This is a genomic window from Guptibacillus sedimenti (genome assembly GCF_028610665.1).
In the GTDB taxonomy this organism is placed as follows: domain Bacteria; phylum Bacillota; class Bacilli; order Bacillales; family Guptibacillaceae; genus Guptibacillus; species Guptibacillus sedimenti.
Genome location: NZ_JAQQWV010000003.1, coordinates 313,890 through 371,560, shown reverse-complemented (window position 1 = coordinate 371,560; position 57,671 = coordinate 313,890). Strand labels below are relative to the sequence as shown.

The window sequence follows — 57,671 nt, the reverse complement described above, 5'->3', positions numbered from 1 at the left end:
CTTTCTTTCTGAAGGGGCTAGTTCTCTTCCTTGAGGAATAATGACGCCCACAGTCCTTGTCACGTTTGGCTCTGATAATTCAATTTTTACTGTTTCACCAGGTAACTGTTCTGAAAGTGTTATTTCAGGTAAGAGACTTACACCTAATCCTGCTGCTACAAGCCCCTTAATCGTATCAATGTCTTCCCCTTCAAATGCAATTCGAGGTTTAAAACCAACCTGCTGACATGCTGATGTAACTAGATGATGAAGCGCATATCCTGAACGAAATAGAACAAAGGGTTCATTCTTCAATTGTCCTAGTCTCAACATTGGATAATCTGCTAACTCGTGTGAGATTGGTAAAAGAGCGAGTAGTTTTTCAGTGAAAAAAATGTGGCCTTCAACATCTGTTCGATCTTTTGGTACTGGAGATACGAACGCAATATCGATTTCTCCTTTGCTGACAGCGTCCGTTAGATCTTGCACAGATCCTTGCCTTAATTGAAATCCAACGCTTGGATGCTCTTTACGAAATGCTGATATAACAGTAGGTAGCGTTTTGGCGGCTAAACTGTTCGGAAAGCCGATGCGGATTGTTCCGGTGTCTGGATTTAGAAATTCGTAGACGGCTTGTCTCGCACGTTCAATTTCTGAAATGGCCGTCTCGGCGTGATCCATAAATATTTGTCCAACTTGAGTTAATTTTACGTTTCTCCCTTCCCGAATAAATAATTGTACGCCAAGTTCCGATTCAAGATTGGCAATTTGTCGACTTACAGCTGATTGAGCAACGTGAAGAGAAGTAGCTGCTGCTGTAACATGTTCTCTTTTTGCAACTTCCATAAAATAATATAACTGCCTAAGTTCCATAAAAAAGCAATCTCCCTTTTGATTCATATCAATAATAGATTAATTATATCTAAATTATATATTGGAAGCATTGGTTAAAGCAATGTACAATGAGTGTAGAATATTTAAACAATTTCGACGTTATGGCGTTAAAGCGAGAAACCATAATGAATTGGGATAAGAGCGAGGAGTGGGAATATGGATAGAACAAACTTTCCAGAGAAACAGGGATTATATGATCCAATTCATGAGCATGACGCTTGTGGCATCGGACTGATTGCCAATATAAATAATGTACCAGCGCATGACATTATTGAAAAAGGAGTCTATATGCTACGCCAGCTAGATCATCGCGGAGGGCAGGGAAGCGATCCTGACACGGGTGACGGTGCCGGCATTATGCTACAGATTCCACACGAATTTTTCCAAAAGCACTCTGGGTTTAACCTCCCGAATAAAGGGGAGTACGGTGTCGGAATGATGTTCCTACCCGTTGATAATCAGCTGAGACAGCGCGCAAAACAAATTGTTGAAAAAGCAATCGAGGAAGCAGGCCAAGAGTTTATTGGCTGGAGAACCGTTCCTGTAGATGAAACAACAATTGGAGAAGCTGCATGTATTGCTCAGCCTGTCATTCGACAGGTCTTTATTAAGAAAAGCGATATTTCTGCTGAAGAATTTGAACGTAAATTGTACGTCATTCGTAAAAAAGCAGAGAAGCAAGTATCTCAAGATTCACAGCTATCAAAGACAAAGTATTACGCAGCTAGTTTCTCGAAAGATACGATTGTTTATAAAGGGATGCTTACACCAGAACAGCTTGATCAATTTTATTTGGATTTAAAAGATCCAAGTTTTAAATCTGCTTTTTCAATGGTGCATTCACGTTTCAGTACAAATACTTTTCCAAGTTGGGATCGGGCGCATCCAAACCGTTACCTCATTCATAATGGAGAGATTAATACGCTTCGAGGGAATGTAAACTGGATGAGAGCAAGAGAAGGTGCTATTCAGTCAGATGTCTTTGGAGACGACATGAAAGAAATTGCTCCAATCGTACGACCAAACGGGAGTGATTCTTCATCATTAGATAACTGTCTTGAATTTTTAAATCTTTCAGGTCGTTCGCTACCCCATGCGGCAATGATGATGATACCAGAACCGTGGGATCGTGATGCAACGATGCTTGATCCTAAAAAAGCCTTTTATGAATACCATAGTACATTAATGGAACCATGGGACGGACCGACAGCGATCGCGTTTACGAACGGGCGTCAAATCGGAGCGATGCTTGATCGAAATGGATTGCGACCTGCCCGATACGTGATCACAAACGACGATACGTTTATTCTTTCATCCGAAGTTGGTGTCATTGAAATTGATGAAGAGAAAATAGTGGAAAAAGGCCGCTTAAGCCCTGGCAAAATGCTTCTATTAGATCTTGAAGAAAAACGACTTGTGTATGATGAAGAGATTAAAACACAAATCGCAACAGACAAACCGTACCGTAAATGGTTAGATGAAAATTTAATGAGCTTGTCTCCTGAAGCAAGTAAAACGAGAGAAATTGATCAGAAAGAGCTCATTAAAACGCAAAGAGCCTTCGGTTACACATATGAAGAGTTAACGAAGAATATTGCACCAATGGTAACAGAGAAGAAAGATCCAATTGGATCAATGGGGAACGATGTCCCTCTTGCTGTTCTTTCTGAGCGACCGCAGCTATTGTTTAACTACTTTAAGCAACTGTTTGCTCAAGTTACGAATCCACCGATCGATTCCATTCGTGAAGAATCGGTTACTTCAACAATGACGTTGCTTGGACCAGAGGGCAACTTGCTTGAAACGGATCCAGGAAGTGCTAGAAGAATTCGACTTGAAACACCGATTCTTACCGATAGTCGTTTTGAAGCGATTAAAGCATTGGATGAAGAGGACTTTCATCCAGAAACATTAAGTTTGCTGTTTGATGCAGCTCGTGGTGAAACGGAAATGGAACATGCTTTACTAGCACTGTTCCGAAAAGCTGATCGTGCCATTAAAAACGGTAAAAGCATCCTTGTTCTTTCAGATTTAGGAATTAACCGTGATAAAGCAGCAATTCCATCATTACTTGCTTTAAGTGGTCTTCATCATCACTTAATTAAGAGAGAAACGCGTACGAAAGTTAGTTTAATTGTTGAAACGGGTGAGGCTAGGGATGTTCATCAGTTTGCCATGCTAACTGGATATGGGGCTGACGCTATTTATCCTTATGCCGCTTACGATTCAATTAACCAGATGATTTTGGACGGCACCATTGAAGGATTTACGTTCGATGAGGCGATTGAGAACTACATTGAGGCTGCCACAACTGGTATCGTTAAAGTAATGTCAAAAATGGGTATTTCAACGATCCAAAGCTATCGTGGTGCTCAAATCTTCGAAGCAATCGGTGTAAGCAACGAAGTGATCGATCGTTATTTTGCTGGTACCGCTTCGCAAATTGACGGCATTCCAATCGATATTATTGCGACAGAGACGTTGATGAGACATCATTTTGCTTATCATGATTCTGAATATAGTGATTTAACGCTTGAAACAGGAAGCGAACTTCAGTGGAGGAATGGAGGAGAGCATCACTCTTTCAATCCGAAAACAATTCATACGCTACAACACGCTGCTAGAAGTAATAGTTATGAATTATATAAAAAATTCTCTGGTATGGCGCTTGAAGAGAATTTAACTTATCTTAGACAGGCGATTGATTTTGGATCGAAAGAAGCCATTTCAATTGATGAGGTTGAAAGCGTTGAATCCATTACACGCCGATTTAAGACGGGCGCAATGAGCTACGGCGCTCTAAGTGGTGAGGCTCACGAAGCTCTCGCAATTGCGATGAACCGCATTGGAGGACGAAGCAATAGCGGTGAAGGTGGAGAAGATCCTTCTCGTTTTACGCCAGATGAAAATGGGGATCTTCGTCGAAGTGCGATTAAACAGGTCGCTTCTGGTCGCTTTGGCGTATCAAGCTATTACTTAAGCAATGCAGATGAAATTCAAATTAAAATGGCTCAAGGCGCTAAGCCGGGCGAGGGTGGTCAGTTACCTGGTAAGAAAGTATATCCTTGGATTGCCGAAGTTCGTGGCTCTACGCCAGGAGTCGGATTGATTTCACCACCACCGCACCATGATATTTATTCAATTGAGGATCTTGCCCAACTTATCCATGATTTGAAAAATGCAAATCCATCTGCACGAATCAACGTAAAGCTCGTTTCAAAAGCAGGCGTTGGTACGATTGCTGCAGGAGTTGCGAAAGGGCTGGCAGATGTGATTCTCATTAGCGGATATGAGGGTGGAACAGGAGCATCGCCAAGAACGAGTATTAAACACGCGGGTCTTCCATGGGAACTTGGCTTAGCTGAAACGCATCAAACGCTCGTATTGAATGATCTTCGTGATCGCGTGGTTCTTGAAGCGGATGGAAAAATGATGACCGGTCGTGATGTTGTGATGGCAGCGATTCTTGGTGCTGAAGAATTTGGGTTTTCAACTGCACCGCTTGTTGTTCTTGGATGTATTTTAATGAGAGCTTGTCATTTGGATACATGTCCAGTTGGTGTAGCAACTCAAAATCCTGAACTTCGCAAGAAATTTATGGGTAACCCAGATCATGTGGTTAATTATATGCAGTTTATTGCTCAAGAAGTTCGAGAAATCATGGCTGAACTTGGCTTTAGAACAATTGAAGAAATGATTGGTCGTACCGATGTACTGAAAGTAAGTCGTCGTACAAAAGACCATTGGAAAGCAAGATATCTTGATCTTAAACCGCTTCTTTATCAGCCGCATGTATCCGATGAAGTCGGTAGATTCAACCAGCGGAAGCAGGATCATAAACTAGATGCTGCGCTTGATAATACCTCAATCATACCTGCAGCACTTGGAGCGCTTGAGGAGCAAAAACCTTTTGAAGGCTCTTACGTTATTCGCAATACAAACCGCGTTGCTGGTGCGCTATTAGGACATGAGATTACTAAGCGTTATGGTGCTGATGGACTTCCAGAAGACATGATTCGCCTGCATTTTAAAGGGTCTGCTGGTCAAAGTTTCGGAGCATTCGTACCTAACGGGGTGACAATGCAGTTAGAAGGCGATGCAAACGACTATGTTGGAAAAGGATTATCAGGCGGTAAGCTCATTATTCATCCATCCGCTAAAGCAGGGTTTGCTAGAGACGAAAATACAATCGTTGGAAACGTTGCTTTTTATGGAGCAACTTCAGGTGAAGCATATATCAGTGGGCTTGCAGGAGAACGTTTCTGTGTAAGAAACAGTGGTGCAAAAGCGGTTGTAGAAGGAATTGGCGACAATGGATGTGAATACATGACGGGTGGCCGTGTCGTTGTGCTTGGTGAGACTGGAAAGAACTTTGCAGCCGGTATGTCTGGAGGAATTGCCTATGTTCTATCAGATGATCAAGAAGCATTTAAACGCAATGTTAATGCTGAAATGGTCCATGTTGAAACATTGAGCAACTATGAAGAGATTCTTGAAGTAAAGCATATGATTCAACAGCATGCTTACTTTACTGATAGTCCAAAAGCCATTCGTTTTATTCAAAACTGGAATGAAGTTGTAGGGAAGATCGTGAAGATAATTCCTAAAGAATTTAAGAGAATTACAGAATCATTAGAAGAGCTTAAAGAACAAGGCTATAAAGACGATGACGCAGCATATGAAGTGTTCCAACAGGCAAAGAACGGTGAAGTAAAGCCACGTAAAAGTGATCTGGAGCCGGTATAAGGGGAGGTATTCGATTGGGTAAGCCAACAGGATTTTTAGACTATCCTAGAGAAAAAGCACGTGAAAGAGATCTATCAACACGACTGAAAGATTGGGGAGAATACCAACTCCCTCAATCTGAAGAAAACTTGAAAACGCAGGGGGCACGCTGCATGGATTGCGGCACGCCCTTCTGCCACTCAGGAATAGAATTAAATGGCAGTGCATCAGGTTGTCCGCTCTATAATCTTATTCCAGAATGGAATCATCTTGTTTATCAAGGGAAATGGAAAGACGCGCTAGATCGGCTGCTTAAAACGAATAACTTTCCAGAATTCACTGGTCGAGTATGTCCGGCCCCATGCGAAGGTGCCTGCGTAGCAGCGATTCCTGACGATGCAGTTGCGATTAAAAGCATTGAAAAAGAAATTATTGACCGCGGTTTTGCAGAAGGATGGATGACACCTCAGCCTCCTAAAAATCGTACGGGGAAAAAGATTGCCATCGTAGGATCAGGTCCCGCAGGCTTAGCTGCCGCTGATCAGCTGAATAAAGCAGGACACTCCGTTACAGTATATGAACGTGATGATCGTATTGGCGGTTTATTGATGTACGGCATTCCTAACATGAAGCTAGATAAAGAGTTGGTAGAGCGCCGTGTAAAACTTCTTGCTGATGAAGGCGTAACCTTTGTTACGAATACAGAAATCGGTAAAGATGTGACACAAGCTGAGCTTCGTGATGAACATGACGCGGTGATTCTTTGTACGGGAGCTCAAAAGCACCGTGACCTTCCAATTGAAGGACGTAAGCTTGGAGGAATCCATTATGCAATGGATTACTTAAAGCAAAATACAAAGAGTTTGTTAGATTCTGAGCTTCAAGATAAGAAGTATGTTTCAGCAGAAGGAAAAAATGTTATTGTAATTGGTGGTGGAGATACAGGGGCGGACTGTGTTGCTACAGCACTTCGACACGGATGCAAAAGTGTCCATCAATTTGGTAAACATCCGCAGCTAACAGCTGATCGAATGATCGATAACCCTTGGCCAGAATTCCCGAAAGTTTTTACTCTTGATTATGCTTATGAAGAGGCTCAAGCAGAGTACGGTGAAGACCCTCGTCAATATTCCATCATGACGAAAAAATTCGTTGGTGATGAGAATGGTCAAGTAAAAGAGCTACACACGGTTACGATCGAAAAACATGTTGATAAAAGAGGGAATGTGTTCATGAAAGAACTCCCTGGAACAGAACAAGTTTGGCCAGTTGAACTTGTCTTAATTGCAATTGGCTTCACTGGACCTGAGGAAGGTGTTCTTGAGCATTTTGAAGTCGATCAAGATAACCGTAAACGAGCGAAGGCAGAATTTGAAGATTATCGTACAAATGTAGACGGTGTGTTTGCAGCGGGTGATGTTCGTAGAGGACAGAGCCTTATCGTATGGGCAATCAATGAAGGACGCGGAGTAGCTCGTGAGACGGATCGCTATTTAATGAACAAAACGGTTATGCCTTAATAACAAGAAAAGCACTCCAGCGGAGTGCTTTTCGGTTTGTTACGAAGAACGATCTTTCGTGTGGATGATGGCGAGCACAAGAGCGGAAAAGCTGACCATTAACGATAGGGCCTCAAATACGCTAAGCATCACATCACTCCTTTACAAATAGAATGTCACTTACAGGGGTTGTCCTATACGCAAAAAAGCGAAGTATTTGACAGAATGTCTGGAATCAAATACACTTAAATCAAATATCTCGAATTAAAGGTATTTATCATTTTCAAATTAGATGATTAAGATAATTACAATGCGGGAACCTTCTAAAATGGATGTAACAATGAAAAGGAGACTTATAACTTATGAAGCACACAACAGGAATACACCATATTACAGCAATCGTAGGAAACCCTCAGGAAAATGTCGACTTTTATAGCGGGGTTTTGGGGCTACGCCTCGTTAAAAAAACAGTGAATTTTGATGACCCAGGAACGTATCACCTTTATTTCGGAAACGAAGAAGGAGCACCAGGTACAATTATGACGTTCTTCCCCTGGTCGAACGCTCATGATGGTGAAATTGGTTCTGGCCAAGTAGGCGTAACAAGCTTCGTAGTTCCAACAGGTAGCCTATCATTCTGGAAAAAACGCCTGGACAAGTTAAATGTAGAAAACGGTGAGATGACTCGCTTTGGTGAGAAGGTTCTTGCTTTTGATGATCCTCATGGCTTGCATCTAGAGCTGGTTGAACGAGAAGAAGGTGAACCTAATACTTGGAGTTTTGGCGGTGTTAGTACGAAACATGCAATCAAAGGATTTGCTGGTGCAACGCTATTAACAGGAAAACCAGATTCAACTATGACGGTTCTTGAAGAAGTTCTCGGTTTTATCCGTGTTGCGGAAGAAGAGGATTTCGTTCGGTTCAAATCAAGTGCTTCTATTGGTAATACGATCGATGTTAAGAAAACACCAATGGTTTCTGGAAGAATGGGGTCAGGGACAGTCCACCATATTGCATTCCGTGCAAATGACTTCAATGATCATGAGGAATGGAGAAATTTACTCGATGAAAAAGAGTATGGTCCTACACCAGTCGTTGATCGTCAATATTTTAATGCCATCTACTTTAGAGAAGAAGGCGGAATACTTTTCGAAATTGCAACAGATCCTCCAGGATTTGCAAAAGATGAAGACCCTGATGAAATGGGGAAAAAGCTTCTTCTACCACCATGGCTTGAGGAAAAGCGTCCTGAGATTGAACGTGTTTTAGAGCCTGCAAATGCAAGAGTGCTTGAGGGTGACAAATAGTGAAACACATTTTCAAACAAGGAAAAAAGGATCTTCCCGTATTACTCTTACTTCATGGGACGGGGGGAACAGAAGAAGATTTGGTTCCTCTAGCTGAGCTTATTGCGCCAGAGCACTCGATTCTAAGTGTGAGAGGAAATGTTTCAGAAAATGGGATGCCGCGGTTTTTTAAACGATTAGCAGAGGGCGTTTTTGATGAGGCAGATTTAATTGAGAGAACGCATGAGTTAAATGCTTTCATTGATGAATCCGCAAAAAATTATAACTTCGATCGTAATCATGTTATTGCCATAGGCTATTCAAATGGTGCTAACATAGCCGGAAGTTTGCTTTTCCATGACCGAAACGCACTTAGAGGCGCTATTCTTCATCACCCGATGGTGCCACTGCGAAATCTGAAGCTACCTAATCTTTCTGGAAAGCCTATCTTCATAGGCGCAGGAGAGAATGATGCAATTTGCTCTCCTGAGGAAACGAAAGAACTTTATGAAATGCTCTCTCATGCTGGGGCGGATGTAGAGGTCCATTGGGAAAGTGCTGGACATCAATTAACAAGGTCTGAAGCTGAAACAGCGGCAGATTGGTTTCATAAGCATTTTAAATAGCGGAACGAATGCTTTATCGTATCCTCAATAATAAAAAAGCAAGCATCAAAGTCGCATAACTTTGTTGCTTGCTTTTTTGGTATACCAGTTTAAGTACTTTTCTTTTCATCGCGATCGATTACGGCAGCTCCGATAATGTCTCCTAGTACGTTTGAAGCTGTGCCAGCCATACCGATTAGTACGTCAACACCTGCGATGAGAGCGACGATTTCTAATGGTAAATTAAACATCGTTAAAACAGCTGATAGTGTCACTAAGCCAGCAGCTGGAATGCCCGCTGTTCCTATAGATAAAAGAGTGCCAATCGCAACGATGATCACATAATCCATAATCGAGAAGTTTAACCCTGTTACATTTGCAGCAAATACAATCGAGGCTCCCATTCTTAATGCCCCTCCATCAGAGTTAAACACGGCTCCAATCGGTAAAGAAAAGTTCACAATTCGCTCTGAAATACCAGCTTTTTTTGCAGAGTCAATGGCTATCGGAAGAGAAGCGATACTACTTGATGTGAAAAAGGCTGTAAGATAAGCATCCTTCGTTTGAGAGAAGAAGTGTCGAATACTCAACTTTGAGTATTTTAGAAAAGAAGTATAAATCAGTGCCCACAACAATAGAACACCTAAGTAAAACACCCCTGTAAAAGCGATGAGTGACTGGAAGGTTTGAAAGCCTTGATTACCGAACGATGTTGCGCTGATCGCAAAAATACCAATTGGAGCATAAAGCAAAATTCCCTGTAATAGCAAGAAGAACAAGTCATTTGTAGATGAGAATAGACGATGGAGCCTTTCACCTGATTCCCGCAGATCTTTTTTGTCGGAATAACGCATTTTTCCCATCGTTAATCCGATGATCACAGCGAGAAAGAGAATGCCCATTAGCTGGCCAGAAGAAAAAGTTTCAAAAAGGTTACTAGGCACAATGTTAAGAAGTACATCAGAAAACCCTGGTGTATCTGGCTTTTCTACTTTAGCATCTGGAAGGGTTAAGCCAGAACCGGGGTTAATCCATAAAGCGATTGTGACCCCTATTAATACAGCGGCGGCTGTCGTTAATCCGTAATACACGAGCAGCTTGCCGCCAAGCCTACTAAGGTGTTTCGGATTCATTTGATTAATTGCGAGCACTACTGTTAAGAATATGACTGGAATTGCGACAAGGTTAAGCAAGTTGATCAAAATGGTGCCAAGTGGTTTAATAATTTCAATACTTGATCCAAAAAGAATACCTGTTACTATACCTAATAGAAAGCCAAGGGTCATTTTTAATACAAAAGAAGAATTTTTATACGATTGCCACATTACCTGCATGGTTACACCTCTTATTAAATAGTGTTATTAGTATAACAGCTAGAAAGGAAATTGTTTAGAAGTTATGTTTCCTTTTATAATAAAATATATTTACAAAAGGTTATTTATCATTGCATATTTAGATTGTGCTTGTTTTTTAAATAGCTTTTTAAGACATTTATATATTGTTTTAATAGTTTTTTAGAATAGTATTTTTGAATAGCCTATTCCTCAATTATTTTGCTTTTGAAGGCACATGGTATACTAATTAAGAAGGAATTAGAAGGAGTTTAGAAGAATGATTTTTACAACTGCAGGTAGACCAACTGAAGCGCTAGTGAGAGAAGCGAAAAGACTGAGCCGCTTACACAAAGGCACATACATACCAAGGGAAAAACGATCGATTAGCCAACTTATGAATCTATGTGATGAACCACTTATAGTTGTTGGATTTGATCGCCTTTTTCTATATAAAGATCATGCAGAAAAGCCTGTTTTCTTCCATCCGAATTCAGCCATGTTTCGTACTAAAGCTCTCTTACGTGGACGCAGCGATGCGTTCATTCAGGCGAGCGGACTTAATAAAGGTATGAGTTTGTTAGACTGTACTGCGGGTCTGGGAGCTGACAGCATTGTTGCGAGCCTTGTTGTAGGAGAAGCTGGAAGTGTTCAAGCAATCGAAGGGTCAGACCATGCTCTTATACTTCAAGAGGGACTAAAAAATTGGCAAAGTGGCGAGGCAAAGATCGATAATGCTATGAGGAGAGTAGCCGTGATAGGGAACAGGTATGAAGCGATTTTACCGAATTTACCTGATAATTCAGTAGATGTGGTTTATTTTGACCCAATGTTTGAAGATACCATACTAGAATCTGATGGGGTACTAGAAATGAAAAAGATAGCCCTATACGATGCGCTATCTGAGGAAATGATAAAAGAAGCAAAACGAATTGCTCGTAAAAAAGTTGTTTTAAAAGATTCGTGGAAAAGTTCACAGTTTCAAAAGTTTGGCTTTCAACAGCAAATTCGAAAAACATCCAAATTTCATTACGGAATCCTTGAATGTAAGGAGTGAAGCAATTTGTTACCAGATCACTTAGATTATGATTTAAAAATCCTATTTATCGGTTTCAATCCTGGGCTTCAATCAGAAAAAGTTGGCCATCACTATGCGAATCCTACAAATCGTTTTTTTGCTGTATTAAATGAGGCGGGACTGACTGACCGGAAGCTCTCACCAGAAGAAGATCATAGACTTTTAGAATATGGATATGGATTAACGAATATTGTTGATCGTCCAACAAGAGGAGCGAGTGACTTAACTATTGAAGATTATATCCAAGGAAGAAAACATCTTTTAAAAAAAATCGCAATGTATATGCCATTAGTAAACTGCTATGTCGGGAAAGGAGTATATCAGAAATTATCTGGTATAAAAAAGGTTGATTGGGGATTTCAGCCGATTAATCAAGTGGAGGGTGTTCGCGACTATGTTGCACCATCTACAAGCGGATTAGTTAGGATGTCTCTTAAGGAATTAACTGAAATTTATCGTCAATTAAAAGTGGATAACGTCAATTAGGAGGTAATGGGTATGTCGAATAGAAATAAGAGTACTGAGAGAAAAAACTTGCTACCTGAACATAAGGAAGAATTACTTCGCAAATTAAAAGAGCGCTTTGAAAAACATATGCAGCGTCATACTGATCTTGAATGGGCAGGTGTACGATCAAAACTTGAGGAAAATCCAGATAAACTATGGACTTTAAATGAAATGGAAATGACGCAAGGAGAGCCAGATGTTGTAGGTTATCTTAAAGAAAGTGACGAATACATTTTCTATGATTGTTCGACCGAGAGTCCTAAGGGCCGCAGAAGTGTTTGTTACGATCGAAAAGCTTTAGAGTCCAGAAAAAAATTTAAGCCTGAGAATAACGCTATGGACATGGTAACATCCATGGGTGCTGAGCTATTAACTGAAAAGCAGTATTGCGAATTGCAAACGCTTGGTAATTTCGATGTAAAAACGTCGAGTTGGGTGCAAACTCCCGCTGATGTGAGAGAACTCGGGGGTGCTCTTTTTTGTGATCGTCGCTACGGTCGTGTGTTTGTTTATCACAATGGTGCAGAATCTTATTATGCTGCCAGAGGCTTTCGCTGCTCACTTAAGGTGTAATAATGATTTGGACTTAGTAAACCTCTTCTATCAATTTCAGTTTAAATGTAATGTAAGCGCTATTGTGAGGTTAACTTGAACGGAGGATAAGATGAACCAGGGGACTTTTTTCATACAGGAACGCATGGCAACTCATAACGTAATTGGTATAAGTTTAGCGGTTGTTAACAACTGCAAAATAAGTCGTACCGAATGTTTCGGTTTATTAGAAGCAGATTCAACTAAGAGAGTAGACACTTCTTCTCTTTTTAATGCGTGTTCTGTTAGTAAGTTTCTTACGTCAGTACTTGTAATGACTTTAGTGGAAAAAGGAAATCTTGATTTAGATAGAGATGTAAATGAATTTCTAACTTCCTGGAAGCTTCCAAACAAATTATTTATGAATCACAAGGTGACACTTCGTTACTTACTTAGTCATCAATCAGGAATAATAGACCCTATTGGTAGTTTTGGTCAGCTTGATCAAATTGATACGGATCCTCCATCCATGGTCGAACTTCTTAAAGGAAGAACAGTCTATTGTAAAGAACCTATTCAGGTAAAATACAAACCTGGCAGTGACTTTCAGTATTCTGATGCTGGATTTTGCACCATTGAACAAGTAGTAGAAGATGTGACGGGTATGAATTTTAATGAAGTTATGAACGACTTCATTTTTAAACCATTAAACATGACTCGTAGCACCACAGATTTCACCAGGTTAACAGCCTTTAGTGGAGAAATTGCTTCTGGGCATCATAAAACGGGTGAAATAGTTAAAGAAAACGATACGATTTATCCATATGCAGCTGCATCTGGTCTTTGGACCACCCCCACAGATTTATCTTTAATTATGGTGGATCTCTTGAAGTCTATGAAAAATGAAAGCAGAATAGGACTATCAGCAAGTAGTGCCATGGAGATAATGAGTTCGTATGGTGATAGAGAGTGGACGGGATTAGGTGTATTTCTAGAACGCTCAGGTAGACGTTTCAAAGTTTTTTCTCTTGGATGGGGAGTTGGTTTTCAATGTATGATGGCACTCTACCCAAAATTAGAAAATGGAGTAATTATTATGACAAATACAGATTTAGGTGTACATCAAGATGAAGGCATTATAGGGGACATCATTCGATCACTTACACTCGAATAATAGTTAGGTCAAGGTGTCGACTATTTAGTCATAAGTCTTTAACTGTGAATGAAAAACGGTCCCCATCTTATAGGATAAGATGGGGACCGTTCTCTTATTATACATATCGTAGCAATAACCGCTTTAACAATGGTGTTAAATACGCGGGTATTTCATTTGCGGAAGGAATGACAAGACTTTGTGTCCCGTATATATTTCGCATCGTATTTTTTTCTTTTTCTTGTGGTTCTCCATTTGATAAAAAGACACCGATTACTTCATAGCCTTTTTTTCGTGTCTGAATAACGGCTTCATGTGTATCGATGATGCCATTTTCACTATAATCGTAAGCAGAAGGCTCTCCGTCTGTAAAGACGAGCAAGATTTTATGTTTTTCATTTCGTTCAGCTAATTCTTCAGCAGCTTTTCGAATCGCATAACCATCCCGATTGTCTTCTTCAGGCTCCAATTGCATTATTTTTGCACCTTCATTGGGTTGAGTCGAGCGATTATAGTCGACGATTTTGAAAAGGGTATTTGGCTGTTCCTCGTCATCTGCATCGAAAGCATCTTCATAGAAGCCAGTGATCGAGTGTTTAATGTTGAGTCCTTTTAACGTCTCGTGGAAAAGTGTAATCCCAAGGCGTGTTTCTTCCATTTTATCGTACATTGATGCCGAACAATCGACAAGTAACGAGAAGGTGACATCTAGCTCTTTACTAGGCGCATTCTTTTTATAAAAGAGACGAGGATTTTCGTCTGTTAATAATCTAAGCAGCTTGCGATTCAATCGACCAAAATGAAGATCACTTCTTGGGGCAATTTGTTTTTGCTCGATCGTTTTTTGGATCGCAGAGCGAAGTGACTTTTCAGCATATTGAATTTCAGCTTTCGCAGTTCGATAATTCGATCGCTCTTCAGAAGTAGGTTTGTCAGCTTGACGAATCACTTCCTTCACGTTTCGATTCGCTTCCCCTAGGGGATCCTGCGCTCCTGCGACAGCTTTTGTATCATGGCTTTCAAGAATGGCCTCTTCATCAAATTGACTGCCTTCTGATTGCTTTGAAGCACCTTGCACACTGACAAAGGCTTGATCACCGGATTCTTCTTTTCGTTCTCCTTCACCGATCAGATCGGATTTTGCCCCTTCTTCCAGGTCAAATTGAAGGAAATTGGAGCCTTCTTGTTCCTGTTCTTCATGCCACGTATTCATTTCTTCATCATACGTTTCTTTATCTTCTTTATCCGTCGTTTCCATTGTATCGTCACTTTTCAACTGACGAGCTTCTTCATCCTCTGCTACTACCGAGGGATTTGCAGATGACCCATACATCGTTAAATATTCTGTTGTCATATCGAAATGATCATCATTGAGCTCCTTACAAAAAGCGTTTGCGAGCGTAACGACGTCTTTTGTTGAACTCGCTTTAGAAATCTCCATAATTAAATGGCGCAAATAGGGCTTATATTCTGCCAGGTCATTTCCAAGAGCAACTGGTTTACCGATCGCTTGAAGGTAGATCGCGCAAAACAAAGCATCAAGCAGCTGATGCTGACGATTATGAACGTCAAGACGACCTCGGAAACGCTTTTGAAATAGCGTTCGTCTTGTATCAAAAGCAGCACTCATTCCAGGACGGACATTCATACAAATCTTCTCAAGTCTGACATCTTCTAATAACGCAAACAACTGTTTACGAAAAAGAGGATGTGATTGGTTTTTAAGAATAGAGAGATAACGATCTACTTCATTGAAATTTGTATAATGAACATTACCAAGTGCACGAAGGTAGATATCACTTTTCATGCCATCAAATTGTGTGCCATCAAAAATATCATTCCAATAATGACTGACCGTAATCAAATTTTCAGCTGGTCTGTAATAAGAATGGAAAGCAAACTGAACTTCACTCTCTATGTGACTCAGTGTTTCAGCGAGATCAGATAAACTTAGATGAAGAAAAGGATCAGTCTGATTCTCGGCAAAGTTTAGAAACTTCATTTATGCTTTCTCCTGATAACGTCCAAAAATCGTTTCTGCGATGTTTTCCACTGCCGCTTTTTCACGCTCATCTTCAAGCTTATCTGTAATCGCACGTTTAATCGCACGTCTCGCTTCCATATAGGTTGTTAAGTCACACGCATCTAGGAGTGAACGAGGAGAGGCGGCTTCTTCTGAAATCTGGCCATCTCTTACTTTTGATTGAAGGTCAGCAGATAGTGTCACAAACTGATCAAGCTGATCTGAGTCGTCTAGAAGCGACTGTTCACTTAACATTTCTTTTAAAGCTTCCCCTTGTAAGTAAGGCACTTCTATTACGATAAAGCGATTTTTTAATGCCTCATTTAACGGTGCTGTTCCAATATATCCTTCATTAATCGCAGCAATAACACCAAAGTTCTCTTTTGCACGAACCGTTTCTCCAGTGAAAGGGTTGAGCACCATGCGTCGATAGTCAAGAACACCATTTAGAATAGGAAGTGTTTCTGCTTTCGCTGTATTTATTTCATCAATATAGAGAAGTTCACCGTTTTTCATCGCATTTTCCACTGGCCCAGGAACAAATGTAATATGCGCATTGTTTTGTTCGTCATAACTTAGCGTTTTGTACCCTAGAAGCGCTTCAGCATCTAAATCAACGGAACAGTTAATTGAGTACATAGGTTGGTTAAAGAAATAGCTAATTAATTCGGCTAGTTTTGTTTTACCAGCTCCTGTTGGTCCTTTTAGCAAAACATTCTTCCCTAGAATTAGAGCTGTTACGGCATCTTTTACAATTGACATGTCCGGTGCTGTGTATCCTTTTGAACCAATTAGGTAGTGGTCCGGGTTTGTATTTGCATCGCGTCGGTCTTCAATACGATTCTGTATTTTATCTGGAATATCAAACGTTTCATATAATTGCATCTGTCATACCTCCGAGTTTCAAATTCACATCTATTCAAAAGTTAACTATAACGGAAAAAAACAGTCTCTGTCTAATGAAAGTCGTTCGGATGTCAACGTCAATCATTTTACCGAGCGGAATAGATGAGCTATACTAGTTCTAGCAAGTAGGCCTAAGAAAGAAGGGGGCATAAGAAATGAAGCCTATTCAAATAGAAAAAGTACAAGAAATTCTTGAAACATTTGAAAACAAAGAGCTGTATTTTCACTTAGAAACGACGAGTGGAGCCTATGCTGCTCAAGATAAAGAAAAGCTTGCGGTTGGAGCTTACATAAGAAACGGCTCAATTAAATTCACCAATGTAAAAATGGCTGGTAGCGGTCCATTTCGCGTTGGGTTTAAATTAAATGACGGCTGGATGTATGCGGAAGGCTTAACGGATTATCAGTTGGACGATGGTCGCCTATTAATGGCGGGTCATGATTCGAGCGGCCGTTTAGCTGTAGCCGTACAACTAAGCTATACACCATTCGACTAAGGAGGTAACGATGATGGAGAAACAAGTCCTAGTTGTTTTCCCGCACCCGGATGATGAAGCTTTCGGAACTGCAGGGCTAATAACGAAATTTGTAAATGATGGCGTGCCTGTCACTTATGCATGTGCAACGCTAGGAGAAATGGGACGTAATATGGGAAACCCATTCTTTGCAACAAGAGAAACCCTTCCAGAAGTACGTAAGAAAGAATTGCAGGATGCTTGCAATGCAATGGGGGTAAAGGACCTTCGCATGCTTGGCTTCCGTGATAAAACGCTCGAATTTGAAGATCCTGAACTGCTAGTTTCAACGATAGCGAAGCTCGTTGATGAATTGAAGCCGTCGTTAATCATTACATTTTATCCAGAATACGGTATCCATCCCGATCATGATGCCTGTTCGGCTGCTGTCATAGAGACGTTAAAACGTATGCCGAAAGAAGACCGTCCAACGGTTTATGCATTGCCAATTACTCCGGATCGCGAAGCAGTACTTGGTAAGCCAGATAAAACATTTGATGTAACGGATGTGTTAGAAACGAAGATTAAAACAATTGAAGCTCACCGTTCCCAAACGGAGGCTATGGTGGCGAGACTTGAAGACGGCTCTATGGATCCTAACTCCGAAATGATGTCGTTCATTAAGCAAGAATCCTTCTGGATCTACCCATTTGATGAATAAGTTCTGAAGCGTTCATATCTATTCCGAACAGAACGTGATATAATTTGCACTATAATATGATAGATGGAGGAATACGACCTAAATGATTACAGTTACAGATGTCGGCTTACGATATGGTGATCGTAAGCTTTTTGAAGATGTTAATATTAAATTTACTCCAGGAAACTGTTATGGGCTAATTGGTGCGAATGGCGCAGGTAAGTCAACGTTTCTTAAGATTTTATCAGGTGAAATTGAACCGCAAACAGGCGATGTTCACATGGGACCTGGTGAACGACTAGCGGTCCTAAAGCAGAACCATTTTGAATACGAAGAGTATGAAGTGCTAAACACCGTTATTATGGGTCACGCTCGTCTTCATGAAGTTATGCAGGAAAAGAATGCGATCTACATGAAAGAGGACTTCTCTGATGAAGATGGTATGAAAGCTGCTGAACTTGAAGGTGAATTTGCTGACCTAAACGGGTGGGAAGCTGAGTCTGATGCAGCCGTATTGCTGAAAGGTCTTGGAATTTCAGAAGATCTTCATTACAAGAAGCTCGCAGATCTTACCGGTTCTGAGAAAGTAAAAGTTCTACTTGCACAGGCACTATTTGGTTCCCCAGATATTCTTCTTCTGGATGAGCCTACGAACAACTTGGATCTTTCTGCGATTCAATGGCTAGAAGAGTTTCTTATTAACTTTGAAAACACCGTTATCGTTGTATCCCATGACCGTCACTTCTTAAACAAAGTATGTACGCACATGGCTGACCTTGATTACGGTAAAATTCAAGTGTATGTAGGTAACTACGATTTCTGGTATGAATCAAGCCAGCTTGCTCGTACGATGAAAGAAGATGCGAACAAGAAGAAGGAAGAGAAAGTGAAAGAACTTCAAGCGTTTATTCAGCGTTTTAGCGCGAACGCGTCGAAGTCCAAACAAGCGACATCTCGTAAAAAACTTCTTGATAAGATTACGCTTGATGATATTAAGCCATCGTCAAGAAAGTATCCTTACGTAGCCTTCACACCAAACCGTGACATTGGAAACGATGTTCTTCACGTCGAAGGTTTAACAAAAACGATTGATGGTGTAAAAGTTCTTGATAACGTGAGCTTTATGCTCAATAAAGATGATAAAGTGGCACTTGTAGGTCGTAATGAAATTGCGAATACAGCGCTCATTAAAATCTTGATGGGTGAAATGGAAGCAGATAGCGGTACGTTCAAGTGGGGCGTAACGACTTCTCAAGCTTATTTCCCTAAAGATAACTCGGAATACTTTGAAGGCGTCGATACAAACCTTGTTAACTGGCTTCGTCAATACTCTCCAGAAGATCAGAGTGAAAGCTTCCTTCGCGGTTTCCTAGGAAGAATGCTTTTCTCAGGAGAAGAAGTGTTGAAGAAAGCAAGCGTCCTTTCTGGTGGAGAAAAGGTACGTTGTATGCTTTCGAAAATGATGCTAAGTGGTGCAAACGTTCTTGTACTTGACGATCCAACAAACCACCTGGATCTTGAATCAATTACAGCACTCAACAATGGTCTTATGAACTTCAAAGGGGCAATGATCTTTACATCTCATGACCACCAGTTCATTCAAACGATCGCAAACAGAGTCATTGAAGTGACACCTAAAGGGATCATCGATAAAGAAGCGACGTATGATGAGTACCTTGAAAACACTGAGCTACAAGCAAAAGCACAGGCAATGTATAACTAATAGACTAAAAAGCGGATCCCACTGGGATCCGCTTTTATTCGTAGGCCGTTCTTGTCGATTGTTGCACATATCGTAGTCTCAAAAATAACGTAATGGCTGCAACAAATAGTCCAGTACTAAGGCCGACCCAGTACCCATATGGACCAAACGCTGTATATTTCGCAAGTATAAAACCTGAAGGAAGACCAATCACCCAATAAGAAATTAAGCTCATAACGAGTGTCACATTCACATCCTTATATCCTCGGAGTGCTCCCTGAATTGGAGCAGCAACAGCATCTGAAAGCTGGAAAAAGATTGCGTAGATTAAGAATACTTTAATCAAATCGAATACGTTCTGATTACTCGTATACCAGCTTGCAACAGCATCATTGAAAAGATATAAACAAAGAGCTGAAAACAAAGCCATACCAACTGCAAAAGCTATTCCCATGTAACTGTAGTGCTTCGCATCTTGTAATCTTCTTGCGCCAACTTCAAATCCGATGGCGATCGTTAAAGCCATTGAAATACTAAGTGGAATCATATATAGAAGAGAGGCGAAGTTAATAGCCGCCTGATGAGCAGCAATCGTTTCGGTTGAATACGTGCTCATTAATAGCGTAACGGCGGCGAAAATACTTACTTCAAAAAAGATGGAAAAACCAATAGGGACGCCAATTTTCAACTGTTCTTTCCAAGTTGAAAATGAGACTGGATAAAAACGTTTGAAGACACCGTATGCGCTAAACGGTCTTACTTTTATCACGACCAGTAATGCAATTAGAAGAATAAACCAATAAGTGATCGCTGATGCATAACCAGCACCAACACCACCTAATTTAGGGAATCCCCATTTACCGAAAATGAGAACGTAATTGAAAAACACATTGATTGGAAGTGATGTAAGAGTAACAAGCATCGTTGTCCTTGTCTGTCCAAGTGCATCAAAGAAACTTCTAAGCACGGAGTAAATAAACAGTGGGACAATCCCAAATGAAAGTCCGATTAAATACTCTTTTGCAATTTGAGCTACGTTGTCCTGAAGATCCATCGTATTTAAAATTGGATCCAAAATAAAACTTCCAACTACTAAAATACTAAGTGATAAAGCAATGGAAAGGTAAATGCCCTGCAGGACTGAAAAAGAAACACGATCTTCCTGTTTGGCGCCAATATAATGCGATACGATTGGCGTTATGGCAAGTAAAATACCGCTTAAGCCCGTAAAGACAGGTACCCAAAGACTCGACCCAATCGCAACTCCGGCTAGATCATTCGCCCCAGCTCTTCCGCTCATGAGTGTGTCTACAAAGTTCATTGAATAAAGACCAACTTGCGTAATTAAAATCGGGTACAAAATCACAATTAATAGTTTGATTTTTTCCTTGAGGGAATTAGTTGGATACATGGTGCAACATCCTTGCTATGTAAAATACTGAACAGGGAAATTATAGCACATTCTGCCTCATCAATTAGAAAGTTATGCTACACTTAATATGTGAAATAGTGAACATACAAACGAGGTGTTAATACATGAAAAGTCGAGTAGACGTGGATACAAATATTATACTTTTTGATGGGGTTTGCAATTTATGCAATGGATTAGTGAAGTTTATGTTTAAATACGATAAGAAAGCCGTTTTCTCTTTTGCATCTCTTCAATCAGAATCGGCACAGATTGTTCTTAAGAAAGCTGGTCTAACAGAAGTCCCAGATAGTGTGATTGTTATAAAAGAAGGGAAGGCGCTTGTTAAATCAGAAGCGGCTCTTTCAATCATTCAACAACTTGACGGATGTTTTAAGCTATTGCTAGTATTTCGCTTATTCCCACGTTCAATTAGAGATCGGCTCTATGACGAAATAGCCAAACGTCGTTATAAATGGTTCGGAAAAAAAGAAAGCTGTATGATCCCAACAAAGGAACAAAGAAAGCGATTTTTGTAGAGTGAAAAACGTTGAAATTGCCCATTCTTTAATTTCGTTGTTATATAATGGAAAAGGAATTAGGGAGAAGGCTATCTGTAATCTTCTGCAAGAAAGGCATTAATCACTCATATACCTTACATATCGCAATCATGCATCGCTTGAGAGGGGGATTTCATGGAGCATGTCATTATCGTAGAGGGTGTATCTAAAAAATATGGTTCTGTGTTTGCAGTGAAGAATTTATCTTTCACCGTAAAAAAAGGTGAAATCTTCGGTATTATTGGTCCTAATGGTGCAGGGAAAACAACGACGCTTGAAATGCTTGAAGGAATATTAAAACCTAACAGCGGTACGATTGATGTGTTAGGCTATGTTCCTACGAAACAATTACGCGAATTAAATAAGCGCATTGGTGTACAATTTCAATCTACTTCGATTCAAAAGAAAATGAAAGTAAAGGAAGCGCTTCAGTTGTTTTCATCATTTTATGATAGGCCGAGTCAAAAGGATCATTTGATTGAATTACTCGGATTGCACGAGAAGTTAAACGTACATTTTGAAGATCTTTCCGGAGGTTGGAAGCAACGGGTCACGCTGGCACTGGCTACGCTTCATCAACCTGAAATCTTATTTCTTGATGAGCCAAGTATGGGCCTAGATCCTCATGCACGTAGGGAAATGTGGTCGTTGATTGAACGATTAAGAAAACAAGGCTGTACAATTGTGATTACTACCCATTACATGGAAGAAGCAGAAAAATTATGCGACCGTGTCGCTATGATTTACAATGGGGAATTAAAAGCGCTTGATACGCCACAGCAGCTATTAAGTAGGAGTATTTCAAAAAATATCACTTTCGAAAGTCATCAATTAACACTTGAGGAGATAGAAACAATACCTGGTGTGAAAAGAGCCGAAGAAAGTGAGGGTCTTTTTCACGTGTTTTGTAAAAACCAGCAAGAAACAGCTTATCATATTTTTCGTATCTGTCATGAACGAGAAATTGTGCTTTCGAACTTCTATTTCGAGAAAGGTACTTTGGACGACTTATTTGTACACTATCTCGAAGAGGAGGTCGTTCAATGAACGCTGTCGTACAATTAGCGATTCTAGAAACGAAAATGTTCTTTCGAGATCGTTTAAGTGTATTTTGGACCTTTCTTTTTCCAGTTGTCATGATCTGGCTGTTCGGTTCCATGTTCGTTGGAAATGAAATGAATGGACTTACATTTGCTGAGCAATTTGTTCCTTCTTGGATTGGAGTAAATATTGTAACAACTTCTTTTTTTACTTTAGGTACGGTTCTTGCTGGATACCGTGAAACAGGCGTTTTGCGAAGGTATCAATCAACCCCTCTTCAACCATGGAAAATTCTTGTAGCGCATACTGTACAGGGAACTGTTATTTTCTTTTTTTCTGCCGTGTTACTAATGGTTTTTGGGATGTGGATGTATGGCCTTTCATTACCCGAATACATCGTAAGCACACTATTGGCTTTAGTTATTAGTATTCTAGCTTTCTTTCCATTTGCTCTATTCTTAACCTCACTAGCTAAAAATACCCAGGCAGCTGCAGCTATCAGTTCCCTCTTTTTAAACGTCATGCTTTTTTTATCAGGGGCCACCTTTCCAATTGCATTTATGCCAGAGGCACTTCAGTACGTTGCGAAACTACTTCCGCTTTATTATGTCATTAATTTGCTTCGTGGAACGTGGAACGAAGCTTCCATTTCCTCTTATGGAGTCGAAGTAGGAATTTTGCTAGGCATTTCAGTAGTCTCAATTCTACTAGCATCTCGATTTTTTAGATGGAGCGGAAAGTAGCAATTGGAAGTAAGTATTTAAAGTTGTCCAAGAGTCAAGAAAATAACTAGAATCCAGCCGACTTTTAACCAAAAACAGCTTAAGCAATAAGTGCATGGTAAGGCGCACTTTTCTTAAGCTGTTTTTAATTTTAATCGTTCTAGCTTTCCTACTTGCGACAGTATGCTAGTTTTTTGTGGATTTCATTTTACACTTTGTATAGTGTATCAAAGAAATGAATCTTCTACACTTTTATTAGAAAGAAAATTCAGTTAATTACTCGAATGGGAGGGTATACATATGTCAGATTCAGTAAAAATTGGGTTGATTCAGGCAAAAAATGAGGTTGATGGCAACGAACCGGTTGAATTGCATAAGCAAAAAGCGATTGAAAAACATATTCAGCTTGTAAGAGAAGCAAGTGAAAAGGGGGCTCAAATTGTTTGTTTACAAGAGATTTTCTATGGACCGTATTTTTGTGCAGAGCAGAATACGAAGTGGTACGACGCTGCAGAGGAAATTCCAGAGGGACCGACAACGGTAAGGTTTCAAGCACTTGCTCGTGAACTTGGAATCGTGATCGTATTACCTATATATGAACGTGAAGGTATCTCTACTTATTACAACACAGCAGCTGTCCTTGATGCGGACGGTTCCTATCTTGGAAAATATCGGAAACAACATATTCCTCACGTCGCGGTTGGGGACAACGGACACGGCTTCTGGGAAAAGTATTATTTTAAACCAGGAAACCTCGGATATCCGGTGTTTGATACGGCTTTTGGTAAAATTGGCGTATACATTTGTTATGATCGTCATTTTCCTGAAGGAGCGCGCTTACTTGGGTTAAACGGAGCAGAGATTGTTTTTAACCCTTCAGCTACAGTAGCTGGACTTTCTGAATATTTATGGAAGCTTGAGCAGCCAGCCCATGCGGTTGCGAACGGCTACTATTTAGGAGCGATTAATCGCGTTGGGACTGAAGCGCCATGGAATATGGGGGAATTTTATGGCCAGTCGTATTTGGTAGACCCACGTGGCAACTTTGTTGCGATGGGCTCGCGTGATGAAGATGAAGTTATTATCGGTGAAGTGAATAAAAAGATGATTCGAGAAGTTCGAGATACATGGCAATTTTATCGTGATCGACGCCCAGAAACTTACGGAGAAATGACGTCGTTATTGCCTTAGTGAGCAGGTGTGGCTTGGCCACCTGCTTTTTCAGTTAAAGCTCTTGCAGTACAGAGCTCATTTTGATTATAGGGGGGACCCATATGAGTACTAGCGAATCAATGATGCAAAAGGAGCTTCAGAAACGTTTTAACGAAGTTACACCACCGCTCACGAACCAGGAAGCGTTTCAAGAATCGCAAAGGTGTCTTTATTGTTACGATGCACCGTGCATAAAGGCTTGTCCAACTGGCATTGATATTCCTACTTTTATTAAGAAAATAGCGTCAGGTAATATGAAAGGTTCCGCTAAAACAATTATGACAGCCAATCCAGTAGGAGCAAGTTGTGCCAGAGTTTGTCCAACTGAAGAACTATGTGAAGGTGCTTGCGTACTTAACCATTCGACGAAACCGATTTTAATCGGAAATCTTCAAAGGTACGCCACGGATTGGGCAATAAAAAATGATCAGGTCCTATTTAAAGAAGGTCAACCGAACGGTAAGAGCGTCGCCATTGTGGGTGGAGGGCCAGCGGGATTATCTGCCGCTCGCGAGCTTGCTCTGCTTGGGTATAGTGTGACGGTTTATGAAGCTGAAAAGCAAGCAGGAGGGCTCGATACGTATGGGATCGTCTCATTTCGCTTACCGAAGGCCATATCTTTATGGGAAGTTGAACAAATCGAAAACTTGGGCGTTACGATTAAAACGGGTGTAAAGGTTGGCGTAGATATTCCATTTCATGAGCTTCTTGCAACGAATGATCGCGTGATTTTGGCAATTGGAATGGCAAACGTCCCTGATCTTCAAATTCCAGGTGAGCAAGCGGAAGGCGTCTATGATGCGATTGAACTTGTAAAAATGACAAAAGACGCACCATTTCCAACTCACTTAAAAGATAAGAAAGTGGTTGTGATTGGCGCAGGTAATACTGCAATCGATGGTGCTACTTGCTCTGTTCGGCTTGGAGCAGAAAATGTGAAAATTCTTTATCGTCGATCCGAACAAGAAATGACCGCCTATGATTTTGAATATGAGTTTGCTAAACAAGATGGCGTTGAGTTTCGCTGGTTAACACAGCCGGTCGAAATCGCTACAAATAAATCAGGACAAGTTACTGGGATGAAATGCGTAAAAATGAAGCTTTCAGAAGCGGATGAAGATGGGAGAAGGAGAACAGAACCTATTCCGAACTCTGAATTTATGATTGAATGCGATGCGATCGTAAAGGCGATCGGTCAAAAGCGTCATCTTTCTTTTATTGAAGATCTTGGTATTGCGCACAACGACGGGGTTATCTTAATTAACCCAGATACGATGGAAACTTCCAATCCAAAAATCTATGCTTGTGGCGATGTAATCTTTGGAAAAGGTCAGGGAGAAGCCATGGTTGTTTCCGCGGCCCAACAGGGGAAAACGGCTGCTTATCATATGCATGAAAGTTTAAAAGAAACGTACTCAGCGTAACGGGAGAAAGGGGAATTTTGATGGCAGATCTTAGAACGAATCTTGCGGGGATTACTTCACCGAACCCATTTTGGCTCGCATCTGCACCACCTACCAACTCAGGCTATCAAGTGCAGCGTGCGTTTGAAGCAGGATGGGGAGGAGCTGTTTGGAAAACGTTAGGGGATCCAATTCTAAATGTTTCTTCAAGATACGCAGCCGTTCACTTTAACGGGCAGCGAGTAGCTGGGTTTAATAATATTGAGCTCATCACGGACCGACCGCTGGAAGTGAATTTGAAGGAAATCTATGAAACGAAGAAAAAATTTCCGAATCACGCCGTTGTTGCTTCGTTGATGGTTGAACCTAATCAAGAAGCATGGCATGAGATTGTTAAAAAGACGGAGGCTGCAGGTGTAGATGGTCTTGAACTTAACTTTGGTTGTCCTCATGGAATGGCTGAACGAGGAATGGGTTCTGCGTCTGGGCAAGTGCCTGAACTTGTAGAAAAACAAACGTATTGGGCAAAAGAAGCGGCTGAAACACCAGTTATTGTAAAGTTAACACCTAATATTACGGATATTACCGCTACTGCTGAGGCTGCCGTTAGGGGTGGAGCAGATGCAGTAAGCATGATTAATACGATTAATAGCCTTGCTGGAGTGGATATTGATACGTGGCGACCGATTCCGCATGTTGGAGGAAAAGGAGCCCACGGTGGCTATTGTGGACCTGCCGTGAAGCCGATCGCATTAAACATGGTTAGTGAATGTGCAAGAAATAGTCGTATTAATGTCCCGATATCTGGAATGGGCGGGGTGTCAAACTGGCAGAATGTGATTGAATTTATGTTGATGGGCGCAAGCAATGTCCAGATTTGTACTGCAGCGATGCACCACGGTTTTCGCATTGTCGAAGATCTGATCGACGGTTTGTCTACATATCTTGATGAAAGAGGCATTCTTTCAGTTCAAGATATTATTGGAAAATCTGTTCCTACCTTTTCAGACTGGGGAAACCTCGACCTCAATTACAAAGTTGTCGCGCGGATTAATAATGACGTTTGCATTAATTGCAATAAATGTCACATTGCCTGCGAAGACACTTCTCATCAATGTATTGATATGTTAAAAGATCCAAAAGGACATGCCATTCTTCAAGTAAGAGAAGAAGATTGTGTTGGCTGTAATTTATGTTCAATCGTCTGTCCAGTTGATGGTGCAATTGATATGGTTGAGCTAAAAAGTGACTTGCCACCGATGACCTGGAATGAACGCCAATCGCTCATTACTTCGCTTAAAGATCATAAAGTTACAAAATAAATAGGAGGGTTTTTATGAAAAAAATCATTCGCAATGGAACAATTGTAACGGCAAGTGAAACGTATCAGGCAGATATTCTTATATCAGATGGCGTGATATCTTCTATCGGAAAAAGCATTGAAGTGGAGGGTGCTGAAGTTGTTGATGCTACGGATCGCTATGTTTTTCCAGGCGGTATTGACCCCCATACACATCTTGAAATGCCATTTGGAGGCACAGTAACAAAAGACGATTTTGAGACTGGAACGATAGCGGCAGCGTTTGGTGGAACAACCTCGGTCATTGATTTTTGTCTCACTGAAAAAGGAAAACCACTTTCTCACGCAATTAAAACGTGGCACGACAAATCAAAAGATAAATCGGTTATTGATTATAGCTTTCATTTAATGATTAGTGAAATTAATGATGAGGTATTAGATCAATTACCTGCTGTGATCAATCAAGAAGGAATTACATCTTTTAAAGTATTTATGGCCTATAAAAACGTCTTTCAAGCTGACGATGAAACTCTTTATCGTACGCTATTAGCTGCGAAAGAACATGGAGCGCTAGTTATGGTTCACGCCGAAAATGGAGATGTTATCGAATATTTAACGAAAGAAGCGTTAGCCAAAGGACAGACAGAGCCGATTTATCATGCTCTTACAAGGCCACCGGAAGTTGAAGGAGAGGCCACTGGGCGTGCTGCACAATTAACAGGACTCGCCTCTTCTCAATTATATGTCGTTCACGTAAGTTGTAAGGAAGCGGCGGATAAGATTGCGGAAGCAAGAAAGAAAGGCTATGACATACATGGAGAAACGTGTCCGCAATATCTTGTTTTAGACCAATCGTACTTAGAGAAACCTAACTTCGAAGGCGCAAAATATGTATGGAGTCCACCTCTGAGAGAAAAATGGAATCAGGATGCGCTCTGGAATGCACTTAGAACGGGACAGCTAGAAACAATTGGCTCGGATCAGTGCTCTTTTGACTTTAGTGGTCAAAAAGATTTGGGAAGAGATGATTTTACAAAAATACCGAATGGCGGACCAATGATTGAAGATCGATTTAGCATTCTTTTTTCAGAAGGTGTTCGAAAAGGTAGGATTTCGTTAAACAAATTTGTTGATATTACTTCTACAAAATCAGCTAAGCTATTTGGGCTATTTCCAAAGAAAGGAACCATTTCGATTGGAGCTGATGCCGATTTAGTCATTTTTAATCCAGAAACAAAACGAAAAATTTCTGCCGACACTCACCATATGGCAGTTGACTACAATGCGTTCGAAGGGATGGAAGTGACTGGTGAACCTGAAACAGTACTAGTAAGAGGAGAGTTTGTTATCAAAAACAAACAGTTTGTTGGAACACCGGGTTCAGGACAGTATCTCAAACGAGCAAAGTATGGCAAGACGACAAATATGACAGACAAGCCGATGATGATCCAGTAAGAGACTGAAAAAGGAGATAGCTGAATGAAAAAAGAGGAAAGCTATTTAAAATCACCGGATCTTTTGCCAATTGCTCATAAGGATAAAAAGATCGGAACCGGCGGGTTTGCCATGATGTGGGTTGGGATGGCTGTTGTGCTTGCAGCGTTTGCTATCGGTGGAGCCGGGGTTCAATCCTTATCGCTATCATGGGTAGTCGTGGCAACGATTATCGGAACCATTGGTATTGGATTGTTTATTACCGTAATTGGTGATATTGGCATTGAACATGGGTTATCTTTTCCCGTTTATATGAGAGCGCCTTTTGGAACGATTGGAACCCATATACCCTCAATCGTTAGAGGACTTGCAGCATCATTCTGGTTTGGAATTAACACTTACTTTGGCGCAACCGCGATGAATGCGATTTTAAACGTTCTATTTGGATTTGATAACTGGTTCGTCTGTTTCCTTATATTTGCTACTGTTCAGCTTGTTAATACAGCGCTTGGCATTAAAGCTGTAGAACGATTCGCAGATCTTGCCGCCCCTGTTATTATCATTATTTCGGTTTGGATGTACGCTTCTCTTTCAGAACAAGCCATTTCTCAAGGCAGAGAAGTGTGGGCTTGGATTGAAAGTCCTGTAACAGGTGGGGCTGCAGTAACAGCTTTTCTCGTTGTCATCTTTAGTAATATGGGATTTTGGGCAACGATTTCAGCTGACATTCCATCGATCTCTCGCTTCATAAAAGCCCCTAAATTTGAACGAAGCTGGGTAAAAAGAAATAAAGGAACACTTGTCGGAAGTATGGTTGCGTTACCGATTACCCAGACCTTCATGGTCGTAATCGGTGGTGTGTCTTACATTGCTGTATCAAATTACGATCCAGTAGTTGCGTTACAAGAAGCCGCGACAGGTTTGGTACTAGGTGTCCTTCTATTAATGATTGTACTTGCACAGTGGTCAACAAATGTTTCTGCAAATCTTGTGCCAGCCGCAACGATTTTTTCAAATGTTGGAGGCCCAAGAGTCCCGTTTTGGGCTGGGGTATTCATTGCCGGGATTGTTGGATCGGTTGTTCAGCCTTGGAGTCTATTTAATATACTTATCCCTATTCTATTGATCGTGGGTGGGATCTTATCCGCTATCGTTGGTATTCTTTTTGCGGACTATTATCTTTTACGAAAAAGACGCGTAAATGTGCCAGACTTGTATGAGAAAGATGGCCAGTATCGCTATATGAACGGTGTTAATGCTGCTGGTTTTATCGCCTGGTTCATTGGGGGATTAGCTGCTTATTTTCTTTCTAACTACTCGTTTTTAGTCGGTTTTCTTGTAGGCGCCGGCACTTATTACGTATTAGCAAAGTACTGGTGGTTCAAAAAATACAAACAAGCAGAAATGCTTGATCCAAGTGATGAGAAATATCTCGGCATTACAGTTGGGCGTGATTGGATCATCGGAAGTAGCAGTGAATCCCAAGCTGTGCAAGAAGTCGGTAGTGGACTTGATGAAAGGAGGTAAGGTGATGAAAGAACATCAGCATTACTTAATTGAACGCGAGAAGATCGACTATTTTATTGATCGTGGCTATCGCATTAATGGAATTACGGAAAATTTAAGTGGAGCCTTCATTGAGTTTGTTCTAAAGGACGTAAAGTCAGGTGAAATTTCCAATGAAATTCTTCATATTCAGACAGCAAATGGGAGAAAATATTTCTCAGCTCTTCTATTAAAACAGATTCAATCCGTTACTTAAGGAGGAGGGAAGAGATGGAGTACAACTTGTATTCAAAAGATAGCGCCTATCCATGTGAAGTGACGATCGATGAGGAAAACGGTCGCTATATGATAAGAAAAGCGGATACGAGCGGAGAAATATTTAATTCAGCAGCGGAATTAACTTCATGGATTCGATCCAATTGGAAAGAGACGGACTTTCGAAGTAAAAAACAGTATTATTATCTCATGGAACTATTAGATGAATATGAATGGGAAGTAGAATCCGGGCAATAATTGCCCGGTGTTTTTTTATTTATTATTTAAATTTCATATACCGTACTAATATAAAATAAATAAAATCTGGCAATATGACTAATTATGTCACAATATAGAGAATAAGTAGAAATGATTTTGAGGATATAGTAAAGTTATTCTCACAAGATGTAAGCGCTATCATAAATGATGACTGAAAGATAATCTTCCACAATTCCCCATCATTACAAAACTTCATGGTTAGATTAATCATATAATCTTCAGAAGAGGAAGTGATCGGATGCTGCGAATGACCAGTTTAACAGTCCATGAAGTGTTAGAAAGAGATCATTTTCAACATGCTACTGTCATAGCTGGTAAAGAGGGCTTAACTCGACGGATTAAATGGGTGCACGTGATGGAAGTAACGAGTGTGAAACAGCTTTTACATGGAGAAGAATTAATTCTATCGACTGGCTTTGTATGGAAAGATAATGTGCAGGTTTTTCGTTCGATCGTAAAACAATTGATACAAAGTCATGCTGCAGGTCTTTGTATTGAAATTGGTACATATATGGATCATATCCCCTTAGAAATTATCGAACTTGCTAATCAACACCATTTCCCCATCATTGTATTTACAAAAGAAGTTCGCTTTGTAGATATCACACAAGATCTTCACTCCCTTTTAATTGCCCATCATTATCAAATGATTTCAGATCTCGAACAATTTTCACAAGAACTCAACCGTCTCCTTCTTCTTCCTGGATGTTTAACGAAGATTTTATCGCTATTGTCTTTAAAAACAGGTATGCAGGTCATTTTTAATCCAAAAGAAGCAGCGCCTATTTTTGTGCCAGAAGCGACAGAAGAAAAACGAGAAACTTTCTTGCACTTTCTGAAAATCCAACCTAACGGGAAAGGGCTCGTACTTCAACCCGTTCGTGCAATGGATTATCATTTTGCAAACCTTAGCCTTGTACCAGCACAGCATGCGTCCGTCTCAGATTATGACATGTTACTACTTGATCGGAGCGCAACCGCAATTGCTCAATATCTTCTTAGAGAGCTATATATTGAAGAAAAGAAGCGAGTATTAGAGACAGAGTGGTTATATGACTGGCTTGAAGGCAAGCACACGGAAGAGCGAATTTTGTCCTATCTCGTTGACGTAGACGAAACGCTCATTCCACGTGGACTTCATGTATGTACATGCAAATTTAAAAAGCCACATGATTTATACACATCCTCTCAAATGACGTATTTTATGCTCCTTATGCGTTCAATGTTTGAGCAAGAAGGTTTTTTTATATTATCATTAACAACTCGGAATAAGCTGATCATTATCGTACTAAATCGTCGGACAGAAGAAAATGTGGAAGAACGATTGCGTGAAGCTTTTAAACGTTTTCTAGAAAGTGATATTTTACAGAAAGAAACCGTACCAGAAGTTGAAAAAATCGGGGTTGGGAAACATGTCCGATTATTAAAAGACATGCACAGAAGCTATGATTCGTCGCTTGAAACCATCACGATGAATGACAAGATATCGACAAACTCTTCACTCGTTACCTATTACAACGACTTTCATATCTACCGTATGATCTTCCAACTGGCAAAAGGAAAAGAGCTAAATGAATTTATGTATGATTATTTAGATCCGGTTATTGAATATGATGTAAAGAACAATAGTAATCTTTTAAACACGTTGAAAGTCTATATGTGTTGTAATGGTTCAAAAAAGGAAACTGCTGAACAACTCTATGTAGTGAGACAAACACTCTATCATCGTTTAGAAAAACTAGAGGAATTACTTGGTCCAGATTTCATGTGTTCTCCGAAACGTTTAGCAATCGAATTCGCTATTCATGCATACAGTTATTTAAAACAGCAGGGTTAAATGTGCAACGTGTACAAAACGTAGCATATCCATGTTACGTTTTGTCTAATGAATGAAAGCCATTACATCCCCTACAATGAAAATAGGAAAGATTAAAGGAGGGCATGTAATGACGGTTGTAAAAAAGGGAACGACTTTATTAAAAAACTTTGTTAACGGAGAATGGGTGAGCGCCAAAAGTAAAGATACCCTTGAGGTACCAAATCCTGCAACGGATGAAAACCTAGCATTTGTGCCACTGTCTTCAAAAGAGGACGTGGATCTTGCGGTTAGTGCTGCATCAGCTGCCTTTCAAACATGGAGTAAAGTACCTGTTCCGAAAAGGGCACGCGTCCTTTTCAAGTATCACTCCCTTTTAGTGAAACACCATGATGATCTAGCAGAACTAGTTGTAAAAGAAAATGGTAAAAGCTTTAAAGAAGCTCATGGAGAAGTGCTTCGAGGTATTGAGTGTGTAGAGTTTGCAACAGGTGCCCCTTCTTTAATGATGGGAGACAATCTGTCGACGATTGCAGAAAATATTGATTCAGAAATGTTCCGTTATCCAGTAGGAGTAGTCGGAGGGATTACACCTTTTAACTTCCCAATGATGGTGCCACATTGGATGTTTCCACTTGCGATCGCGTGTGGCAATACGTTTGTCTTAAAGCCTTCTGAACGAACGCCAATTCTAGCTAATCGTATGGCTGAATTATTAACAGAAGCAGGATTACCAAAAGGCGTATTTAATATCGTGCACGGTGCACATGACGTTGTAAATGGCTTATTAGAACATGATGACATAAAAGCAATTTCATTTGTCGGATCCCAACCGGTTGCTAAATATGTCTATGAAGAAGCTGCCTCTCGTGGTAAAAGAGTGCAGGCCCTTTCTGGAGCCAAAAATCATCATATTGTTATGCCAGATGCTGATATTGAGAAAGCTGTACAACAAGTCATAAGCTCAACATTTGGTAGTGCTGGACAGCGGTGTATGGCTTGTAGTGCCGTTGTGATTGTTGGAGACGGTGAGTCATTTATATCTGCACTTAAAGAAAAAGCAGATGATTTAAAAATGGGAAATGGTTTAGATGAAGAAGTTCTACTAACCCCTGTTATCCGAAAATCTCATCGAGAAAAAGTGCTAGGTTATATTGATAAAGGATTAGAAGAAGGGGCAGCGTTAATTCGTGATGGTCGTAGGGAAATGGATGCTCACGAAGAAGGGAACTTTCTTGGACCAACAATATTTGATGAAGTAACGCCTGATATGACGATTGCGAAAGAAGAAATATTCGCACCTGTTCTAAGCTTGCTACATGCAGATTCGATCGATGCCGCTCTCGGCATTCTTAGTAAATCACGATATGGAAATGGTGCGACGATTTATACGAAAGATGCAGGTGTAATTAGGCAATTCCGTGAAGAAGCAGATGCGGGGATGCTTGGTGTTAATGTTGGTGTACCAGCGCCTATGGCTTTTTTCCCTTTTTCAGGATGGAAAGATTCTTTTTATGGGGATCTGCATGCAAATGGAAAAGATGGTGTCAATTTTTATACAAGAAGAAAAATGATTACAACTCGCTTTGACTACTAGAGGGGAGTGAAAAGTATGCAAACTGCTCACGAGAATCTTGCGGGAAAAGACGAGAAATATGTTTGGCATGCGATGCGGCCATATGATCCGAAATCGACAATGGTAATTGAAAAAGCAAAAGGCGCGTGGTTATCTGATTACGATGGGAATCAATTTCTTGATGCTATGGCGGGTCTTTGGTGTGTGAATGTTGGATATGGTCGAGAAGAACTCGCTCAGGCAGCTTTCGATCAGCTTAAAGAACTATCTTATTATCCCTTAACACATACACATGCTCCGGCGATTAAATTAGCGGAAAAGTTAAATGAAATGCTTGGTGGAGGATATGTCATCTTCTTTTCAAACAGTGGTTCTGAAGCAAATGAAACTGCATTTAAGATCGCCAGGCAATATCATGAGCAAAAAGGGGAAGGAAGTAGACATAAAATTGTTTCACGCTATCGAGCATATCACGGAAATACGATGGGGTCATTAGCTGCAACCGGTCAGGCACAGCGGAAGTATAAGTATGAACCGCTTGGCCAGGGCTTTTTACATGTGCAACCACCAGATACGTACCGTGACGTAGAAGACGATCGGGTTCAACTTGCTTCCGTCAAAGCAGTTGACGATCTGATGACCTGGGAACTGAGTCAGACTGTAGCAGCAATGATCATGGAACCCATCATCACTGGTGGAGGAATTCTCATGCCTCAAAAAGATTACATGAAATCCGTAAAAGAAGTGTGCGAAAAGCACGGGGCTCTTTTAATCTGTGATGAAGTGATTTGTGGTTTTGGAAGAACAGGGAAAGCATTTGGTTTTATGAATTACGGTGTTAAACCTGACATTGTAACAATGGCAAAGGGGCTAACGAGTGGGTACCTTCCTTTATCAGCTACAGCGGTGAAAGAAGAAATTTATGACGCATTTAAAGGGAAAGATTCATATGATCACTTTCGTCACATAAATACATTCGGAGGTAATCCTGCATCATGCGCACTTGCTCTAAAAAATCTAGAAATAATGGAACGGGAAAAGCTTTTCGACCGGTCGCAAGAATTAGGAGAAAAGCTGAAGCGTCAATTAATAGAGCAGTTATCTTCTCATTCCAATGTCGGGGATATCCGCGGGAAAGGGTTGTTGATTGGAATTGAGCTTGTTGAAGACAAAAGGACAAAAAAACCGCTTGCCGTGGGGGAACTAAATAAAGTGATCGGTTATTGCAAATCGAAGGGAGTAATCATTGGGAAAAATGGTGACACCGTAGCAGGTTATAATAATGTGCTTACGATGGCCCCTCCATTAATGATCGAAGAAAAAGACATCGATTTACTTGTTGATACCATTGTAGAAGGAATATCCGATTTATAAAGGTGCGCTTCAAGCGCACTTTTTCCTATGGACTCGTTATAAAAAGATTGAATAATTAAAATAATTGGTTTATAGTAAAGGTGCTACATACCGACTGGTTAGTTTATAAAGGGGGATAAAAATGAAAGCGATTCAATTAACAGAGTTTGGTGGTCCGGAAGTGTTAAAACTAATCGACTTGGATGTACCTGAGCCAAAAGGACACGAAGTACTTATTGAGATTCAGGCAATCGGGGTTAATTACGCAGATACCGCAAGAAGAGAAGGCCAATATGTTGTGGAAACACCTCTACCGTATGTGCCAGGTTCTGAAGTGGCTGGTGTTGTAAAAGCAGTTGGAGAAAAAGTGACTTCAGTAAAACCAGGTTCTTCGGTGGTCACATTATTAGGTACAAAAAATGCAACAGGTTATGCAGAATATACGTTAGCTGATGAAAGAGGACTCATTGCGATTCCAGATGGCGTTGATCCTCAGTATGCAGTAGCTCTACCTCTACAGGGATTAAGTGCTTATCACACACTTAAGACAATGGGACGTTTTGAAAATGGAGAAACGGTTTTGATTCATGCTGCAGCAGGCGGCGTTGGAACAATTGCCGTACAGCTCGCCAGACTATGGGGAGCTAAAACAATCATTGGTACAGCAAGCAGTGAAGAGAAAAGAAAGCTTGCAGCTGATATGGGAGCAGATATTACGATCGATTATACGAAAGAAGGCTGGGAACAAGAAGTTTTAGAAGCTACGGAAGGTAAGGGAGTAGATGTTATTCTTGAAATGGCAGGAGGAGACGTTTTCAGAAAATCGTTGAATTGCCTTGCACCTTTCGGACGACTCGTCATATATGGGGTAGCAAGTGGAGAACAAAGCCGCTTTTATCCATCTTCCTTAATGGAGAAAAATCAGACAGTTGTTGGCTTTTTCCTACCACAGATGATGCGTAAGCCATCACTTTATCAGAAGAGTCTAGAAGAACTCCTAAACTATATGCAGAGTGGAGAACTTAAATTGACGATTGGTGGGGTTTTTGAGTTAGAAAAGGCAGCTGATGTTCATCGTATGCTTCAAGGACGCCAAACGAAAGGGAAATTAATCCTAACTCCTTGATTGAAAAAAGAAGCGTGCATCAAACAAAGACGATCGAATTTGGTCGTCTTTTTTACATGGAGAAATTAGTTTTAATATTCTCTGTTAGAAAATCGCTATTGCCTATTCACTATGTTAACACTTTGTGGTAATTTAGTATTGCACTGTGTTAATATTCGAAATATTTTTCAGTGAAAATTCAATGTTGTTGAAATTTTTTTCGAAAATTTGCTTGAAAGTTTTGTGAGCAATCTAATACTATGCTAAAATATCAATGAAAGCGTTTTTTTAAAAGAATGTTTCAAAAAGTGAAAAGAGTGTAAAGAACTAGTAAGAAACCAAACTTTAACGAAGTTAGAAACCGTTCAATGCACGATTTGAGATTAAACCCAGCAGGGAGGTAGCATGCTTTGAATACCAAACAGTCCAGAGTGGAACATCCATGGCAAGAATTTTATGGACCAAACCTTGGCTATGCCATTGAATTATACGAGAAATATCAAGAGGATCCTGAGTCAGTTGATCCTGAGATGCGCCAAAAATTTGATCAGTGGGGACCCCCACCTTCATCACAGGAAGTCATTGAATCTACTAGTCAGCCCGCCAACCTCAAAAAGGTTATTTCTGCTGTTAAATTAGCCGACAACATTCGTACATATGGGCATTTGGCAGCAGCAATTAATCCGCTAACAAATGAAAAATCTGATCAAGATTTCATGACACCTCAAAATTACGGGCTTTCCGATGAAGACTTGAAAGCGATTCCTGCTCAGGTTATTTGGGAGAATGCACCAAGAGATGTCACCAATGGATTACAAGCAATTCAAAAACTTCAGGATCTTTATACAAAGTCCATGTCTTATGAGTTTACTCATGTTCATGCGGAAGATGAACGTAAATGGTTAGATGAGATGGTTGAGAACGATTCTGTAAGCCGTACGCTTACGAATGACGATCGTATCGCACTTCTAAGAAGGCTAACAGAAGTAGAAGGCTTTGAAAAATTCCTTCATAAAACATTTGTTGGCCAAAAGCGGTTCTCTATTGAGGGCGTTGATGCTATGGTGCCAATGCTAGATGATGTGATTAAATGTGGTGCAAGTGATGGTGCTAAGAACGTTATGATTGGAATGGCTCACCGTGGTCGCTTAAATGTTCTTACACACGTTTTAAATAAGCCTTACGAAAAGATTTTTGCGGAATTCCACCATGCACCAAACAAGGAACTCGTTCCTTCTGAAGGTTCAATGGGTATTAACTATGGTTGGACAGGCGATGTCAAATATCACATGGGTGCTGACAGACAAATCGAGGATTCGGAAACAGCAAGTGCAACTATTACACTAGCCAATAATCCAAGTCACCTTGAGTTTGTTGATCCGGTTGTAGAAGGTTATGCTCGCGCTGCACAAGAAACGCGTAATGAAAAAGGTGAACCGAAGCAAGATTTCACTAAATCTTTTGCAATATTAATCCATGGTGACGCTGCTTTTCCAGGCGAAGGTGTGGTAGCAGAAACGCTAAACTTAAGTCAGCTAAAGGGATATCATACGGGTGGCACAATTCATATCATCGCCAATAATCAGCTAGGCTTTACAACGGAAAGCACGGATTCAAGATCCACAAAGTATGCAAGTGATCTCGCAAAAGGATACGAAATTCCGATTGTTCACGTGAACGCCGATGATCCGGAAGCTTGTCTTGCAGCGATGCATCTTGCGTATGAATATCGAATGAAGTTTAATAAAGATTTCCTTATTGATTTAATTGGCTATCGTCGTTTCGGTCATAATGAAATGGATGATCCAGCAGTTACTCAGCCACATTTATATGAAAAAATTAAGAATCATCCTACTGTTCGAGCGAGCTATGCAAAGTATTTAACAGAGCAAAGCGTGATTGAAGACGGTCAGGGCGAAAAGTTAGATGAAGAAGTACTTTCTGAGCTTCAGACCGAATACGACAAGATCGCTAAAGGTGGAGACGGCGATGGCGAAGTACAAGAGCTTCAACCACCAAAAGAAATTGTGAAGGGACTCCCTTCTATAGATACAGCTGTTTCACTAGAAACGCTAAAAGATATTAACAACAAGCTGTTAACCCGTCCAGATGGATTTAATGTCTATCCTAAGCTTGAGCGCATTCTAAAACGCCGACTTGATATGTTAGAAGAAGGCGGTAAAGTAGACTGGGCGCTAGGTGAAACGTTGGCATTTGCTTCAATACTTAGCGACGGAACGCCAATTCGTATTACAGGGCAGGACTCTCAGCGTGGAACATTTGCTCAGCGTCATCTCGTACTTCATGATAAAGAAACAGGCGTAACTTTTTGCCCACTACATGAATTACCAGAAGCTGAATCATCTTTTGCGATTCACAATAGTCCACTTTCTGAAGCATCAGTGGTTGGGTTTGAATACGGATATAACGTATTTGCACCAGAAACGCTCGTTATTTGGGAAGCGCAGTATGGTGACTTTGCGAATGCCGCCCAGGTCATTTTTGATCAATTCGTTTCGGCCGGTCGAGCTAAATGGGGACAAAAATCAGGAATGGTTCTTTTACTACCGCATGGTTACGAAGGTCAAGGTCCTGAACATTCCAGTGGCCGAGTTGAACGCTTCTTGACATTAGCTGCTGAAAATAACTGGACAGTTGCTAATTTAACGAGTGCTGCTCAGTACTTCCACATTTTAAGAAGACAAGCGGCTATTCTAGAGAAACAGGAAGTGCGTCCACTTGTTATCATGACGCCAAAGAGCCTTCTTCGTAATCAGCGCACATCATCTCCTGGCTTTGAATTTAGTCAAGGCCAATTCTTGAGTGTTGTTGAGCAAGCAGGACTTGGTGAAAAGAAAGATAAAGTAGAGCGTATTGTTTTATGTACTGGTAAAGTAGCTGTAGACCTTGCAACTGAAATAGAGTCTTCTGATGAGAAGTACGATTGGCTCCACGTTCTTAGAGTAGAACAGCTATATCCATTCCCTGAAGAAGAAGTGAAAAACATATTTGACCGCTATTCAAATGTCAAAGAAATTATCTGGCTGCAAGAAGAACCGAAAAATATGGGATCTTGGAATTACATTTCTCCTCGTTTAAGGGAAACGGCACCAGAAGGCGTTTCAGTAAGCTATGTAGGACGTCCGGATCGTTCAAGTCCTGCTGGCGGGGAACCGAATGTGCATAAAAAAGATCAAGAACGAATCATTCAAGAAGTACTAGAACCATCTAAAACTGTTTCCCATCAAGGAGGTAATCGTCGTGATTGAAGTTAAAGTACCAGAACTAGCAGAATCCATTACAGAAGGTACCATTTCTCAATGGTTAATCAAAGTAGGCGACAAAGTTGAAAAAGGTGACAACCTTGTTGAGCTTGAAACAGATAAAGTTAACATTGAAGTGAGTGCAGAAAACGATGGCGTCATTGAAGAACTTTTGAAAGAGCCTGGCGATAATGTTGAAGTCGGAGAGATTATTGCTTATCTTGGCAACGGAGAAGGTAGTTCTTCTAAGTCGTCAGATCAAGACTCTTCTGGAAAAGAAGAAGCAAAGAAAGAAGAGAAAGAAGCACCTGAAGAAGCAAAGTCAAACGAAGAATCTAAGGCGCATGCAACAGAATCTTCAGAAGACGAAAAATCTGAGAATGGACGTACAGTAGCTTCACCTTCTGCAAGAAAGCTTGCACGTGAACTAGGCGTTGATTTGAATAATGTTGAAACGCGTGATCCATTAGGTCGCGTTCGTCCAGACGATGTGAAGGCTCATGCAGACAAAGCGAACCAAAAAGAAGCTCCTAAGGAAAAGAAACAAGAGGCACCTAAGCAACAAAAGCCATCTCCTGAAGCGAATGACGGTAAACCGGTTGAGAGAGTTAAGATGTCTCGTCGTCGTCAAACTATTGCGAAACGTCTTGTTGAAGTTCAGCATACTGCAGCAATGCTAACAACTTTTAACGAAGTAGACATGACGGCAATTATGGAACTTCGGAAACGTCGCAAAGATAAATTCCTTGAAGATAATGATGTGAAGCTTGGCTTTATGTCCTTCTTTACGAAAGCTGTTGTTGGCGCACTTAAGAAATATCCACGTCTAAACGCTGAAATTCAGGATACTGATATTGTATTGAAGAAATTTTATGATATCGGTATCGCGGTTGGAGCAGAAGAAGGTTTAGTAGTACCAGTCGTTCGTGATGCAGACAAGCTATCTTTTGCAGGAATAGAACAAGAAATTGGTAATCTTGCAAAGAAAGCACGAGACAATAAACTCAAACTTGATGAACTACAAGGTGGATCATTTACGATTACTAACGGAGGAATCTTTGGATCGATGCTTTCAACACCGATTCTAAATGCACCTCAAGTTGGTATACTAGGTATGCACAAGATCCAGTGGCGCCCTATGGCAATTGATCAGGAACGAATGGAAAACCGTCCGATGATGTACATTGCACTATCCTATGATCACCGTATTGTTGACGGTGGAGAAGCAGTTAGCTTCCTTGCTAAAATTAAAGAACTTCTAGAAGACCCAGAACAGCTTCTTCTAGAAGGATAAAACGAAAGAACCTGAATCTACTGATTCAGGTTCTTTTTCTACATTTTTGAAAGGAGAAGGTGGATCCTTTATCTTATCGCTCCTGTCATGTAAAATAGAAAGAAAGTTGAAAGGGGTGAAAGATTTGATTCATCAAACATGGAAAGAGACATCGACGATTAAAAAGGTGAAGTGCATACATACTGATGCAAAGAAGTACATGGTTAACCGTGTTTTAACTGAAGGCCACACTTATGAAGTGAAAAATGAAACAGAAGAATTTTTATTCGTTTTAGACAATAGTGGTAAAATCGGTGGGTTTTATAAAGAGTATTTTGAAGAAGTAGAATGAGTGTATGAAACCAGATCAAAATTGATCTGGTTTTTTATTTTGTTAGCGCAAAAAGGGACATTGGATTATATCCAATATCCCTTACGTACTTTAACAAAATTGATCATTTTTGCTAGGGTTCTTCAATCCGAAAATCGGTCTTAAATAAAGAGCAAGATAGGATCCAGCCAGAGCGACGACCATCCAAACCCAGCCGTGGAGACTAAAGGAAGCAATTCCGCCAAAATAGGCACCTATATTACATCCAAAGGCTAGTCTAGCACCGTATCCCATAAGCAGTCCTCCAATGATCGATGCGGCTGCTAACTTAAATGGCACTTTTCTCATGATAAAGGCGCCGCCAGCGCCAGCTGCCACAAATGCACCAAGAATAACACCAAAGTTCATGACGCTTGTTGAATCAGTAAGAATCGATTGCTGGAGTGCTTCACCTTTTGCGCCTGACCAATATCCCCATTGTGTTACATCAATTCCAAGAAACAAAGCGATTTTTGATCCCCATAAAGCAAAAGCGGATGTAATTCCCCATGGATTTCCGCGCGATATCAATGTGAGGGCATTTAAAACTGCTAATGCAATTGCTGCAATCCAAATCGGCCATGAGCCACGAAAAATTCGCTTCCATCCTGATGTTGTAGGAAGAGGCTTCATTTTTGGTGGCTGTCGTTTGTTAGCGATGAATTTTACAGCGAAAAAAATAATCCCAAACAATGCAAGTTGCACAATCCAGGCACCAAAGTATCCTAATCCAGTATCTTCAGCTAAGGAGATCGCTTGAAAAGAAGGCATTTGATTTACCCAGAAATCAAAGTGCCATGCACCGATGACAGATCCGACGATAAAACCGAAAAGAGTAAGTAGCATTTCAGTTTTTCCCCACCCTACTGTATAGAGCGTACCTGAAGCGCATCCGCCGCCTAGCTGCATCCCAATTCCAAATAAGAATGAACCAACTACTACGCTTGTTCCTACAGGAAATACATATCCCGTTGGAGTTGTTCCAAATAATCCAAAGCCGTTAGAGAGAATCGGCGCAAACAGCGTGCTAGCTACCGCAAGCATCAGCATATGCGACTGAATGGCTGTTCCATTTCCTACACTTAATAATTGTCTGAAAGCAGAAGTGAAACCAAATCTTGCATGTAATAAACAATAACCAAGTAGTAATCCTAAACCAAATAAGACAAATTGCTGAATTCCTTGATCGACCAATAATATTAATGCGAGTAGACCAATGACTAAAAAGCCCCCTGTTAAAACGGGCTTTTGAGGAGCTTTTAAGAAAGGTAACTGTAAATTTGTTTTTGAAGAGTGAACAGGTTGTTCCATTGCCATGTATAATGCACCTCATTCCGATGTATTTAGTATGAATTGATTTGTATATCCTACATGAATTTTTTATATCTGTAAACAATTACATACCAAATCTTTTTACCTCTATCGATGAAATGGACATATTCTTTCTCTACTTGGAGATTGTGCTATAATGACACATGTATCAATAGAGGTTAATTTATTCATCAGGAGCTTAAGATTAGGTTTTAAAACCGTCTCAGGCTATTGGAGGTTGAGACAATGGGTAATGAGCAATTAATTGAAAAAGCATTTGATTTTATTCATCAAGCTTATGCTGAACTAACGATCGATCCGTCACGCATAGAAGATCGTAAAAAGGAAATTATGCATGAAGTTAAAGCAACAGGTGCCTATACACATACATATGACGAACTTTCTCAAGGAGCAAAAATGGCCTGGAGAAACAGCAATAAGTGTATTGGTCGCCTGTTCTGGAATACGATGACTGTGTTAGATGCGCGGTATGCTTCAAAACCTAAAGAAGTAGCGGGTGCACTTCTGCACCACATTCGAACAGCAACAAACGGAGGCAAAATAAAGCCAACGATTACTATTTTTCAGCCCGGTAAAGTTCGGATTTGGAACCATCAGCTTATTCGCTATGCAGGTTATGAAACCGATAAAGGTACCATTGGGGATCCTGATTCGGTCGCTTTTACTAAGGAAGTCATGAAACTTGGATGGGAAGGAAAAGGAACACAATATGATATACTTCCGCTAGTTTTCTCAATAGATGGAGCTTTACCAAGTTTCGTTGAAATTCCGAATGAAGACGTACTTCAAGTCGTGATTCAACACCCGGACTACGATTTCACGCCATTACATGCACAATGGTATGGCGTGCCCATCATTTCAGATATGCGATTAGAAATTGGAGGTATTAGTTACGATGCCGCGCCATTTAATGGCTGGTATATGGGCACAGAAATAGGGGCAAGAAATTTAGCTGATACTGACCGGTACAATCTTTTGCCGGATGTAGCTAAACTCTTAGACCTTGATACAAGTTCAAATGCAACGCTATGGAAAGATCGCGCATTAGTTGAACTAAATAGGGCTGTCCTTTATTCCTATCAAAATAAAGGGGTAAGTATTGTCGATCATCATACAGCTGCAAAACAATTTCAAAAATTTGAGCAAAATGAAGAGAAGGCCGAGCGAGAAGTTACTGGAAATTGGACTTGGCTAATTCCACCTGTGTCGCCAGCTACGACTCATATCTTCCATAAACCTTACAAAAACAAAATTGTAACACCGAACTATTTTTATCAATCAAAACCTTATTAAGCGAGGGAGAAACTTGGTTATTGAAAAAGCTTATTTCACCATTCATGAAGGTCTTGAATCAAAATTTGAAGCGACATTTAAAGAAGCTGTACGTTACATTGCAGAAACCGATCGATACATGAATTATCGCTTGTTGAAATCAATTGAAACAGAACGTAAATACGTCATTTTCATTGAATGGGAAACACTTACCTCACATACGGAAGGCTTCATGTCATCCGTTCGATTTGAAAAATTTACGTCTTTAGTGGATCCATTTCTTGAAAACGTAGAAATGGAGCATCTTGCACCCATTGACTCAGATCTTTAAACCCACATTTTTGTGGGTTTTTATATGCAAAAAACTATACAAGCTATTTAGAAAAGGGTATGCTAGGATATAGTTATATTCCTATAAGAAAGGTTGGTTTTAGAATGCCTTCATCTATCCCCAGGCCACTAGTTCGATTAAATCAATCGTTTATTTTTATATTTGCTACAGGTTTTGTATTCTTTTCACATTGGCTTTTCCTCCTGATCCCACTCATTGCTGGATTGATGGGTTTGTTACTTCATTTTAATCCAGTGCTGAAACTGGGAAAACAATTCTTAAAGAAACCACTTAATCAATATATTCCTGAAGATGCCGAGCAACAAAATTTCAATCAAAAAATAGCAGTATCGCTTCTTACAATTTCTTTTATAGCTCACATGTTTTCCATTGAATGGTTAGCAATCACGGCTGCAGTCCTAGTAGCTTTAGCTTCGTTTATCGCTATTCTAGGCTTCTGTATCGGTTGTTTTGTTCGTTTTCAATGGAAGCAGTATCAATATAGACGGTCACAGCACTCTTAAAAGGCAGCTTTGGCTGTCTTTTTTTTGACTGAAAAACCTGAAAAGTTAATTTCTGATATACTTAAGAAGGAAAGAAAGAAAGAGAGAAGATGAAGATTAGAAAGGATAGGTTTGGATGAGAGAGAATATTTATGACTTAATCGGTGTAGGAATTGGACCATTTAATTTAGGATTAGCTGCATTGTTGGATCCAATAAATGAAGTGGATGCCCTATTTTTCGATCAGAAACTTGAATTTGATTGGCATCCAGGTATGTTAATTGAAGGAACCAGATTACAGGTACCTTTCATGGCGGATTTGGTCACAATGGCGGACCCAACAAATCCATATAGTTATTTAAATTATTTGAAACATCAGAACCGCTTATATAACTTCTATTTCTTGCAGCGACTTGAAATGCCTCGAAATGAATATAACCACTATTGCCAATGGGCAGCAGGTCAGTTGGAAAGCTGCCGATTTGGTACAAAAGTAACGAGCATTGCACCTGTAGGAGATCCTGTTGAACATTATGAAGTGGTTGTTAAAAACCTTGAAACAGGAGAAGTGAATACGTACTTTGCTAAAAATATGATACTTGGTGTTGGGACCGTTCCTTCTTTACCTTCATCGCTTCAGGGGATGAAAGAAGAAGATGTATTTCATTCATCAACATTCCTTCAGCATACTGATCGCTGTTCTAAGGCAAAAAGTATCACTGTTATTGGGTCAGGTCAGAGTTCTGCAGAAATTTTCAGGGAACTTTTGAAAGACCGAAAAGAGCATGGGTATTCACTCAATTGGATAACACGCTCACAGGGTTTTTTCCCAATGGAGGAAACCAGATTAAGCCTTGAGCATTTTTCACCCGAGTATGTCGATTATTTCTATGACCTACCTCAGGCTCAAAAAGATGACATTTTTAGTGGTCAACAGCTTCTCTACAAAGGAATTAGTCCTCATACTATTACTGACATATATAACCTGTTATATGAACAATCTGTAGGTGGCGAAAAGATGGATGTCACATTAATGCCGTTAATCGAAGTAAACGGGATTAAAGAAAAAGAAGACGGTACTGGTTATGAATTAGAATGTCTTCAATGGCAAAAGGATAAAAAGTTTCTTATTGAAAGTGAAGTTGTTGTGGCGGGCACTGGCTATCGTCCATTAATTCCTCACTGCCTTGAAGACCTTAAGCATTTAATTGAGTGGGATGAAAAGGGACGCTACCATGTAACAAAGGATTACCGTCTTCGATTAAAGAAAGAAGCGAATGCGAATATCTTTGTACACAGCGGCATGCAACATACGCATGGAGTAGGATCAACAAATTTAGGGCTTGCCGTTAATCGAAATAAAATTATTATTAATGAGCTTTTAGGAAAAGAGTTTTACCCGATCCTTGAAGGAAATATCTTTCAACAATTTGAAGTAAAAGAGTAGTTAAACTTTCTATTTATAGCTAAACATTTTATGATAAAAGAAAATAGAAAGGAACGGTGATGAGTGTGATGGTCCCATGAATCAATCCCAATCACTAACATCCAACAATTTTCTTGCAAAGTTGCTTACTCAGTACGCGAGCATTCATCATAGAGCAATTGGAGCTGCTGCAGAAGAATACATCAAACAGCTTGGAATTAGAACGGGAGAGTGGCTAGAGTCTCACTATCGTCTTCTTGAATGGACGCCTGATGACTATGCCAGGGTGATCGTTGATATAAAGAATTCCATTGGAGGAGAGTTCTATATATCAGAAGTTACTCCTACCTATGTGATTGTGAAAGCGAATCGCTGTCCATTTGGAGATCAAGTAATGAACGCACCACATCTTTGTACCATGACATCAAGTGTGTTTGGGGGAATCGCAGCAAGGCATTTTAAGTATGGTGAAGTAAATCTCCGGAAAAGAATTGCACTCGGTGACCCAGGTTGTGAAGTAATGATAGCGTTTGAACCCGGAATTGAAACGGGAGACCGTTATGAAAACCTTCCGATTACGCCCGAGAATGGTGATCCTTTTACGTGGGAGGAAGATACCATCACACTCTTAAATCAAGAGTTAAAACGGAGTGACGATATGGTAATGAAATTGCTTCAAGAATTAGAAGAACTTAAAAATCAAGTTGACAATCGTTAGAACTAAAACCAGCCTAGCAGTGAAGGGCTGGTTTTTTTTGTATGAAATTCGGAATTAATCAGAAACTAATGACAAAGGGGTGATAAATATGGAGAAAAACGCTAGAGGATATGTTCAGGAGAGTTGTCAAGCTCTAGAAGAAGCGAGTCGTTGTTTACAACAAGCGTTATCAACAGTAGAGAAGGATCAAAATCGAGATCGAATACAGCAATCATTAGATGGATTAACAGCTGTTCAATCTCATTGTAGTGAAACGGCAAACGTACTTTCACAACAATGAAATTTTTTTGAAGAAATTTGAAGAATGAAGTTTTAGTAGAAATAAAATCGGAAATGGTGGACTTAACGTTACACATAAGGAGGGATAAATCATGAGTCTTTTGTTTGGAAAAGGCATGCAGGCATTCGAACAGGATGCGAAAGCAGAGAGAGAAAAAGTACAAACTTCTCCTATTGCACACTCGAATAAAAAATCTAGATTAAAACAGAAACCGACTAAATTCTAGCCATCCTTTTGGATGGTTTTTTTTATTGATTATTGTTTTTTCACTTGAATGAAAAGATATAATGAATCTTCAAACGAATCCTCCGAGATTTAAAACTGTAAAAAAATGATTAGATTATGATAAGAATGGGAAATGTCCTCTTGTGAGTATAAGAATAATGGAGGAGATTTCAAATGGTTAAACAATGGACAACTACAACATTGCATAACGACGTAGAAATGCCAACGCTTGGTCTTGGTGTTTGGAAAATGGAGAATAACGATGAAGTAAAAACAGCAGTCAATGCCGCAATTGTTGCAGGATATAAAGCGATCGATACTGCTGCTGCATACAAAAATGAAGAAGGTGTTGGTGCTGCTATTAAAGAAAGCAGTACACCACGTGAAGAACTTTTCATTACATCAAAAGTATGGAATGATGATCAGGGCTATGATTCCACCCTTCAAGCATTTGAAGACACGGTTTCAAAGCTTGGGATTGATACGTTAGACCTTTATTTAATTCATTGGCCTGTAGAGGGCAAATATAAAGAGACGTGGAAAGCGATGGAGAAGCTCTACAAAGATGGTCGAATTCGTGCCATTGGTGTAAGCAATTTCCATCCGAATCATCTTGAAGATTTAATGAAAGATGCAGAAATTAAACCGATGGTAAACCAGGTAGAATTCCATCCACTTCTAAATCAAAAAGAGCTTCGTGAGTATTGTAAACAGCATTCTATTCAACTAGAAGCATGGTCACCACTTGCTCAGGGAAAACTATTAGATCATAAAGTTGTGAAAGAAATTGCAGAGCAGCACGGTAAATCTACTGCTCAAGTAATCATTCGCTGGGATCTTGAACATGAAGTAGTGACAATTCCTAAGTCGTCAAATCCCGAGCGTATTAAACAAAACTTTGATGTTTTTGATTTTGAATTAACACAAGATAACATTCGCGCGCTTGATGAGTTAAATCAGAATGAACGAATGGGTCCTGATCCTGACAACTTCGATTTTTAAGACGAAGCCGGCCATGTGCCGGCTTTTTGTATGCAACCATTCCTTTTTTGTTACGTCTGTAATGTGAAGGGAGAGAAGAAAATGAGGAAATGGCTGTATGGATTTGTACTATCAGTATTGATCGTTACTTTTTTCTCAGGTGTGTGGTATACCATGATTCGAGAATCGAGTACAGAAGCGGTGAATTCTGTACCACCTATCGCGAAGACTCAGGCAGATCGTGAGTACTATGAACTTGGTGAACCATATGTCGAAGAAGATATGGATGGGGAGGAGCTTTTTCGATTAGAAGTTAATGTGTTGGATGAATTGCCTGAAGAAGCCATGTTAAAAGAATTAGATAATACACAAGAGTACATTGGATTTGAACTTTATGCGAAAAATGATCAAGAAGCTGGCCTCGATTTCAAGCCTTATTATTCAAAGCTAAAAGTAAATGGTTCGCAAGTAGAACCTGCCGACTTTGTAATCATTGAACAAGACGGTTGGAACAAATTCATGATGAAAAGCAAAGGTTCATTTCGGCTTGTGCTCATTTATCCTGTCGATCGAGATGCAAAAGAAATGACGCTTGTGATTTCCCCTGAATTTTACTATAAGGATATCTTGTATAAATGGATGAGGTAGCATTTTCATTAAATTTGACAATGTTACGGAAAGGAGATAAAATTATCTCGAATTCGAGATAATTAAAAGGAGAGATGAGTCAATTGCGTATACAACGTTTTCGTGTAAATCAGCAGGGCGTAGGAGAATTTGATGGTGGTAAAATCACAGAACAAAAGCCAATTGGCTTTCCAGGAGAAGGTTCAGAGGTAAAACGAGTTGGTCCTTTGTTTTATTGGGCATGGGCTAAAGCAGAGCACGAAGGGTATATCCCTCTCCATCCACATCAAGGATTTGAAATCATTACGTATGTGATCAGTGGAAAAGCAGAGCACGGAGACTCACTAGGAACTAGAAGTGTTGTGGGAGCTGGTGGCCTTCAAGTGATGCAGACAGGATCGGGTGTTTCTCATGAGGAAGGTTTCGTTGGTCCAGATATGCAAGGCTTTCAAATTTGGTTTGAGCCTCATTTAAGAGAAGCGCTGCGACGCAAACCAACTTACCAACAGTTTGAACACGAAGAGTTTCAAACAATCTTTAAGGATGGAGTAAAAATAAAAGAAATTCTAGGAGATGATTCCCCTGTTTCATTCGAAACAGATGCACTTATGTGGGATGTTTTGATTGAGGACGAAATCATGTTTCAACAATCCTTAACTAAAGGACGCTCGCTAAGTGTTCTTGTTTTAGATGGTGTTGGTGAACTAAATGAGCATGTTTATGAAGCGAAAGATTTTTTTGTTATTGATGGTGCAGAAAGTGCTGAAATGATCTTTCAAGCTAAAGAAAAGACGCGACTTTTAATAATCGAGGTTCCGACATCAGTCAGTTATCAATTGCTTCGAAAATAATCCTATATGCTTTTCCCGATCGATTTACTGGAGATTAATTCCTCTTGTAGTGTACGATAGATAGTATACATCAATTGGAAGGGCTGGAATCTTATAATGAATCACTTATATCATTCTTATATGAAAAATGATCGGCAGAAGAAATTACTGAAGATGGCGAATACGCTCGCAGATTCGTTTTCTGAGAGGGCCGATGAAATCGACAAGGAAGGTCGTTTTCCTTTTGAAAATTTCGAAGAATTAAAGAACTCCGGATATGTTGCCTTAACTGTTCCAGCAAAGTTTGGTGGAAAAGCAATTGATTTATATGAATTTGTTATGCTTCAAGAGCGTATTGCAACAGGAGATGCTGCTACCGCGCTCTCAATTGGTTGGCACCTTGGGCTTATGCTCGAAATGAGAGACGAGCAAACGTGGACAGATGACGTTTATGAACGACTTAGTCGTCTTATTATGAAAGAAAATGCTTTGTTTAATCGTGCCGCTTCAGAGCCTGCGACAGGAAGTCCGACCCGTGGTGGAATGCCACAAACGAAGGCAACAGAAAAAGATGGACAATGGATTGTTAACGGACGAAAGTCATTTACTTCAATGGCACCCGGACTCCAATACGCGCTTGTTTCCGCTCAAATTGGAGGTACAGGTGAAAAAGGTTTTTTCCTTATTGATATGAACCTTTCAGGTGTCAAGATTGAAGAAAAATGGGATACGATCTCGATGAGAGGGACACGAAGTGATGATCTGGTACTAAACGATGTTGTCCTACCGAAGGATGCTTTAGTGGAAGGTCCTGAATCCCCTAAGAGTAAGTTACCAAAAGCGTGGCTTCTTCACATTCCTGCATGTTATTTAGGAGTTGCAATAGCTGCTCGAAATGAAGCAATTGCTTTTGCATCTACGTATTCTCCGAATAGTCTACCCGGTCCCATTAAAGAGGTACCCGAAGTGCAGCGGAAAATCGGCGAAATGGAACTAGAATTGATGCGAGCACGAGAAATGATGTATTCTGTTGCTTTAAGGTGGGTTTCTGAACCTGATAAAAGGTCAGAAATGGGACCTGAACTAGCTGCTGTTAAACATGTTGCGACAAATAGTGCAGCTAATGTGGTAGATCAGGCAATGAGAATTGTTGGAGCTAGAGCGCTTTTTAAAGACAATCCAATGCAGCGACATTATCGCGACGTAAGAGCGGGTTTACACAATCCACCTATGGATGATGCTGTTATATCAATGCTTGCGGAGAATGCAATCAGTCATTATGAATCTTCCTAAGGGGAGATTTTTTTTGAGAAAAAATGAAACCCTCCAATTAGACGTTTTTTACTACCTCATCTTTCAATATGCCAGCAATCTAGTTCATTAGATTTAAATTAGTCAGAAAAAAAGGAAAAAACTATTCGAATAGCGAAATAGATCACTAAGAAACGAAAGGAGGGGAGAAAAGTGAGAGAACGTCGAACCGTTTCTTTAAGTGGAAGCTTGTTGTTAACTTATCCATGGGAAATGGAGCGTAAGGAGCAAGCATTAAAAGAACAAGGTATCTATAATAGGAATAGCCAAAAAGAACAGGAGTTGAAGGAGAATAAATGATTTCCTTTCATGATAGTCTCTTCATAAATGCATTATAGCTTAGAGCCGCGCGAAAGAATAATCGCTTCGGCTCTATTTTAATTGGAAAGGATGTAGGTCTTATGTTATCAAAAAAAACGATCGGTTATGGAACGATGTTATCTAGTATTCTTATCTTAAGTATGGGCTGTAAACAAGGGAAAGGCACGTTACATCAAAAAGGAAAATGGTCATCATCTTTACATAGAATATTAAGCGATCATCGACTCAAAGGAGCAATTGCTGGGGTCAGCGTTCGGTCTGCAAAAACTGGGAATTTACTTTTTAATCATAATGGAGATACCAGACTAACTCCTGCTTCAAATATGAAGCTCATAACTGGAGCTGCTGCTCTCGAAATGCTTGGCTCTGATTACCGTTTTACAACTGAGGTTTGTACAGATGGCGAAATACACGACGGAACTTTAATCGGCAATCTTTATTTAAGAGGAAAGGGAGACCCTACCCTTCTAAGAGAAGACTTTGATCAATTTGTTAGTCAGCTTAAATCAATTGGTGTGAAACGGATCGAAGGAAATGTAGTAGCAGATGAATCGTGGTTTGATGATCAGCATCTTTCTGAAGATATGATTTGGAGCGATGAGCACGAATATTATGGAGCGCAAATTTCAGCGCTTACCGTTTCTCCAAATACCGATTACGATGCAGGTACTATTATGGTGACTGTTTCGGGAGGGGAAATCGGGAGCGCACCAGAAGTCGTGCTTCATCCTAAAACTAATTATGTTAACATTGTGAATTTGGCAACGACCGTATCTTCTGAAAAAGAAGGGGAACTTGTTATTAAACGGGATCATGGGTCAAACACGATCACTATTTCAGGTACTATTTCACAGTTTGGTGATCCGGAAACGAATTGGGTCGCCGTTTGGAATCCTGGAGCTTATGCTCTGGACCTTTTTTCCGATTCGCTGCTAACACATCATATCGCTCTATCTGGAAACAATGAGATTGCGTCTACACCTAGCCATGCACAGACGCTTCTATCCAAGAAATCAATGCCGCTTTCAGAATTACTCATACCGTTCATGAAACTAAGTAATAATGGACACGCCGAAGTACTTTTAAAAGAAATGGGGAGGGTTCACTTGGGAAAAGGAAGCTTTGAAGCAGGTTTAGAAGTCGTTAAGACTTTTTTGAGAAGTGAAGGATTAAATCCTAATAACATGTGTTTACGAGACGGATCCGGCATCTCGCAAATGAACCTTATTCAACCAAACGAACTTTCGAAGCTTTTATATACATTACAAAGCAAGAAATGGTTTTCATCGTTCTTTGATTCGCTCCCAGTAGCAGGAGCTCAAGAGCGGTTCGTAGGGGGTACACTACGTGAGCGGTTAAGAAAAACTTCTGCTGAAAACGTAATCTTCGCGAAAACTGGTTCACTAATAGGGGTTACCTCATTGTCCGGTTATATTAAAAGGCAAAAACCTCTTGTTTTTTCAGTTATTATAAATAACTTTCTTGATGAAGAAGAAATGGAGAAAATTGAAGATGAAATTATGCTTATCTTAGCGGGTGACGTATTGTAATATGGCTGCAATTGCAGCCTTTTTTAATGTAGATTATGAGAAACATATGATTTTACGTCAGTTTACATGATGACTGTTATAATAGGTATGGATTAGATTTGAATAAAGAGAGACAAAGTCTTGAGCGAATTGCGATTATTTCAGATATACATAGAAAGAGACATGCAGCCTAAATAAAAAGAAGTGCTAACGGTGTAATACCGATGATAGAAAGGGGGATGTCATGCTTAAACGTCTCTATCAGTATCTTTTATTTATATGTGTGATTTTATCTGTATCAACAATCTGGTATAAGTCTCCCATACAACAGGAGATCTTGATTGGTACATGGATTGTCTTCTTTATTGATTATATTGTGTTTCTATATTTATCAAAAAGCCGATGGGACTACATTAAACGTCATCCTTTTGATTTGGTTGCACTGATCCCTCTTGACTCCATTTTTCAAGGAGCAAAGCTTGCCAGACTTTATCGATTATGGCGGATTAAAACAATTGCAAAACGATTTAGTAACCCCATTCTAGGGAAAGCCATGGGAATGTCACCTCAAACATGGTTTTACACAAGTTTTGCCTTTGTAATTGTTTCAACATTCCCGTTTTATTTCTATGAGCCAGTTGTCGATTCTTTTCAGGATGCTGCGATATGGTCATTAGGTTCAATTATATTTGTTGGACGATTTTCCGTTGAACCAACCTCTTTTATTGGTAAAATGGTGATCATTCTCCTAACGATTGTTGGCATTCTTCTTCATGCTTTAATCGTTCGAACCGCTTTTCGCTACGTGGATTATTTACGAAAAAAATGGTCATCCAAAGAGGATGACCATTCAGAAGCCTAGTAAAACCATTTAACGATAAAGAAAGTTACAAGAGAGAGCGTGATGGATACAATTGTGATAATCGCCATTGGCTTCAGGGCTTTATTTTTTAAATCTTTTAAACTAACGCTTAATCCGAGCCCTACCATAGCAGCGGTTAAACACCACGTTGTAATCTCTGTCACAACATTCATGGCTGAATCAGAGAAGGGGATAATGGGCCCGAGAAGGAATGTTCCAGCTAGACTCATGATCACAAAGCCAACTAAAAACCAAGGAAATGCTACTTTTTGTTGCGTACCCTTGTTTTTGCGTTTCATAAGATACATGAACAAAAAACATACTGGGACAAGGAGAAAAACCCTTCCAAGCTTGGCAAGTAAGCCCATTGCTAATGCAGTTTCTCCCCCTGGTGCTGCAGCTAGAGCAACGTGAGCGACTTCATGGAGAGAAATTCCAGACCATACTCCATATTCACTTGATGTTAGTGGTAGGAATGGGCGAAGAATCGTATACCCAATGGAAAAAATCGTTCCAAACAAAGCAATAATACCAACGCCGATTGCTGTATCTTCTTCTTTCGCTTCAACGATCGGTGCAACAGCTGCAATTGCAGCAGCTCCGCAAATCCCTGTACCTGCGCCAAGAAGCAGCGTAATAGACTTATTAGCATTCATTACTTTAGAAAGCCAAACAGATGATAATAGAGCAAATGCAATAACAACTGCACCTAGTAATAGAATAGGTAGTCCATCTTGAAGAATCATACTTACATTCAATTTAATTCCATATAAAATGATCGCAAACCTAAGTAGTTTTTTTGATGAAAATGTGATGCCTTTTCTAAGCCACTCCGGATAGCCAGCCACTTGTCGGTATGCGATCGCAATTAAAATCGCCGAGGCTAGTTGTCCAGTAAGCTTAAACCCTGGGACCATGGCTAGAAAATAACCTAATAACGCAATAAAAAACGTAAAGGCAATGCCAAGAATCCAGCGTATGGGGTCCGGTAGTGTTTGCTGATGTCTTAACGTGTTGATCATATTCTTTCCTCCGTTTCTCCTTCTATAGTTTACTTTACGAAGTATTATAAGTGAAATAATTATATTGAATGGTTATAATAAGTATTAACTTATAATAAGAGGTGAAGAAGTGGATCAGCAATTAAAAGTGTTTGTTACAGTCGTCGATAAGCGAAATTTCTCCAGAGCAGCTGAAGAACTACACATGACACAGCCTGCCGTTAGTCAATATATTAAAAGCTTAGAAGAGAGCCTTGGTACTAAGTTACTAGAGAGAAACAACCGATCGGTAGAAATGAACAAAGCTGGTGAAATTGTTTATCATCATGCAATAGAGTTATTAAATTTATATTCAAAAATGAACTATTTATTGGATGACTTGACGAACAGAGCAAGTGGTAAACTGACAATCGGTGCAAGTTACACTTATGGTGAATATGTTTTGCCACATGTTATTGCTTCAATACGAAAAAAGTATCCTTTAATTACACCAGCTGTCACCATTGGAAATTCAAGAGAAATTGGAGATCTTGTTTATTCCCATCAGCTAGATGTTGGTATTATTGAGGGAGACTATCCAGCAAGAGACATGAAAGTAGATAGTTTCACACAGGATGAAATGGTCATAGTAGCAGCCCCTTCACATAAGAATGTCGATCATGGGAGCACACTTGAAAATGAAATGTGGATTGTCCGTGAAGAAGGTTCTGGAACGAGAGAAGCGACTGAAAAAATGTGGGAGCTTCTATCGATTGTACCTTCTCAAAAAATGGCATTTGGAAGTACGCAACTCATTAAAGAGTCCGTCGAAGCTGGAATTGGCATAGGTATCCTTTCAAAATGGACGATTCGAAAAGAATTGAAAATCGGAACATTAAAGATTCTTGAATTGCCCAATTTTAGATACACGCGAACGTTTTCTATATTAATGCGCTCTCCCTTTCAAACGAAAGTTCTTGAAGTCTTTCTCGATCACGTCCATTCTCATCATAAAACATAAGCGTTCAGTAGAGAGTTATTGGTGAGCATGATATAGTATAGAAATTGTGAAAGAACGAATGGTTAAAAGGAAGCGATAGATAATGAAAGAAATGATAGAAGAATGGCAATTAGCGCTTCGTGCGGAAATAGCCCATTTAAAAAAGTTTGGAAGTAGGCCAATAAAAATTGTTAACGGTCGATTATTATCAGGGGATGATTTTCGATACTATTTTGATGCACGTTCGCTTATTCAGATTCCATCTGGATCAAAAATTCGAATTGAAATGAAACATATAAAACGCGATGGAAGAATGTTATCTTCAGAAGGGAAAAATGTCATTCTCTCCCTTGAGGGTGATTTTGGCGATCAAATTAGAGAAGCCGATCTTTACCATGATCCGTGGGAATTGCTTGATGAGCTGCACGAACGCCTGGAAGAAATAAAGAAAAGTAAAAGAAGGTTAGCGCGGGTTAGGAAATTAATGAATCCACCTAAAACGGTTAAACACCCTGAAGAAAAAATTAAGAGCCATCTTCACGAGTTGATTCTTAGGTCAAAATATAATCCAGTAACTTATGTATGGGGGCCACCAGGAACTGGTAAAACGCATAACCTGGCAAGAGCCGCCGCAAACCACTTTTTTAAAGGAAATAGCGTTCTAATTTTATCGCATAGTAATCAAGCTGTTGATGTTTTAATGAGAGAAATAGCTCTTTTTGCTGAAAAAAGGGAGAAGTTTGAAGAAGGTAAAATTATGCGCTATGGCCTGCAACGTGACGTTCCATCTATTTTGCCGCTATATACAGATCAGTTACTGAGGGCACAACATCCAGATCTTGCTGAAGAGAAAGAGAGTATAGTGGAGGAACGGAAGAATTTAAAAGACGATTTATCAAATTCCTTTAGCAATCGTGATTCAACTCAGCTGCTAAAGTTAGAGTCTAAATTAGGGAATGTTCTCGAAAAGATTCGGCGTAAAGAAATGGAATTCGTTAAAAACGCTACGATAATAGGAACTACTTTAACAAAAGCAGCGATTGATGAAACGATTTACCGAAAAAGAGTTGATGTTGTCATTATTGATGAAGCTAGTATGGCTTACGTGCCCCAGGCAGCGTTTGCTGCCTCGCTTGGAAAACGGGTTGTGATATGTGGTGATTTTAAACAGCTTCCCCCTATAGCATCATCCCGGCATCCGCTCGTTTCGAAGTGGTTAAAAGAAGATGTCTTCCATCGTGCAGGCATTATTGAAACAGTTCAATCGGGTAATCTTCATCCGCAATTGTTTCTTTTAAATGAACAGAGGCGTATGCACCCTGTTATTTCCGCTTTTACAAACAAAACGATTTATCATTCTCTTGTTAAGGATTATCCCAATACTGCAGCGTTAAGAGAAGTCATCACTGAAAAACTTCCTTTCAAAGGGAGGGCTTCCGCTCTCATTGATACAAGTCATACAGGTGCTTATTGTTTCACTGGCCACTCGTCAAAATCTCGGATGAACGTATGGCAACTCTTTTTATCTTTTCAAGCAATTTACGAATCATTGCAATCAGGAATGACCTCGATTGGCTATGTAACACCTTACCGTGCTCAATCGAAACTCATGGGATTATTGATAGAGGATCTTCTTTCACAGACTGACCAAGCAGATATTCTATCTGCAACTGTTCATCGATTTCAGGGAAGCGAACGAGATATGATGGTGTTTGATACAGTAGATAGTGATCCAGAATTCCGTCCTGGAATGCTACTTACAGGAAATAATAGCGAGCGTTTAATCAACGTAGCTATGACCCGTACAAAAGGGAAATTCATACATGTTAGCAATGTTGATTATTTCAAAAAGCGGATGGCTCCATCAAAAACGCTCAGGCAATTAGTGGAGCA

At 40.1% G+C, this 57,671-nt stretch carries 52 protein-coding genes (2 of these 52 cut by a window edge); 44 read left to right on the top strand and 8 right to left on the bottom strand.

What is annotated here, in order from left to right; genetic code table 11:
- On the bottom strand, positions 1-852 hold the 5' portion of the coding sequence (gene gltC, locus PQ578_RS16250; protein WP_098443642.1) for a glutamate biosynthesis transcriptional regulator GltC. Its footprint begins 54 nt before the window's first position; 852 of the gene's 906 nt are visible here — the first part of the coding sequence; the start codon lies at positions 850-852; its stop codon lies beyond the left edge, outside the window.
- Positions 853-1,029: 177 nt separating this feature from the next.
- Between gltC and gltB the strand changes: the two genes are divergently transcribed.
- Both gltB and PQ578_RS16240 read left to right on the top strand, forming a co-directional pair.
- Positions 1,030-5,619, top strand: coding sequence for a glutamate synthase large subunit (gltB, locus tag PQ578_RS16245; RefSeq protein ID WP_273835456.1), 4,590 nt, complete (start codon positions 1,030-1,032; stop codon positions 5,617-5,619).
- A 14-nt stretch (positions 5,620-5,633) separates the two neighbouring features.
- Positions 5,634-7,118 (top strand): glutamate synthase subunit beta, encoded by a 1,485-nt coding sequence (locus tag PQ578_RS16240; protein WP_165995707.1) that lies wholly within the window; start codon positions 5,634-5,636, stop codon positions 7,116-7,118.
- A gap of 39 nt (positions 7,119-7,157) precedes the next feature.
- Here the strand turns inward: PQ578_RS16240 and PQ578_RS16235 are convergent, their stop codons facing one another.
- Positions 7,158-7,247 carry a putative holin-like toxin gene (locus PQ578_RS16235; protein ID WP_224880206.1) on the bottom strand — a complete coding sequence of 30 codons (90 nt, stop codon included), beginning with the start codon at positions 7,245-7,247 and terminating at the stop codon, positions 7,158-7,160.
- A 212-nt stretch (positions 7,248-7,459) separates the two neighbouring features.
- On the opposite strand from PQ578_RS16235, the gene PQ578_RS16230 reads away from it, so the two are divergent.
- Positions 7,460-8,404, top strand: coding sequence for a ring-cleaving dioxygenase (locus PQ578_RS16230; protein WP_273835455.1), 945 nt, complete (start codon positions 7,460-7,462; stop codon positions 8,402-8,404).
- Positions 8,404-9,009, top strand: coding sequence for an alpha/beta hydrolase (locus PQ578_RS16225; protein ID WP_273835454.1), 606 nt, complete (start codon positions 8,404-8,406; stop codon positions 9,007-9,009). Before PQ578_RS16230 ends, PQ578_RS16225 begins: the two co-directional genes overlap by 1 nt.
- Positions 9,010-9,098: 89 nt before the next feature.
- On the opposite strand, the gene PQ578_RS16220 is transcribed toward PQ578_RS16225, so the two are convergent.
- Entirely contained in the window at positions 9,099-10,322 is a 1,224-nt protein-coding gene (locus tag PQ578_RS16220; protein ID WP_273835451.1) for a dicarboxylate/amino acid:cation symporter, read from the bottom strand.
- Between the two features lie 277 nt (positions 10,323-10,599).
- On the opposite strand from PQ578_RS16220, the gene PQ578_RS16215 reads away from it, so the two are divergent.
- The 4 genes from PQ578_RS16215 (at position 10,600) to PQ578_RS16200 (ending at position 13,609) form a co-directional block, all read left to right on the top strand.
- A complete protein-coding gene (locus PQ578_RS16215; protein WP_273835450.1) occupies positions 10,600-11,376 on the top strand; it encodes a class I SAM-dependent methyltransferase in 777 nt (258 codons plus the stop codon).
- 6 nt (positions 11,377-11,382) lie between these two features.
- A complete protein-coding gene (locus tag PQ578_RS16210) occupies positions 11,383-11,883 on the top strand; it encodes a mismatch-specific DNA-glycosylase (protein WP_273835448.1) in 501 nt (166 codons plus the stop codon).
- A gap of 12 nt (positions 11,884-11,895) precedes the next feature.
- Complete coding sequence (locus tag PQ578_RS16205; protein ID WP_273835447.1) at positions 11,896-12,477, top strand: DUF4256 domain-containing protein; 582 nt, start codon at positions 11,896-11,898, stop codon at positions 12,475-12,477.
- A gap of 91 nt (positions 12,478-12,568) precedes the next feature.
- Positions 12,569-13,609 carry a serine hydrolase domain-containing protein gene (locus PQ578_RS16200; protein WP_273835446.1) on the top strand — a complete coding sequence of 347 codons (1,041 nt, stop codon included), beginning with the start codon at positions 12,569-12,571 and terminating at the stop codon, positions 13,607-13,609.
- A 97-nt stretch (positions 13,610-13,706) separates the two neighbouring features.
- Here PQ578_RS16200 and PQ578_RS16195 read toward each other — a convergent pair whose 3' ends face one another.
- Entirely contained in the window at positions 13,707-15,590 is a 1,884-nt protein-coding gene (locus tag PQ578_RS16195; protein ID WP_273835445.1) for a vWA domain-containing protein, read from the bottom strand.
- On the bottom strand, positions 15,591-16,496 hold the full coding sequence (locus PQ578_RS16190) for an ATP-binding protein (RefSeq protein WP_273835444.1): 906 nt from the start codon (positions 16,494-16,496) through the stop codon (positions 15,591-15,593).
- Positions 16,497-16,672: 176 nt separating this feature from the next.
- Between PQ578_RS16190 and PQ578_RS16185 the strand changes: the two genes are divergently transcribed.
- The 3 genes from PQ578_RS16185 to PQ578_RS16175 all read left to right on the top strand — a co-directional run bounded on the left by PQ578_RS16185 (position 16,673) and on the right by PQ578_RS16175 (position 19,395).
- Complete coding sequence (locus PQ578_RS16185) at positions 16,673-17,014, top strand: YojF family protein (protein WP_160919492.1); 342 nt, start codon at positions 16,673-16,675, stop codon at positions 17,012-17,014.
- A 13-nt stretch (positions 17,015-17,027) separates the two neighbouring features.
- Positions 17,028-17,693 carry a bacillithiol biosynthesis deacetylase BshB2 gene (gene bshB2 / locus PQ578_RS16180; protein ID WP_224880228.1) on the top strand — a complete coding sequence of 222 codons (666 nt, stop codon included), beginning with the start codon at positions 17,028-17,030 and terminating at the stop codon, positions 17,691-17,693.
- Between the two features lie 82 nt (positions 17,694-17,775).
- A complete protein-coding gene (locus PQ578_RS16175) occupies positions 17,776-19,395 on the top strand; it encodes an ABC-F family ATP-binding cassette domain-containing protein (RefSeq protein ID WP_098443656.1) in 1,620 nt (539 codons plus the stop codon).
- A 34-nt stretch (positions 19,396-19,429) separates the two neighbouring features.
- Here PQ578_RS16175 and PQ578_RS16170 read toward each other — a convergent pair whose 3' ends face one another.
- Complete coding sequence (locus PQ578_RS16170; RefSeq protein ID WP_273835442.1) at positions 19,430-20,785, bottom strand: MATE family efflux transporter; 1,356 nt, start codon at positions 20,783-20,785, stop codon at positions 19,430-19,432.
- Between the two features lie 125 nt (positions 20,786-20,910).
- On the opposite strand from PQ578_RS16170, the gene PQ578_RS16165 reads away from it, so the two are divergent.
- The 17 genes from PQ578_RS16165 (at position 20,911) to PQ578_RS16085 (ending at position 41,232) form a co-directional block, all read left to right on the top strand.
- Positions 20,911-21,321 carry a thiol-disulfide oxidoreductase DCC family protein gene (locus tag PQ578_RS16165; protein WP_273835441.1) on the top strand — a complete coding sequence of 137 codons (411 nt, stop codon included), beginning with the start codon at positions 20,911-20,913 and terminating at the stop codon, positions 21,319-21,321.
- A gap of 156 nt (positions 21,322-21,477) precedes the next feature.
- Positions 21,478-22,389, top strand: coding sequence for an ABC transporter ATP-binding protein (locus tag PQ578_RS16160; protein WP_273835440.1), 912 nt, complete (start codon positions 21,478-21,480; stop codon positions 22,387-22,389).
- Entirely contained in the window at positions 22,386-23,126 is a 741-nt protein-coding gene (locus PQ578_RS16155) for an ABC transporter permease (protein ID WP_273835439.1), read from the top strand. The genes PQ578_RS16160 and PQ578_RS16155 overlap by 4 nt, the downstream gene beginning before the upstream one ends.
- 279 nt (positions 23,127-23,405) lie before the next feature.
- Entirely contained in the window at positions 23,406-24,296 is an 891-nt protein-coding gene (locus tag PQ578_RS16150; RefSeq protein WP_098443662.1) for a nitrilase-related carbon-nitrogen hydrolase, read from the top strand.
- Positions 24,297-24,379: 83 nt separating this feature from the next.
- Positions 24,380-25,741: an NAD(P)-dependent oxidoreductase gene (locus tag PQ578_RS16145; protein ID WP_273835438.1), complete on the top strand. Its 1,362-nt coding sequence runs from the start codon at positions 24,380-24,382 to the stop codon at positions 25,739-25,741.
- Positions 25,742-25,761: 20 nt separating this feature from the next.
- Positions 25,762-27,042, top strand: a complete 1,281-nt coding sequence (preA, locus tag PQ578_RS16140; protein ID WP_273835437.1) for an NAD-dependent dihydropyrimidine dehydrogenase subunit PreA — start codon at positions 25,762-25,764, stop codon at positions 27,040-27,042.
- Positions 27,043-27,056: 14 nt separating this feature from the next.
- Positions 27,057-28,475: a dihydropyrimidinase gene (gene hydA, locus PQ578_RS16135; protein WP_273835436.1), complete on the top strand. Its 1,419-nt coding sequence runs from the start codon at positions 27,057-27,059 to the stop codon at positions 28,473-28,475.
- 24 nt (positions 28,476-28,499) lie between these two features.
- Entirely contained in the window at positions 28,500-29,981 is a 1,482-nt protein-coding gene (locus PQ578_RS16130; protein ID WP_273835435.1) for an NCS1 family transporter, read from the top strand.
- A gap of 4 nt (positions 29,982-29,985) precedes the next feature.
- On the top strand, positions 29,986-30,216 hold the full coding sequence (locus PQ578_RS16125; RefSeq protein ID WP_098443666.1) for a hypothetical protein: 231 nt from the start codon (positions 29,986-29,988) through the stop codon (positions 30,214-30,216).
- A gap of 14 nt (positions 30,217-30,230) precedes the next feature.
- Positions 30,231-30,473 (top strand): hypothetical protein, encoded by a 243-nt coding sequence (locus tag PQ578_RS16120; protein WP_098443667.1) that lies wholly within the window; start codon positions 30,231-30,233, stop codon positions 30,471-30,473.
- Between the two features lie 259 nt (positions 30,474-30,732).
- Complete coding sequence (locus tag PQ578_RS16115) at positions 30,733-32,331, top strand: PucR family transcriptional regulator (protein ID WP_273835434.1); 1,599 nt, start codon at positions 30,733-30,735, stop codon at positions 32,329-32,331.
- Between the two features lie 109 nt (positions 32,332-32,440).
- Positions 32,441-33,907 carry a CoA-acylating methylmalonate-semialdehyde dehydrogenase gene (locus PQ578_RS16110; RefSeq protein ID WP_273835433.1) on the top strand — a complete coding sequence of 489 codons (1,467 nt, stop codon included), beginning with the start codon at positions 32,441-32,443 and terminating at the stop codon, positions 33,905-33,907.
- 15 nt (positions 33,908-33,922) lie between these two features.
- Positions 33,923-35,260, top strand: coding sequence for an aspartate aminotransferase family protein (locus PQ578_RS16105; protein WP_273835432.1), 1,338 nt, complete (start codon positions 33,923-33,925; stop codon positions 35,258-35,260).
- A 121-nt stretch (positions 35,261-35,381) separates the two neighbouring features.
- Positions 35,382-36,365, top strand: coding sequence for a quinone oxidoreductase family protein (locus tag PQ578_RS16100; RefSeq protein ID WP_273835431.1), 984 nt, complete (start codon positions 35,382-35,384; stop codon positions 36,363-36,365).
- Between the two features lie 389 nt (positions 36,366-36,754).
- On the top strand, positions 36,755-39,613 hold the full coding sequence (locus tag PQ578_RS16095) for a 2-oxoglutarate dehydrogenase E1 component (RefSeq protein WP_160919508.1): 2,859 nt from the start codon (positions 36,755-36,757) through the stop codon (positions 39,611-39,613).
- The gene (gene odhB, locus PQ578_RS16090; RefSeq protein ID WP_160919509.1) at positions 39,606-40,901 is read left to right on the top strand and encodes a 2-oxoglutarate dehydrogenase complex dihydrolipoyllysine-residue succinyltransferase; all 1,296 of its coding nucleotides are present in this window, start codon (positions 39,606-39,608) and stop codon (positions 40,899-40,901) included. Before PQ578_RS16095 ends, odhB begins: the two co-directional genes overlap by 8 nt.
- Before the next feature lie 124 nt (positions 40,902-41,025).
- Complete coding sequence (locus PQ578_RS16085) at positions 41,026-41,232, top strand: DUF6501 family protein (RefSeq protein WP_273835430.1); 207 nt, start codon at positions 41,026-41,028, stop codon at positions 41,230-41,232.
- A gap of 90 nt (positions 41,233-41,322) precedes the next feature.
- On the opposite strand, the gene PQ578_RS16080 is transcribed toward PQ578_RS16085, so the two are convergent.
- Positions 41,323-42,561: a YeeE/YedE family protein gene (locus tag PQ578_RS16080; RefSeq protein WP_273835529.1), complete on the bottom strand. Its 1,239-nt coding sequence runs from the start codon at positions 42,559-42,561 to the stop codon at positions 41,323-41,325.
- 246 nt (positions 42,562-42,807) lie between these two features.
- On the opposite strand from PQ578_RS16080, the gene PQ578_RS16075 reads away from it, so the two are divergent.
- The 14 genes from PQ578_RS16075 to PQ578_RS16010 all read left to right on the top strand — a co-directional run bounded on the left by PQ578_RS16075 (position 42,808) and on the right by PQ578_RS16010 (position 53,798).
- Complete coding sequence (locus PQ578_RS16075; RefSeq protein ID WP_273835429.1) at positions 42,808-43,875, top strand: nitric oxide synthase oxygenase; 1,068 nt, start codon at positions 42,808-42,810, stop codon at positions 43,873-43,875.
- A 13-nt stretch (positions 43,876-43,888) separates the two neighbouring features.
- A complete protein-coding gene (locus PQ578_RS16070) occupies positions 43,889-44,185 on the top strand; it encodes an antibiotic biosynthesis monooxygenase family protein (protein WP_273835428.1) in 297 nt (98 codons plus the stop codon).
- Positions 44,186-44,289: 104 nt separating this feature from the next.
- Positions 44,290-44,709 (top strand): DUF4395 domain-containing protein, encoded by a 420-nt coding sequence (locus PQ578_RS16065; RefSeq protein ID WP_273835427.1) that lies wholly within the window; start codon positions 44,290-44,292, stop codon positions 44,707-44,709.
- Positions 44,710-44,824: 115 nt separating this feature from the next.
- Positions 44,825-46,135: a lysine N(6)-hydroxylase/L-ornithine N(5)-oxygenase family protein gene (locus tag PQ578_RS16060; protein ID WP_273835426.1), complete on the top strand. Its 1,311-nt coding sequence runs from the start codon at positions 44,825-44,827 to the stop codon at positions 46,133-46,135.
- A gap of 76 nt (positions 46,136-46,211) precedes the next feature.
- Positions 46,212-46,832 (top strand): methanogen output domain 1-containing protein, encoded by a 621-nt coding sequence (locus tag PQ578_RS16055; protein ID WP_273835425.1) that lies wholly within the window; start codon positions 46,212-46,214, stop codon positions 46,830-46,832.
- Positions 46,833-46,920: 88 nt separating this feature from the next.
- Positions 46,921-47,112 carry a hypothetical protein gene (locus PQ578_RS16050; RefSeq protein ID WP_202407259.1) on the top strand — a complete coding sequence of 64 codons (192 nt, stop codon included), beginning with the start codon at positions 46,921-46,923 and terminating at the stop codon, positions 47,110-47,112.
- A gap of 91 nt (positions 47,113-47,203) precedes the next feature.
- Positions 47,204-47,338 carry a hypothetical protein gene (locus PQ578_RS16045; protein WP_255461985.1) on the top strand — a complete coding sequence of 45 codons (135 nt, stop codon included), beginning with the start codon at positions 47,204-47,206 and terminating at the stop codon, positions 47,336-47,338.
- Positions 47,339-47,511: 173 nt separating this feature from the next.
- A complete protein-coding gene (locus PQ578_RS16040) occupies positions 47,512-48,339 on the top strand; it encodes an aldo/keto reductase (RefSeq protein WP_273835424.1) in 828 nt (275 codons plus the stop codon).
- A gap of 81 nt (positions 48,340-48,420) precedes the next feature.
- Entirely contained in the window at positions 48,421-48,966 is a 546-nt protein-coding gene (locus PQ578_RS16035; RefSeq protein WP_273835423.1) for a hypothetical protein, read from the top strand.
- A 74-nt stretch (positions 48,967-49,040) separates the two neighbouring features.
- The gene (locus tag PQ578_RS16030; protein ID WP_420541570.1) at positions 49,041-49,796 is read left to right on the top strand and encodes a pirin family protein; all 756 of its coding nucleotides are present in this window, start codon (positions 49,041-49,043) and stop codon (positions 49,794-49,796) included.
- Positions 49,797-49,892: 96 nt separating this feature from the next.
- Positions 49,893-51,068 (top strand): acyl-CoA dehydrogenase family protein, encoded by a 1,176-nt coding sequence (locus tag PQ578_RS16025; protein ID WP_273835421.1) that lies wholly within the window; start codon positions 49,893-49,895, stop codon positions 51,066-51,068.
- 171 nt (positions 51,069-51,239) lie between these two features.
- Complete coding sequence (locus tag PQ578_RS16020) at positions 51,240-51,386, top strand: hypothetical protein (protein WP_160919521.1); 147 nt, start codon at positions 51,240-51,242, stop codon at positions 51,384-51,386.
- A 101-nt stretch (positions 51,387-51,487) separates the two neighbouring features.
- A complete protein-coding gene (gene dacB, locus PQ578_RS16015) occupies positions 51,488-52,957 on the top strand; it encodes a D-alanyl-D-alanine carboxypeptidase/D-alanyl-D-alanine endopeptidase (RefSeq protein WP_273835420.1) in 1,470 nt (489 codons plus the stop codon).
- A gap of 223 nt (positions 52,958-53,180) precedes the next feature.
- Positions 53,181-53,798, top strand: a complete 618-nt coding sequence (locus PQ578_RS16010) for a hypothetical protein (protein ID WP_224880290.1) — start codon at positions 53,181-53,183, stop codon at positions 53,796-53,798.
- Here PQ578_RS16010 and PQ578_RS16005 read toward each other — a convergent pair.
- Complete coding sequence (locus PQ578_RS16005; protein WP_273835419.1) at positions 53,795-54,820, bottom strand: YeiH family protein; 1,026 nt, start codon at positions 54,818-54,820, stop codon at positions 53,795-53,797. The genes PQ578_RS16010 and PQ578_RS16005 overlap by 4 nt on opposite strands.
- Before the next feature lie 109 nt (positions 54,821-54,929).
- Here PQ578_RS16005 and PQ578_RS16000 point away from each other — a divergent pair, with 109 nt between their 5' ends.
- Together PQ578_RS16000 and PQ578_RS15995 are read left to right on the top strand one after the other, a co-directional pair.
- Positions 54,930-55,799, top strand: a complete 870-nt coding sequence (locus tag PQ578_RS16000; RefSeq protein WP_273835417.1) for a LysR family transcriptional regulator — start codon at positions 54,930-54,932, stop codon at positions 55,797-55,799.
- Between the two features lie 82 nt (positions 55,800-55,881).
- On the top strand, positions 55,882-57,671 hold the 5' portion of the coding sequence (locus tag PQ578_RS15995) for a DEAD/DEAH box helicase (protein WP_273835415.1). It continues 430 nt past the right edge of the window; only the first 1,790 of its 2,220 coding nucleotides appear in the window; its start codon is at positions 55,882-55,884; the stop codon falls past the right edge of the window.

Bases quoted from the DNA above. Each gene is read 5' to 3' on its own strand.
- gltB (WP_273835456.1), top strand. From the start codon at position 1,030: ATGGATAGAACAAACTTTCCAGAGAAACAGGGATTATATGATCCAATT.
- PQ578_RS16235 (WP_224880206.1), bottom strand. From the start codon at position 7,247: ATGCTTAGCGTATTTGAGGCCCTATCGTTAATGGTCAGCTTTTCCGCT.
- PQ578_RS16230 (WP_273835455.1), top strand. From the start codon at position 7,460: ATGAAGCACACAACAGGAATACACCATATTACAGCAATCGTAGGAAAC.
- PQ578_RS16220 (WP_273835451.1), bottom strand. From the start codon at position 10,322: ATGCAGGTAATGTGGCAATCGTATAAAAATTCTTCTTTTGTATTAAAA.
- PQ578_RS16215 (WP_273835450.1), top strand. From the start codon at position 10,600: ATGATTTTTACAACTGCAGGTAGACCAACTGAAGCGCTAGTGAGAGAA.
- PQ578_RS16205 (WP_273835447.1), top strand. From the start codon at position 11,896: ATGTCGAATAGAAATAAGAGTACTGAGAGAAAAAACTTGCTACCTGAA.
- PQ578_RS16200 (WP_273835446.1), top strand. From the start codon at position 12,569: ATGAACCAGGGGACTTTTTTCATACAGGAACGCATGGCAACTCATAAC.
- PQ578_RS16195 (WP_273835445.1), bottom strand. From the start codon at position 15,590: ATGAAGTTTCTAAACTTTGCCGAGAATCAGACTGATCCTTTTCTTCAT.
- PQ578_RS16190 (WP_273835444.1), bottom strand. From the start codon at position 16,496: ATGCAATTATATGAAACGTTTGATATTCCAGATAAAATACAGAATCGT.
- PQ578_RS16185 (WP_160919492.1), top strand. From the start codon at position 16,673: ATGAAGCCTATTCAAATAGAAAAAGTACAAGAAATTCTTGAAACATTT.
- bshB2 (WP_224880228.1), top strand. From the start codon at position 17,028: ATGGAGAAACAAGTCCTAGTTGTTTTCCCGCACCCGGATGATGAAGCT.
- PQ578_RS16175 (WP_098443656.1), top strand. From the start codon at position 17,776: ATGATTACAGTTACAGATGTCGGCTTACGATATGGTGATCGTAAGCTT.
- PQ578_RS16170 (WP_273835442.1), bottom strand. From the start codon at position 20,785: ATGTATCCAACTAATTCCCTCAAGGAAAAAATCAAACTATTAATTGTG.
- PQ578_RS16165 (WP_273835441.1), top strand. From the start codon at position 20,911: ATGAAAAGTCGAGTAGACGTGGATACAAATATTATACTTTTTGATGGG.
- PQ578_RS16160 (WP_273835440.1), top strand. From the start codon at position 21,478: ATGGAGCATGTCATTATCGTAGAGGGTGTATCTAAAAAATATGGTTCT.
- PQ578_RS16155 (WP_273835439.1), top strand. From the start codon at position 22,386: ATGAACGCTGTCGTACAATTAGCGATTCTAGAAACGAAAATGTTCTTT.
- PQ578_RS16150 (WP_098443662.1), top strand. From the start codon at position 23,406: ATGTCAGATTCAGTAAAAATTGGGTTGATTCAGGCAAAAAATGAGGTT.
- PQ578_RS16145 (WP_273835438.1), top strand. From the start codon at position 24,380: ATGAGTACTAGCGAATCAATGATGCAAAAGGAGCTTCAGAAACGTTTT.
- preA (WP_273835437.1), top strand. From the start codon at position 25,762: ATGGCAGATCTTAGAACGAATCTTGCGGGGATTACTTCACCGAACCCA.
- hydA (WP_273835436.1), top strand. From the start codon at position 27,057: ATGAAAAAAATCATTCGCAATGGAACAATTGTAACGGCAAGTGAAACG.
- PQ578_RS16130 (WP_273835435.1), top strand. From the start codon at position 28,500: ATGAAAAAAGAGGAAAGCTATTTAAAATCACCGGATCTTTTGCCAATT.
- PQ578_RS16125 (WP_098443666.1), top strand. From the start codon at position 29,986: ATGAAAGAACATCAGCATTACTTAATTGAACGCGAGAAGATCGACTAT.
- PQ578_RS16120 (WP_098443667.1), top strand. From the start codon at position 30,231: ATGGAGTACAACTTGTATTCAAAAGATAGCGCCTATCCATGTGAAGTG.
- PQ578_RS16115 (WP_273835434.1), top strand. From the start codon at position 30,733: ATGCTGCGAATGACCAGTTTAACAGTCCATGAAGTGTTAGAAAGAGAT.
- PQ578_RS16110 (WP_273835433.1), top strand. From the start codon at position 32,441: ATGACGGTTGTAAAAAAGGGAACGACTTTATTAAAAAACTTTGTTAAC.
- PQ578_RS16105 (WP_273835432.1), top strand. From the start codon at position 33,923: ATGCAAACTGCTCACGAGAATCTTGCGGGAAAAGACGAGAAATATGTT.
- PQ578_RS16100 (WP_273835431.1), top strand. From the start codon at position 35,382: ATGAAAGCGATTCAATTAACAGAGTTTGGTGGTCCGGAAGTGTTAAAA.
- PQ578_RS16080 (WP_273835529.1), bottom strand. From the start codon at position 42,561: ATGGAACAACCTGTTCACTCTTCAAAAACAAATTTACAGTTACCTTTC.
- PQ578_RS16075 (WP_273835429.1), top strand. From the start codon at position 42,808: ATGGGTAATGAGCAATTAATTGAAAAAGCATTTGATTTTATTCATCAA.
- PQ578_RS16065 (WP_273835427.1), top strand. From the start codon at position 44,290: ATGCCTTCATCTATCCCCAGGCCACTAGTTCGATTAAATCAATCGTTT.
- PQ578_RS16060 (WP_273835426.1), top strand. From the start codon at position 44,825: ATGAGAGAGAATATTTATGACTTAATCGGTGTAGGAATTGGACCATTT.
- PQ578_RS16055 (WP_273835425.1), top strand. From the start codon at position 46,212: ATGAATCAATCCCAATCACTAACATCCAACAATTTTCTTGCAAAGTTG.
- PQ578_RS16050 (WP_202407259.1), top strand. From the start codon at position 46,921: ATGGAGAAAAACGCTAGAGGATATGTTCAGGAGAGTTGTCAAGCTCTA.
- PQ578_RS16045 (WP_255461985.1), top strand. From the start codon at position 47,204: ATGAGTCTTTTGTTTGGAAAAGGCATGCAGGCATTCGAACAGGATGCG.
- PQ578_RS16040 (WP_273835424.1), top strand. From the start codon at position 47,512: ATGGTTAAACAATGGACAACTACAACATTGCATAACGACGTAGAAATG.
- PQ578_RS16035 (WP_273835423.1), top strand. From the start codon at position 48,421: ATGAGGAAATGGCTGTATGGATTTGTACTATCAGTATTGATCGTTACT.
- PQ578_RS16030 (WP_420541570.1), top strand. From the start codon at position 49,041: ATGAGTCAATTGCGTATACAACGTTTTCGTGTAAATCAGCAGGGCGTA.
- PQ578_RS16025 (WP_273835421.1), top strand. From the start codon at position 49,893: ATGAATCACTTATATCATTCTTATATGAAAAATGATCGGCAGAAGAAA.
- dacB (WP_273835420.1), top strand. From the start codon at position 51,488: ATGTTATCAAAAAAAACGATCGGTTATGGAACGATGTTATCTAGTATT.
- PQ578_RS16010 (WP_224880290.1), top strand. From the start codon at position 53,181: ATGCTTAAACGTCTCTATCAGTATCTTTTATTTATATGTGTGATTTTA.
- PQ578_RS16005 (WP_273835419.1), bottom strand. From the start codon at position 54,820: ATGATCAACACGTTAAGACATCAGCAAACACTACCGGACCCCATACGC.